At 38.9% G+C, this 47,304-nt stretch carries 60 protein-coding genes, 2 rRNA genes and 2 other annotated features; all 62 genes read right to left on the minus strand.

What is annotated here, in order from left to right; translation table 11 throughout:
* Positions 1-83, minus strand: an 83-nt coding sequence (locus JOC83_RS20105) for a hypothetical protein (protein ID WP_338038949.1), incomplete at its 3' end; no start/stop codon positions are given.
* A gap of 181 nt (positions 84-264) precedes the next feature.
* A complete protein-coding gene (rpsK, locus tag JOC83_RS18865; RefSeq protein WP_110113933.1) occupies positions 265-654 on the minus strand; it encodes a 30S ribosomal protein S11 in 390 nt (129 codons plus the stop codon).
* 22 nt (positions 655-676) lie between these two features.
* Positions 677-1,042 (minus strand): 30S ribosomal protein S13, encoded by a 366-nt coding sequence (rpsM, locus tag JOC83_RS18870; RefSeq protein ID WP_205188935.1) that lies wholly within the window; start codon positions 1,040-1,042, stop codon positions 677-679.
* Positions 1,043-1,066: 24 nt separating this feature from the next.
* Positions 1,067-1,180, minus strand: coding sequence for a 50S ribosomal protein L36 (rpmJ, locus tag JOC83_RS18875; RefSeq protein ID WP_003156543.1), 114 nt, complete (start codon positions 1,178-1,180; stop codon positions 1,067-1,069).
* Positions 1,181-1,217: 37 nt separating this feature from the next.
* Positions 1,218-1,436, minus strand: a complete 219-nt coding sequence (gene infA / locus JOC83_RS18880; protein WP_058005984.1) for a translation initiation factor IF-1 — start codon at positions 1,434-1,436, stop codon at positions 1,218-1,220.
* 248 nt (positions 1,437-1,684) lie between these two features.
* Positions 1,685-2,431 carry a type I methionyl aminopeptidase gene (gene map / locus JOC83_RS18885; protein WP_205188936.1) on the minus strand — a complete coding sequence of 249 codons (747 nt, stop codon included), beginning with the start codon at positions 2,429-2,431 and terminating at the stop codon, positions 1,685-1,687.
* Positions 2,428-3,081, minus strand: coding sequence for an adenylate kinase (locus JOC83_RS18890; RefSeq protein WP_205188937.1), 654 nt, complete (start codon positions 3,079-3,081; stop codon positions 2,428-2,430). Before JOC83_RS18890 ends, map begins: the two co-directional genes overlap by 4 nt.
* 72 nt (positions 3,082-3,153) lie before the next feature.
* Complete coding sequence (gene secY, locus JOC83_RS18895; protein WP_205188938.1) at positions 3,154-4,446, minus strand: preprotein translocase subunit SecY; 1,293 nt, start codon at positions 4,444-4,446, stop codon at positions 3,154-3,156.
* Entirely contained in the window at positions 4,446-4,886 is a 441-nt protein-coding gene (gene rplO, locus JOC83_RS18900) for a 50S ribosomal protein L15 (RefSeq protein ID WP_205188939.1), read from the minus strand. Before rplO ends, secY begins: the two co-directional genes overlap by 1 nt.
* Positions 4,887-4,915: 29 nt before the next feature.
* On the minus strand, positions 4,916-5,098 hold the full coding sequence (gene rpmD, locus JOC83_RS18905) for a 50S ribosomal protein L30 (protein WP_205188940.1): 183 nt from the start codon (positions 5,096-5,098) through the stop codon (positions 4,916-4,918).
* Between the two features lie 13 nt (positions 5,099-5,111).
* Positions 5,112-5,612 carry a 30S ribosomal protein S5 gene (gene rpsE / locus JOC83_RS18910; RefSeq protein ID WP_205188941.1) on the minus strand — a complete coding sequence of 167 codons (501 nt, stop codon included), beginning with the start codon at positions 5,610-5,612 and terminating at the stop codon, positions 5,112-5,114.
* Positions 5,613-5,632: 20 nt separating this feature from the next.
* Positions 5,633-5,995, minus strand: a complete 363-nt coding sequence (gene rplR, locus JOC83_RS18915; RefSeq protein ID WP_205188942.1) for a 50S ribosomal protein L18 — start codon at positions 5,993-5,995, stop codon at positions 5,633-5,635.
* Between the two features lie 37 nt (positions 5,996-6,032).
* On the minus strand, positions 6,033-6,572 hold the full coding sequence (rplF, locus tag JOC83_RS18920) for a 50S ribosomal protein L6 (protein WP_205188943.1): 540 nt from the start codon (positions 6,570-6,572) through the stop codon (positions 6,033-6,035).
* Positions 6,573-6,602: 30 nt separating this feature from the next.
* Positions 6,603-7,001, minus strand: coding sequence for a 30S ribosomal protein S8 (rpsH, locus tag JOC83_RS18925; RefSeq protein ID WP_205188944.1), 399 nt, complete (start codon positions 6,999-7,001; stop codon positions 6,603-6,605).
* 30 nt (positions 7,002-7,031) lie between these two features.
* Complete coding sequence (locus tag JOC83_RS18930; RefSeq protein WP_053217608.1) at positions 7,032-7,217, minus strand: type Z 30S ribosomal protein S14; 186 nt, start codon at positions 7,215-7,217, stop codon at positions 7,032-7,034.
* Between the two features lie 33 nt (positions 7,218-7,250).
* The gene (gene rplE / locus JOC83_RS18935; RefSeq protein ID WP_205188945.1) at positions 7,251-7,790 is read right to left on the minus strand and encodes a 50S ribosomal protein L5; all 540 of its coding nucleotides are present in this window, start codon (positions 7,788-7,790) and stop codon (positions 7,251-7,253) included.
* A 31-nt stretch (positions 7,791-7,821) separates the two neighbouring features.
* Positions 7,822-8,133 (minus strand): 50S ribosomal protein L24, encoded by a 312-nt coding sequence (rplX, locus tag JOC83_RS18940; protein WP_205188946.1) that lies wholly within the window; start codon positions 8,131-8,133, stop codon positions 7,822-7,824.
* Positions 8,134-8,181: 48 nt separating this feature from the next.
* Positions 8,182-8,550, minus strand: coding sequence for a 50S ribosomal protein L14 (rplN, locus tag JOC83_RS18945; protein ID WP_110113947.1), 369 nt, complete (start codon positions 8,548-8,550; stop codon positions 8,182-8,184).
* Between the two features lie 55 nt (positions 8,551-8,605).
* Positions 8,606-8,869, minus strand: coding sequence for a 30S ribosomal protein S17 (rpsQ, locus tag JOC83_RS18950; RefSeq protein ID WP_205188947.1), 264 nt, complete (start codon positions 8,867-8,869; stop codon positions 8,606-8,608).
* 25 nt (positions 8,870-8,894) lie between these two features.
* Positions 8,895-9,095, minus strand: a complete 201-nt coding sequence (rpmC, locus tag JOC83_RS18955; RefSeq protein WP_205188948.1) for a 50S ribosomal protein L29 — start codon at positions 9,093-9,095, stop codon at positions 8,895-8,897.
* Complete coding sequence (gene rplP, locus JOC83_RS18960; protein WP_110113950.1) at positions 9,085-9,519, minus strand: 50S ribosomal protein L16; 435 nt, start codon at positions 9,517-9,519, stop codon at positions 9,085-9,087. The genes rpmC and rplP overlap by 11 nt, the downstream gene beginning before the upstream one ends.
* A gap of 2 nt (positions 9,520-9,521) precedes the next feature.
* Positions 9,522-10,178, minus strand: a complete 657-nt coding sequence (gene rpsC / locus JOC83_RS18965) for a 30S ribosomal protein S3 (protein ID WP_110113951.1) — start codon at positions 10,176-10,178, stop codon at positions 9,522-9,524.
* A 3-nt stretch (positions 10,179-10,181) separates the two neighbouring features.
* Positions 10,182-10,523, minus strand: a complete 342-nt coding sequence (rplV, locus tag JOC83_RS18970; protein WP_205188949.1) for a 50S ribosomal protein L22 — start codon at positions 10,521-10,523, stop codon at positions 10,182-10,184.
* Positions 10,524-10,543: 20 nt separating this feature from the next.
* Entirely contained in the window at positions 10,544-10,822 is a 279-nt protein-coding gene (gene rpsS, locus JOC83_RS18975; RefSeq protein WP_205188950.1) for a 30S ribosomal protein S19, read from the minus strand.
* A gap of 57 nt (positions 10,823-10,879) precedes the next feature.
* A complete protein-coding gene (gene rplB, locus JOC83_RS18980) occupies positions 10,880-11,710 on the minus strand; it encodes a 50S ribosomal protein L2 (RefSeq protein WP_205188951.1) in 831 nt (276 codons plus the stop codon).
* 27 nt (positions 11,711-11,737) lie between these two features.
* A complete protein-coding gene (gene rplW, locus JOC83_RS18985) occupies positions 11,738-12,025 on the minus strand; it encodes a 50S ribosomal protein L23 (protein WP_205188952.1) in 288 nt (95 codons plus the stop codon).
* On the minus strand, positions 12,025-12,648 hold the full coding sequence (gene rplD, locus JOC83_RS18990; protein WP_205188953.1) for a 50S ribosomal protein L4: 624 nt from the start codon (positions 12,646-12,648) through the stop codon (positions 12,025-12,027). The genes rplW and rplD overlap by 1 nt, the downstream gene beginning before the upstream one ends.
* 27 nt (positions 12,649-12,675) lie before the next feature.
* The gene (gene rplC, locus JOC83_RS18995; RefSeq protein WP_205188954.1) at positions 12,676-13,305 is read right to left on the minus strand and encodes a 50S ribosomal protein L3; all 630 of its coding nucleotides are present in this window, start codon (positions 13,303-13,305) and stop codon (positions 12,676-12,678) included.
* 42 nt (positions 13,306-13,347) lie between these two features.
* Positions 13,348-13,656: a 30S ribosomal protein S10 gene (gene rpsJ / locus JOC83_RS19000; protein ID WP_110113958.1), complete on the minus strand. Its 309-nt coding sequence runs from the start codon at positions 13,654-13,656 to the stop codon at positions 13,348-13,350.
* 336 nt (positions 13,657-13,992) lie between these two features.
* On the minus strand, positions 13,993-15,183 hold the full coding sequence (tuf, locus tag JOC83_RS19005; protein WP_205188955.1) for an elongation factor Tu: 1,191 nt from the start codon (positions 15,181-15,183) through the stop codon (positions 13,993-13,995).
* Between the two features lie 120 nt (positions 15,184-15,303).
* Complete coding sequence (fusA, locus tag JOC83_RS19010; RefSeq protein ID WP_205188956.1) at positions 15,304-17,382, minus strand: elongation factor G; 2,079 nt, start codon at positions 17,380-17,382, stop codon at positions 15,304-15,306.
* 49 nt (positions 17,383-17,431) lie between these two features.
* Entirely contained in the window at positions 17,432-17,902 is a 471-nt protein-coding gene (gene rpsG, locus JOC83_RS19015) for a 30S ribosomal protein S7 (protein WP_013054923.1), read from the minus strand.
* A 42-nt stretch (positions 17,903-17,944) separates the two neighbouring features.
* Positions 17,945-18,367, minus strand: coding sequence for a 30S ribosomal protein S12 (gene rpsL, locus JOC83_RS19020; RefSeq protein WP_205188957.1), 423 nt, complete (start codon positions 18,365-18,367; stop codon positions 17,945-17,947).
* A 99-nt stretch (positions 18,368-18,466) separates the two neighbouring features.
* A complete protein-coding gene (locus tag JOC83_RS19025; RefSeq protein WP_205188958.1) occupies positions 18,467-18,715 on the minus strand; it encodes a 50S ribosomal protein L7ae-like protein in 249 nt (82 codons plus the stop codon).
* Positions 18,716-18,846: 131 nt separating this feature from the next.
* Positions 18,847-22,440 (minus strand): DNA-directed RNA polymerase subunit beta', encoded by a 3,594-nt coding sequence (gene rpoC / locus JOC83_RS19030; protein ID WP_205188959.1) that lies wholly within the window; start codon positions 22,438-22,440, stop codon positions 18,847-18,849.
* Between the two features lie 60 nt (positions 22,441-22,500).
* Positions 22,501-26,067 carry a DNA-directed RNA polymerase subunit beta gene (rpoB, locus tag JOC83_RS19035; protein ID WP_205188960.1) on the minus strand — a complete coding sequence of 1,189 codons (3,567 nt, stop codon included), beginning with the start codon at positions 26,065-26,067 and terminating at the stop codon, positions 22,501-22,503.
* Positions 26,068-26,310: 243 nt separating this feature from the next.
* Positions 26,311-26,916: a class I SAM-dependent methyltransferase gene (locus JOC83_RS19040; protein ID WP_205188961.1), complete on the minus strand. Its 606-nt coding sequence runs from the start codon at positions 26,914-26,916 to the stop codon at positions 26,311-26,313.
* 113 nt (positions 26,917-27,029) lie between these two features.
* Entirely contained in the window at positions 27,030-27,392 is a 363-nt protein-coding gene (gene rplL / locus JOC83_RS19045) for a 50S ribosomal protein L7/L12 (RefSeq protein WP_205188962.1), read from the minus strand.
* A gap of 50 nt (positions 27,393-27,442) precedes the next feature.
* Positions 27,443-27,943 (minus strand): 50S ribosomal protein L10, encoded by a 501-nt coding sequence (gene rplJ / locus JOC83_RS19050; protein WP_205188963.1) that lies wholly within the window; start codon positions 27,941-27,943, stop codon positions 27,443-27,445.
* Positions 27,944-27,983: 40 nt separating this feature from the next.
* Positions 27,984-28,131, minus strand: a sequence feature (ribosomal protein L10 leader region).
* Positions 28,132-28,197: 66 nt separating this feature from the next.
* Entirely contained in the window at positions 28,198-28,899 is a 702-nt protein-coding gene (rplA, locus tag JOC83_RS19055; RefSeq protein WP_205188964.1) for a 50S ribosomal protein L1, read from the minus strand.
* 106 nt (positions 28,900-29,005) lie between these two features.
* Positions 29,006-29,431 carry a 50S ribosomal protein L11 gene (rplK, locus tag JOC83_RS19060; protein ID WP_162595981.1) on the minus strand — a complete coding sequence of 142 codons (426 nt, stop codon included), beginning with the start codon at positions 29,429-29,431 and terminating at the stop codon, positions 29,006-29,008.
* Between the two features lie 166 nt (positions 29,432-29,597).
* A complete protein-coding gene (gene nusG, locus JOC83_RS19065) occupies positions 29,598-30,131 on the minus strand; it encodes a transcription termination/antitermination protein NusG (RefSeq protein WP_205188965.1) in 534 nt (177 codons plus the stop codon).
* A 194-nt stretch (positions 30,132-30,325) separates the two neighbouring features.
* The gene (secE, locus tag JOC83_RS19070; protein WP_205188966.1) at positions 30,326-30,505 is read right to left on the minus strand and encodes a preprotein translocase subunit SecE; all 180 of its coding nucleotides are present in this window, start codon (positions 30,503-30,505) and stop codon (positions 30,326-30,328) included.
* Between the two features lie 59 nt (positions 30,506-30,564).
* Complete coding sequence (gene rpmG / locus JOC83_RS19075) at positions 30,565-30,714, minus strand: 50S ribosomal protein L33 (RefSeq protein WP_205188967.1); 150 nt, start codon at positions 30,712-30,714, stop codon at positions 30,565-30,567.
* A gap of 84 nt (positions 30,715-30,798) precedes the next feature.
* Positions 30,799-31,449 carry an RNA polymerase sporulation sigma factor SigH gene (sigH, locus tag JOC83_RS19080; protein WP_239583640.1) on the minus strand — a complete coding sequence of 217 codons (651 nt, stop codon included), beginning with the start codon at positions 31,447-31,449 and terminating at the stop codon, positions 30,799-30,801.
* A gap of 68 nt (positions 31,450-31,517) precedes the next feature.
* Positions 31,518-32,027, minus strand: coding sequence for an NYN domain-containing protein (locus tag JOC83_RS19085; protein ID WP_205188968.1), 510 nt, complete (start codon positions 32,025-32,027; stop codon positions 31,518-31,520).
* A 1-nt stretch (position 32,028) separates the two neighbouring features.
* Entirely contained in the window at positions 32,029-32,775 is a 747-nt protein-coding gene (gene rlmB / locus JOC83_RS19090) for a 23S rRNA (guanosine(2251)-2'-O)-methyltransferase RlmB (RefSeq protein WP_205188969.1), read from the minus strand.
* Positions 32,762-33,190 carry a Mini-ribonuclease 3 gene (locus JOC83_RS19095; RefSeq protein ID WP_205188970.1) on the minus strand — a complete coding sequence of 143 codons (429 nt, stop codon included), beginning with the start codon at positions 33,188-33,190 and terminating at the stop codon, positions 32,762-32,764. The genes rlmB and JOC83_RS19095 overlap by 14 nt, the downstream gene beginning before the upstream one ends.
* A gap of 6 nt (positions 33,191-33,196) precedes the next feature.
* A complete protein-coding gene (gene cysS, locus JOC83_RS19100) occupies positions 33,197-34,594 on the minus strand; it encodes a cysteine--tRNA ligase (protein WP_205188971.1) in 1,398 nt (465 codons plus the stop codon).
* Positions 34,584-35,240: a serine O-acetyltransferase gene (gene cysE, locus JOC83_RS19105; RefSeq protein WP_205188983.1), complete on the minus strand. Its 657-nt coding sequence runs from the start codon at positions 35,238-35,240 to the stop codon at positions 34,584-34,586. The genes cysS and cysE overlap by 11 nt, the downstream gene beginning before the upstream one ends.
* Positions 35,241-35,305: 65 nt before the next feature.
* Positions 35,306-35,539: a binding site (T-box leader), on the minus strand.
* 39 nt (positions 35,540-35,578) lie between these two features.
* On the minus strand, positions 35,579-37,036 hold the full coding sequence (gltX, locus tag JOC83_RS19110; RefSeq protein WP_205188972.1) for a glutamate--tRNA ligase: 1,458 nt from the start codon (positions 37,034-37,036) through the stop codon (positions 35,579-35,581).
* Between the two features lie 100 nt (positions 37,037-37,136).
* The gene (ispF, locus tag JOC83_RS19115; protein WP_205188973.1) at positions 37,137-37,616 is read right to left on the minus strand and encodes a 2-C-methyl-D-erythritol 2,4-cyclodiphosphate synthase; all 480 of its coding nucleotides are present in this window, start codon (positions 37,614-37,616) and stop codon (positions 37,137-37,139) included.
* A 19-nt stretch (positions 37,617-37,635) separates the two neighbouring features.
* Positions 37,636-38,316 (minus strand): 2-C-methyl-D-erythritol 4-phosphate cytidylyltransferase, encoded by a 681-nt coding sequence (gene ispD / locus JOC83_RS19120; protein WP_205188974.1) that lies wholly within the window; start codon positions 38,314-38,316, stop codon positions 37,636-37,638.
* Between the two features lie 24 nt (positions 38,317-38,340).
* The gene (locus JOC83_RS19125) at positions 38,341-39,432 is read right to left on the minus strand and encodes a PIN/TRAM domain-containing protein (RefSeq protein ID WP_205188975.1); all 1,092 of its coding nucleotides are present in this window, start codon (positions 39,430-39,432) and stop codon (positions 38,341-38,343) included.
* 150 nt (positions 39,433-39,582) lie between these two features.
* The gene (gene disA / locus JOC83_RS19130) at positions 39,583-40,659 is read right to left on the minus strand and encodes a DNA integrity scanning diadenylate cyclase DisA (RefSeq protein WP_205188976.1); all 1,077 of its coding nucleotides are present in this window, start codon (positions 40,657-40,659) and stop codon (positions 39,583-39,585) included.
* Positions 40,660-40,662: 3 nt separating this feature from the next.
* Positions 40,663-42,039: a DNA repair protein RadA gene (gene radA / locus JOC83_RS19135; RefSeq protein ID WP_205188977.1), complete on the minus strand. Its 1,377-nt coding sequence runs from the start codon at positions 42,037-42,039 to the stop codon at positions 40,663-40,665.
* 76 nt (positions 42,040-42,115) lie between these two features.
* Positions 42,116-44,557 (minus strand): ATP-dependent protease ATP-binding subunit ClpC, encoded by a 2,442-nt coding sequence (gene clpC, locus JOC83_RS19140; protein WP_205188978.1) that lies wholly within the window; start codon positions 44,555-44,557, stop codon positions 42,116-42,118.
* Between the two features lie 7 nt (positions 44,558-44,564).
* Positions 44,565-45,647, minus strand: coding sequence for a protein-arginine kinase McsB (locus JOC83_RS19145; RefSeq protein ID WP_205188979.1), 1,083 nt, complete (start codon positions 45,645-45,647; stop codon positions 44,565-44,567).
* A 3-nt stretch (positions 45,648-45,650) separates the two neighbouring features.
* Entirely contained in the window at positions 45,651-46,196 is a 546-nt protein-coding gene (locus tag JOC83_RS19150; RefSeq protein WP_205188980.1) for a protein-arginine kinase activator protein McsA, read from the minus strand.
* 37 nt (positions 46,197-46,233) lie between these two features.
* Positions 46,234-46,695, minus strand: a complete 462-nt coding sequence (locus tag JOC83_RS19155) for a CtsR family transcriptional regulator (RefSeq protein WP_205188981.1) — start codon at positions 46,693-46,695, stop codon at positions 46,234-46,236.
* A gap of 318 nt (positions 46,696-47,013) precedes the next feature.
* Positions 47,014-47,129, minus strand: a 5S ribosomal RNA gene (gene rrf / locus JOC83_RS19160).
* Positions 47,130-47,208: 79 nt separating this feature from the next.
* Positions 47,209-47,304 (minus strand): 23S ribosomal RNA (locus tag JOC83_RS19165); the annotation flags it as partial.

The following is a 47,304-nucleotide window of genomic DNA, read 5'->3' on the forward strand; positions in this document are numbered from 1 at the left end:
AGTGGCTCGACGACGAAGTTACCGTACTTTCTATCATCGCTGATTTCTACAGTTTCGATTTTTGGCTTTTCAATCTCTATCACTTATAAACCCTCCTTCAAAACGTCGAAACCTCGGTTAGAGCAATGATAAATCATCGACTAACCGAAATTCCCTATTAGACAGTTCCCGAATGTGCACAACAAATGGAAAAGCATTTATCTGCATGAATAAATTCTGTACCATATCCATTATAGACAAACATACAGAACTTATACACATTAATTATACACGACGACGTTTTGGCGGACGGCATCCATTATGAGGTACAGGAGTAACATCTTTAATAGCTGTTACTTCAAGACCTGCAGCTTGAAGCGAACGAATTGCAGCTTCACGACCAGCACCAGGGCCTTTAACTGTAACTTCAAGAGTTTTTAAACCATGCTCCTGAGATGCTTTAGCTGCAGTTTCAGCAGCCATTTGAGCAGCAAATGGAGTTGATTTACGAGAACCTCTGAAACCAAGTGCACCAGCACTAGACCATGCAATAGCGTTACCGTGAACATCTGTAATAGTTACGATCGTATTGTTGAAAGTTGAGCGGATATGAGCAATACCAGCTTCAATATTCTTTTTCACGCGGCGTTTACGAGTGTTAGTTTTACGTGCCATGTGTTAGTACCTCCTTTACTAATTATTTCTTTTTGTTCGCTACAGTACGGCGAGGGCCTTTACGTGTGCGAGCGTTGTTTTTCGTATTTTGACCACGAACTGGTAAACCACGGCGATGACGAATACCACGGAATGAACCAATTTCGATTAGGCGTTTAATGTTTAAAGAAACTTCACGACGAAGATCTCCTTCTACTTTGTAGCTATCGATAATGTCACGAATCTTACCTAATTCTTCTTCTGTTAAATCACGAACACGAGTATCTTCAGAAACTCCTGCTTCAGCTAGGATTTTTTCAGCAGTTGGGCGACCAATACCGAAAACATATGTTAAAGAGATAACCACGCGCTTGTCACGAGGAATATCTACACCAGCAATACGTGCCATATAAACAGTGCACCTCCTTGTTAATTAGCCTTGTTTTTGTTTATGCTTAGGGTTTTCACAAATAACCATTACTTTACCTTTTCTGCGGATAACTTTACATTTTTCGCAGATCGGCTTTACCGATGGTCTAACTTTCATGTTTCATACCTCCTTGATAGTACGGAGTGCATAGGTTTTATTTGAATCGGTACGTAATTCTACCGCGAGTTAAATCATAAGGTGATAGTTCTACAGTTACTTTGTCACCTGGTAAGATACGAATGAAGTGCATACGAATTTTACCAGAAACATGAGCTAATACTGTATGACCATTTTCTAATTCTACCTTGAACATTGCGTTAGGTAAAGTCTCAGAGACTGTACCTTCCACTTCAATTACATCGTCTTTTGCCATTAAATTGCTCTCCTTTCTTTGAAACAGTAACAAGCTATCAATAAACAACTAAAGCAAAACCTGTTCTGAACATTCGGAGATTGTAATCATTAAATTCAAGATGAAACACGAATGTATATACATCTTTACCATTTTAACAGCAATTCAGACTGAAACGATCATCGTGAATTTAGATAATTACTATATACTGTCCAGTGCATTAAACGAGGAATGGATAGAGACCATTTATAAGATACATCACATTCTATTTATAATACTGTTAGAATCTCATATCCTGTCTCAGTGATCGCAATTGTATGCTCGAAGTGAGCACACATTTTTCCATCAACCGTTACAACTGTCCAATTATCAGGCAATGTTTTTACATATCGAGTACCGGCATTCACCATTGGCTCGATAGCCAACACCATGCCTGGACGTAAACGAGGTCCTTTATTCGGTGGACCGTAATGCGGAATCTGTGGATCTTCATGTAAATCTTGGCCAACGCCGTGACCTACATACTCTCGAACAACAGAAAAGTTATGTGCTTCCACATGAGCTTGAATAGCATGTGAGATATTAGAAAGTCGATCCCCTGGTTTAGCTTGCTCCAAACCTTTATACAAAGACTGCTCTGTTACATCTAATAGCTTTTGAGTCTCATCAGAGATAGACCCAACTGCGTATGTCCAAGCAGAGTCACCATGATATCCATTGTATTTTGCACCAATGTCAATACTGATAACATCGCCTTCTTTAAGTTTTCGATTTCCAGGTATCCCATGTACTAACTCTTCATTCACTGAGGCACATATACTTCCGCGAAACCCATTATACCCTTTAAAAGATGGAATTGCATCATGTTGACGAATAAATTTTTCAGCAATTACATCCAATTCTTTCGTTGTAATGCCTGGTTGAACATGTTTTTTTAGCTCTTGATGAGTTAAAGCAACAATTCTTCCAGCTTCACGCATTATTGCTATTTCACGCGGGGTTTTACAAATAATCATTTATTGATGCCCCCAAGCAAGTTGCGGATATCATCAAATACATTGTTGATATCTTGATCGCCATTAATATTGCGTAGGTAACCTCTGTCTTCATAGAATGAAAGAAGTGGCTGAGATTGCTTCACGTTAACTTCTAGGCGGTTTGCAACTGTTTCTTCATTGTCATCAGCACGCTGATACAATTCGCCACCACACTTGTCACATACTCCTTCTTTCGTTGGAGGATTGAATACAAGATGATACGTAGCACCACAGTCTTTACAAATGCGACGCCCAGTTAAACGATCCATCAAAATACTTTGATCTACATCAATATTAATCACGTAGTTAATGTTCTTATTAAGTTCTTCTAAGATTGCTTCAAGAGCTTCAGCTTGAGCTACCGTTCTTGGAAAGCCGTCAAGTAAGAAACCGTTTTGACAATCTTCTTTATTCAATCTTTCACGTACAATGCCAATTGTTACTTCATCAGGAACAAGTGCACCTTGATCCATGAAAGATTTTGCTTTTAAGCCCAGTTGTGTTCCTTCTTTAATTGCAGCTCGGAACATATCTCCTGTTGAGATATGAGGGATATCATAATTTTCAACGATTCGTTCTGCTTGTGTACCTTTCCCAGCACCAGGAAGGCCCATTAACACCAAATTCATTTCATTTCCCCCTCAGTCTCTTATGTGGTTAATACGGGAAAGCACATGCTTCCCGTTTTATTAACCAACTCTTTATTTAATAAATCCTTTATAGTGACGTTTCACTAACTGACTCTCAAGCTGTTTCATTGTTTCAAGAGCTACACCAACAACGATTAGAAGACTTGTTCCACCGATCTGAGCTGATGGCGGTAAGTCAGCGAATTTGATAAAGAAAACAGGAAGAACAGAGATAGCTGCTAGGAAGAGCGAACCAACTAAAGTAAGTCGGTATAGCACTTTAGTCAAGTACTCTTGAGTGTTCTTACCAGGACGTATACCAGGAATGTAACCACCTTGCTTCTTAAGGTTTTCTGCTACTTGCTCTGGGTTAACCTGAACAAACGTATAGAAATATGAGAAAGCAATGATTAAAGCTACATACACAACCATACCAATAGGTTGAGTATAGTCAAATGTCTTCTGAATCCAATCTGTTACATCATTCGAACCAAAGAATGATGCAATTGTTGGTGGGGTAATGATAAATGAAACGGCAAAGATAACAGGGATTACACCAGCTGCATTTACTTTTAGAGGTAAATGAGTTGATTGTCCTCCAACAGGATTACGACCAGCTAATCGTTTTGCATATTGGATTGGAATCTTCCTCAATGCTTGTTGAATGTAAATAACACCAACGATAATAGCTAAAACTGCAAGAGCAATTAAAGCAACTGTTACGATTCGGATAAATAATTGATCCCCAACATCTTCAAACTGTTGCGCATATATTTGATTTAATGTTGTTGGAATACCAGCAGCAATACCTGCAAAGATCAGGATGGAGATTCCATTACCAACACCTTTAGAAGTAATTTGCTCTCCTAACCACATTAGAAATGCTGTACCTGCAGTAAGCACCGTAGCAATTAGAAGATAAGTAGTAACTCCAGGATTTTGGATTAACTGTCCACCAGAAAGGTTGTTAAACCCTATAGACATACCCAAAGCTTGGATAAATCCAAGCACAATTGTCCCATAACGAGTAACTTGGGCTAATTTACGGCGCCCAACTTCTCCTTGCTTTGACCATTCTGTAAACTTAGGCACAACATCCATCTGCAATAATTGTACAATGATGGATGCTGTGATATAAGGCATAATGCCCATTGCAAGGATTGAGAAGTTTTGTAATGCACCGCCACCAAATGTGTTTAAGACACCAAATACGTTTAATTCATCTTGCAATCTTAGTACATCAGTGTTGACACTTGGTACAGGAATAAATGTTCCAATCCTGAAAACAATTAGCATTAATAACGTGAAAAGGATCTTGTTTCTTATATCACCTACGCGCATAAAATTGGAGATTGTCTGAAACATTAGATCACCTCAGTTGTACCGCCTGCAGCTTCGATCGCTTCTTTGGCAGCTGAGGAGAATTTAGAAGCTTTTACAGTTAGCTTTTTGTTTAATGTACCGTTGCCAAGGATCTTAATACCAGCTTTAGCTTTACTTACTAAGCCAGTTTCAATTAATAATTCTGGTGTTACTTCAGCACCATCTTCAAAACGGTTTAAAGCGTCAAGGTTTACAACAGCATACTCTTTACGATTGATGTTTGTAAAACCGCGCTTTGGAAGACGACGGAATAAAGGAGTTTGACCACCTTCAAAACCAGGTCTTACGCCACCGCCAGAACGAGCGTTTTGTCCTTTATGACCTTTACCTGAAGTTTTACCGTTACCAGAACCAGTACCACGACCAACACGGTTGCGTTCTTTACGAGAACCTTCAGTAGGTTTTAATTCATGAAGTTTCATTCGGAGCACCTCCTTAGAGTGACAATTTATTATTGCTCTTTTACTGTAACAAGGTGAGCTACTTTGTTAACCATACCGCGAATAGCAGGATTGTCGTCTTGAACGACAGTTTGGTTTAACTTACGTAAGCCAAGTGTACGTACAGTCACACGTTGGTCTTCTGGGCGACCAATTACACTGCGAGTGAGGGTAATTGCTAATTTCTTTGCCATTCTTGTTCCCTCCTTATCCTAACAGTTCTTCTACAGTCTTACCACGTAGCTTCGCAACATCTTCAGCACGCTTTAATTCGCTTAAGCCGTTGATTGTTGCACGTACCATATTAATTGGAGTATTTGAACCTAAAGATTTAGATAAGATATCACTTACACCAGCAAGTTCTAATACCGCACGCACCGGACCACCAGCGATAACTCCAGTACCTTCAGAAGCAGGTTTTAAGAAGATTTCGCCAGCACCAAATCGACCAAGAATTTCGTGTGGAATTGTAGTTCCAACCATTGGTACAGTAACTAAATTTTTCTTTGCATCTTCAATTGCTTTACGAATTGCATCAGGTACCTCTTGAGCTTTACCAGTACCAAATCCAACATGACCATTTTTGTCACCAACCACTACTAACGCAGCAAAACGGAAACGACGTCCACCTTTTACAACTTTAGCTACGCGGTTAACGGTAACAACACGCTCTTCAAGCTCTAATTTATTTGGATCAATACGACGCATGATTTTCCCTCCTTTTACAATTAGAATTGTAAGCCAGCTTCACGAGCAGCGTCAGCTAGAGCTTTTACACGACCATGATATAAATAACCGCCACGATCGAATACAACTTCTTTAACACCTTTTTCAACTGCACGTTTTGCAACTAATTCACCGATCTTTTGAGCTGATTCAACATTGCTAGTACCATCTAAAGATAATTCTTTATCTAAAGTTGAAGCACTTGCAATTGTTACTGAATTCGTATCATCGATAATTTGTGCATAAATGTGTTTATTTGAACGGAACACGTTTAAACGAGGACGAGTAGCTGTCCCGAATAATTTCGCACGTACACGAGCATGTCTCTTTTTACGAACTTTATTCTTGTCAAGCTTCGTAATCATCTAGGTCACTCCTTTCCTTTACCTATGCTATGCAGCATTACTTCTTAGCAGTTTTACCTTCTTTACGACGCACATATTCACCTTCGTAACGGATACCTTTACCTTTATAAGGCTCTGGCGGACGAACGTCACGAATGTTAGCTGCTAATGCACCAACACGTTCTTTGTCGATACCTTTAACAACTACTTTTGTTTGAGTAGGAACATCGATTTCGATTCCTTGTTCAGGTGTGATTTCTACAGGATGAGAGTAACCAACGCTTAATACAAGCTTGCTACCAGATTTTTGAGCACGGTAACCGACACCGATAAGCTCTAAACCTCTCTCATAACCTTTTGATACACCTTCAACCATATTACCTAAAAGACTACGAGTAGTTCCATGAAGAGCGCGGTGCTCCTTCGCATCACTTGGACGACTAACTGTAACTACGTTGTCTTCGATTTTGATTTCAATATCAGGGTGGAACGTACGAGTTAATTCACCCTTTGGGCCCTTTACAGTTACAACGTTGTTTTCGTTAGTAACTGTAACACCTGCTGGAATTTCTAAAGGCTTTTTACCAACACGTGACATAACTACACCTCCATTCACTTCAAAAAATTATTACCAAACGTAAGCTAATACTTCTCCACCAGCTTGTTTTTGACGAGCTTCTTTGTCCGTTAAAACACCTTGTGAAGTTGAAACGATCGCAATACCTAAACCGTTAAGTACACGTGGTACTTCATCAGTTTTAGCGTATACACGTAAACCAGGTTTACTGATACGTTTTAGACCAGTGATTACACGTTCGTTGTTAGCACCGTACTTTAAAAAGATACGGATGATACCTTGTTTGTTGTCTTCAATATATTCAACATCGCGTACGAAACCTTCACGCTTAAGAATTTCAGCAATTTGCTTCTTAATGTTTGAAGCAGGTACTTCAATTTTCTCATGGCGTACCATGTTTGCGTTACGGATGCGAGTAAGCAAATCTGCAATTGGATCAGTCATTACCATATGATTTTACCTCCTTCCCATTCTTGGGGTTTACCAACTAGCTTTTTTAACACCAGGAATTTGACCTTTATAAGCAAGTTCACGGAAACAAATACGGCAAAGCTTGAATTTACGTAGTACTGAGTGAGGACGTCCGCAACGTTCGCAACGTGTATACTCTTGTACTTGGAATTTCTGCTTGCGCTTTTGCTTCGCAATCATTGATTTTTTAGCCACATTTTCGCCTCCTCTGCTTAACGTTGGCAGTTATTACTTTTGGAACGGGAAACCGAATTGAGTTAATAACTCTCTAGCTTCTTCGTCAGTGTTAGCTGTAGTAACAATAACGATGTCCATACCACGAACTTTTGATACTTTATCATAATCGATCTCAGGGAAAATCAATTGTTCTTTAACACCTAATGTGTAGTTACCGCGTCCATCGAAAGATTTCTTAGACACACCACGGAAGTCACGTACACGTGGAAGTGAAACAGAAACTAACTTATCGAAGAACTCATACATACGCTCACCGCGTAAAGTTACTTTCGCACCAATTGGCATACCTTCACGAAGACGGAAACCTGCGATAGACTTTTTCGCGCGAGTTACGACTGGCTTTTGACCTGTAATAGCTGCTAATTCTTCAACAGCAGTATCTAGTGCTTTTGCGTTTTGAACAGCATCACCGATACCCATGTTAATAACGATTTTATCAAGCTTTGGAGCTTGCATTACAGATTTATAATTAAACTTGCTAGTTAAAGCAGGAGTAATTTCTTTTACGTATTTCTCTTTTAAGCGGTTCATGTGAATTATACCTCCCTTCACATCTCAATTATTATTTATCTAAAATTTCACCAGATTTTGTTGCTACACGTACCTTCTTGCCATCAACAGCTTTGTAACCAACACGAGTTGGTTCACCAGACTTAGGATCTAATGGCATTACGTTAGATACATGGATAGGTGCCTCTTGGCTGATAATTCCACCTTGTGGATTAACTTGAGAAGGTTTAGAGTGTTTTTTCACAATGTTAATACCTTCAACAAGTACACGATCCTTTTTAGGATAAGCAGCGATTACTTCACCTTGCTTACCTTTATCTTTACCAGAGATAACCATTACCTTGTCACCTTTTTTTACATGCATCCGAGTCGCACCTCCTTAAAAGGCCTTCTTTAGATTTATTAATACAAATTAGATAACTTCTGGAGCTAATGATACGATCTTCATGTAGTTGTTATCACGTAATTCACGAGCAACAGGTCCAAAGATACGAGTACCACGTGGACTCTTATCATCTTTGATGATTACGCAAGCATTTTCATCAAAGCGGATGTATGAACCATCGTTACGGCGAACGCCACGTTTTGTACGAACGATAACAGCTTTCACAACGTCACCTTTTTTAACAACGCCTCCTGGTGTTGCTTGTTTCACCGTACAAACGATAACATCACCAATGTTTGCTGTCTTACGACCAGATCCACCTAATACTTTGATTGTTAACACTTCACGAGCACCAGAGTTGTCTGCAACTTTCAAACGAGATTCTTGTTGAATCATGTACGAAACCTCCCTTCGGATGAATCATCTTTATCCGATCTTAACTCTTTAACTATTAGATAATAACAGCTTTTTCTACAACTTCTACTAGACGGAAACGCTTAGTAGCTGATAACGGACGAGTTTCCATGATTTTCACGATATCGCCCACTTTAGCTTCGTTCTGCTCATCGTGAGCTTTAAACTTTTTAGAGTATTTTACACGTTTACCATAAAGCGAATGCTTTTTGTAAGTTTCTACAAGAACAGTAACAGTCTTATCCATTTTGTCAGAAACTACGCGGCCAGTGTAAACTTTACGTTGGTTACGTTCACTCATTCTGAAAGCCTCCTCTCAGACTTAATTATTTATTAGCTGCAATTTCTCTTTCACGAACAACAGTTTTCATGCGAGCGATTGCTTTACGTACTTCACGAATGCGTGCAGTATTCTCTAATTGTCCAGTCGCTAATTGGAAACGAAGGTTAAATAACTCTTCTTTTAAAGCTTTTACTTTTTGTTCAATCTCAGCAGTGGTAAGATCACGAAGTTCATTAGCTTTCATTAGATTCACCACCAATTTCTTCACGTTTTACAAATTTACATTTTACAGGTAACTTGTGAGATGCTAAACGTAATGCTTCACGTGCGATTTCTTCAGATACACCTGAGATTTCGAACATAACTTTACCAGGTTTAACAACTGCTACCCAACCTTCAGGCGCACCTTTACCGGAACCCATGCGCACCTCTAACGGTTTAGCTGTATAAGGCTTAGAAGGGAAGATTTTAATCCATACTTTACCGCCACGTTTCATGTAACGAGTCATTGCGATACGAGCAGATTCGATTTGACGGTTTGTAATCCAAGAAGCTTCTGTAGCTTGTAAACCGAACTCACCGAAATGTACTTCAGTACCACCTTTAGCACGTCCACGCATTTTCCCGCGGTGTTCGCGACGATATTTAACGCGTTTTGGTAATAACATAATTATTTTCCTCCTTCCTCATTTTTCTTTTTAGTAGGAAGAACTTCTCCACGATAGATCCATACTTTTACACCAAGCTTACCATAAGTAGTATCTGCTTCAGCGTGAGCATAGTCAATATCAGCGCGAAGTGTGTGAAGTGGAACTGTACCTTCACTGTATTGTTCTGAACGAGCGATATCAGCTCCGCCTAAACGACCAGATACCATTGTTTTGATACCTTGTGCACCAGAACGGATTGTACGTTGGATCGCTTGTTTTTGAGCACGACGGAATGATACACGATTTTCAAGTTGACGAGCGATGTTTTCAGCAACTAGCTTAGCATCTAAGTCAGCTCTCTTAATTTCAAGAATGTTGATGTGTACACGTTTGCCTGTTAATTGATTTAAAGCTTTACGAAGTGCTTCTACTTCAGTACCACCTTTACCAATTACCATACCAGGCTTCGCAGTGTGGATCGTCACATTTAAACGGTTAGCAGCACGCTCGATCTCAACTTTAGATACAGCAGCATCGTTTAAACGTTTTGCAATGTATTCACGAACTTTTAAGTCTTCATGTAATAGATCTGCATAGTCTTTACCAGCGTACCATTTTGATTCCCAATCACGGATAACGCCGACACGCAAACCAATCGGATTAACTTTTTGACCCACGAATTATCCCTCCTTCTTTTCTGATACCACGATAGTGATGTGGCTTGTGCGCTTGTTAATTTGGCTAGCACGTCCCATAGCGCGTGGACGGAAACGTTTTAAAGTTGGACCTTCATCAACAAAAGCTTCTGTAATCACTAAGTTGTTAATGTCCATCTCATAGTTATGCTCTGCGTTTGCAACTGCAGATTTTAATACTTTCTCTACAACTGGAGAAGCAGCTTTTGGAGTAAGATTTAAAATCGCTACTGCTTCACCTACTTGCTTTCCTCGAATTAAATCAACAACTAAACGAACTTTACGAGGAGCAATACGTACTGTTCTTGCAACAGCTTTAGCTTGCATATAGAAAGCCTCCTCTCATATTAGCGTCTTGTTTTCTTATCGTCACTTGCGTGACCTTTGTAAGTACGAGTTGGTGCGAACTCACCAAGCTTGTGACCTACCATATCTTCAGTAACGTATACTGGTACATGTTTACGACCGTCATATACAGCGATAGTATGACCAATAAATTGAGGGAAGATAGTAGAACGACGAGACCAAGTTTTTACAACTTGCTTCTTATCCGTTTCATTTAACTTCTCAATCTTGTTGATTAAATGACCATCCACAAAAGGTCCTTTTTTTAAGCTGCGACCCATAGGTGAACCTCCCTTCGTGATTGTTCTACGGTTCGTTTGAACCGTAGCTCAATCCCGTTATTTTTTACGACGACGAACGATAAATTTATCGGATTTGTTTTTCTTCTTACGAGTTTTATAACCAAGAGTTGGTTTACCCCAAGGAGTCATAGGAGACTTACGTCCGATAGGAGCGCGTCCTTCACCACCACCGTGTGGGTGATCGTTAGGGTTCATTACAGAACCACGAACAGTTGGACGGATACCTAACCAACGAGAACGTCCAGCTTTACCAACGTTGATTAACTCATGTTGCTCGTTACCTACTTGACCAACAGAAGCGCGGCAAGTTGCTAGAATCATACGTACTTCACCAGAAGTTAAACGTACTAATACGTATTTACCTTCTTTACCAAGTACTTGAGCTGATGTACCAGCAGAACGAACTAATTGTCCACCTTTACCAGGCTTTAATTCGATGTTGTGGATAACTGTACCCACTGGAATGTTAGCTAATGGTAGAGCGTTACCTACTTTAATGTCAGCTTCTGGGCCAGACATAACTTCCATACCTACTTCTAGGTTTTTAGGAGCTAGAATGTAACGTTTTTCTCCATCTGCATAGTTTACTAACGCGATGTTAGCAGAACGGTTTGGATCGTACTCGATTGTAGCAACGCGTCCAGGTATTCCATCTTTGTCACGTTTAAAATCGATGATACGGTATTGACGCTTGTGTCCACCACCTTGGTGACGAACTGTCATTTTACCTTGGTTGTTACGTCCACCTTTTTTCTTTAAAGGTGCAAGTAATGATTTCTCAGGTTGGCTAGTTGTGATTTCAGCAAAATCAGATACTGACATACCACGACGACCATTTGAGGTTGGTTTATACTTTTTAATCGCCATCTCAATTTCCCTCCTTTTCTATTAAACTTAAGCTTCAAAGAATTCGATTTCTTTGCTGTCTTGAGTTAGTGTCACAACCGCTTTACGACGACGGTTTGTAAGACCACTATAGCGACCTACACGTTTGAATTTACCTTTGTAGTTCATGATGTTAACTTTTTCAACTTTTACGTCAAAGATTTGTTCGATAGCATCTTTAACTTCAGTTTTATTAGCTTTCACACTAACTTCAAACGTATATTTTTTATCGACCATTAAGTCTGTTGAACGTTCTGTAATTACGGGGCGCTTAATAATATCACGAGGATCTTTCATTATGCAAGCACCTCCTCTACTTTTTCAACTGCTTCTTTAGTAATTACAAGCTTATCATGGTTCATAACGTCTAATACGCTTAAACCGTTAGCTGCGACTACAGTTACACCTGGGATGTTACGAGCTGATAAAGCAACGTGTCCATCTAGGTCAGCAGTTACTACTAATGCTTTACGATCTACTGAAAGGTTTTTAAGAACTGCCACCATTTCCTTAGTCTTTGGTGCTTCAAAAGTTAAGCCTTCAACAACAACGATGCTGTTATCTAATACTTTTGAAGATAATGCAGATTTAATTGCTAAGCGACGAACTTTCTTAGGTAATTTGTAGCTGTAGCTTCGTGGAACTGGACCGAATACTACACCACCGCCACGCCATTGTGGTGAACGGATAGATCCTTGACGAGCACGTCCAGTACCTTTTTGACGCCATGGTTTGCGTCCTCCGCCCCTTACTTCAGAACGATTCTTTACTTTAGATGTACCTTGACGCATAGTTGCACGTTGCATTACTACTGCATCAAAAAGTACGCTTTCGTTTGGTTCGATACCGAAAACGGCAGCGTTTAGTTCGATTTCACCAACATTTTGGCCGTTTTGGTTAAACAATGCTACTTTTGGCATTGGTTGTTTCCTCCTTTCCTATAAGAGTTATTTAGATTTAACCGCACTCTTAACAGTTACTAAAGCTTTTCTAGCACCAGGTACGTTACCTTTTACTAATAGAAGATTACGCTCAGCGTCAACCTTAACGATTGCTAAGTTTTGAACAGTGATACGCTCTCCACCCATGCGACCAGCAAGAGCTTTACCTTTAAATACGCGGTTTGGAGCTACAGGTCCCATTGAACCTGGACGACGATGGTAACGAGAACCGTGAGACATAGGTCCACGAGATTGTCCGTGGCGTTTAATTACACCTTGGAAACCTTTACCTTTTGAAATTCCTGTTACATCGATTACATCGCCTTCCGCGAAAATATCAACTTTGACTTCTTGACCAACCTCATATCCCGAAACGCTCACGTCACGTAATTCGCGAATGAAGCGCTTAGGAGCAGTACTCGCTTTAGCAACGTGTCCTTTAGCTGGTTTGTTAGATAATTTCTCACGAATATCTTCAAAACCTAATTGGATTGCTTCATAACCGTCCGTTTCAACGTTTTTCACTTGAAGTACTACGTTTGGAGTAGCTTCAATAACTGTTACAGGGATTAATTCACCGTTTTCTGCGAATACTTGAGTCATACCGATCTTTCTTCCTAAGATTCCTTTGGTCATAAGTCACACCTCCTAAATATATCTTTGAATTTTTTATTTTAATTAAAGTTTAATTTCGATATCTACACCAGATGGTAAGTCTAAACGCATTAATGAATCAACTGTTTGTGGAGTTGGATTCACGATATCAATTAAGCGCTTATGAGTACGCATTTCAAACTGCTCACGAGAATCTTTGTACTTGTGTACCGCACGTAGAATTGTGTAAACTGACTTCTCAGTTGGTAATGGAATCGGACCTGAAACAGTCGCGCCAGAACGCTTTGCAGTATCTACGATTTTCTCAGCAGATTGATCAAGAATTCTGTGATCATACGCTTTTAAACGAATGCGAATTTTTTCTTTTGCCATTATTTTCCCTCCTTTTTCGCCTACTTTTATAAATAGACATTCTCCGCGGAAATTTTCCTCACACTCGCCATGGCAAAGCGGCCGTGTGTGTCGGTAACCTTCCGCTTCATCGCAGTCAAAGACCAACATTTTTATTATACTAAAAATGGGCTCTCAATGCAACAATAAAATTATTTTTTCTTTTACTGTTGCGCACTTTTTTCATTATATATAAAAAGATAGCCTTTTGCAAGAAGAAGCTTTAAAAAGATTTCTTTCCTTTTCTTTCTATTATATAGAAGAAAGACGCAAATAAAAAAAGCAAGGATCCTAGGATCCTTGCTTTTAAATAGGCTATTACTCAGTGATAGTAGCTACTACACCAGCGCCTACTGTACGTCCACCTTCACGGATTGAGAATTTAGTACCTTCTTCAATCGCGATTGGAGCGATAAGTTCAACAGTCATTTCGATGTTGTCTCCAGGCATAACCATTTCTACGCCTTCTGGAAGTTGGCAAATACCAGTTACATCAGTTGTACGGAAGTAGAACTGAGGACGGTAGTTTGTGAAGAATGGAGTATGACGTCCACCCTCTTCTTTAGAAAGAACGTAAACTTCAGCTTTGAACTTTGTGTGTGGAGTGATTGAGCCTGGCTTAGCTAATACTTGTCCACGTTGGATATCTTCACGAGCTACCCCACGAAGTAAAGCACCGATGTTGTCTCCAGCTTCAGCATAATCAAGAAGCTTACGGAACATTTCTACACCAGTTACAGTTGTAGATTTTGGCTCTTCAGTTAAACCGATGATTTCGATTACGTCACCAACTTTAACTTGTCCACGCTCTACACGACCTGTAGCAACTGTACCACGACCAGTGATTGAGAATACGTCCTCAACTGGCATCATGAATGGTTTTTCAGTGTCACGCTCTGGAGTTGGGATGTACTCGTCAACAGCGTTCATTAGCTCAACGATTTTCTCTTCCCAAGCAGCATCTCCTTCAAGAGCTTTAAGAGCAGAACCTTTGATTACTGGTACATCGTCACCAGGGAAATCGTACTCAGAAAGAAGGTCACGTACTTCCATTTCTACTAATTCAAGTAACTCTTCGTCGTCTACCATGTCACATTTGTTTAAGAATACAACTAGGTAAGGAACACCTACTTGACGAGAAAGAAGGATGTGCTCACGAGTTTGTGGCATTGGACCATCAGCAGCAGATACTACTAAGATACCACCATCCATTTGAGCAGCACCAGTGATCATGTTTTTAACATAGTCAGCATGTCCTGGGCAGTCAACGTGTGCATAGTGACGAGTGTCAGTTTCGTACTCAACGTGTGCAGTTGAGATTGTGATACCACGCTCGCGCTCTTCTGGAGCAGCGTCGATCATATCATAAGCCATAGCTGCACCTTTACCACTGCGCTTAGCAAGTACAGTTGTGATAGCAGCTGTTAAAGTAGTTTTACCATGGTCAACGTGACCGATTGTACCAATATTGGCATGTGTTTTCGAACGGTCGAATTTTTCTTTAGCCATTTGAAAATCCTCCTTGAAAGTTCAGTTAGTTTAAGTATGATAATGCCGTGAAAGGGTAGATAAATCTCCACTTTCACAGCCTACATAAGTAGTTATACTTGATTAAAGGATGAAAATCAATTATTCACCTTTATTTTTTTTGATAATCTCTTCTGAGATTGTTTTAGGAACTTCTTCATAGTGATCGAAGTGCATAGAATAAGTACCACGACCTTGAGTGTTTGAACGTAATGCAGTTGCATAACCAAACATCTCAGAAAGTGGAACGAATGCACGTACAACTTGAGCGTTACCGCGTGCTTCCATACCTTCTACACGTCCACGACGAGAAGTGATGTCACCCATGATATCCCCTAGATACTCATCAGGAATAACAACTTCTACCTTCATCATTGGTTCAAGGATAGCAGGGTTACATTTTGATACTGCGTTTTTAAGAGCCATAGAAGCGGCAATTTTAAACGCCATCTCACTTGAGTCAACATCATGGTATGATCCGTCAACTAAAGCAGCTTTGATATCGATTAATGGGTAACCAGCTAATACACCGTTTTGAAGAGCATCTTCAAGACCAGCTTGTACTGCAGGGATGTATTCACGTGGAACTACACCACCAACGATTTTGTTTTCAAACTCAAAGCCTTTACCTTCTTCGTTAGGTTCGAACTCAATCCAAACGTGACCGAATTGTCCACGACCACCAGATTGACGAGCGAACTTACCTTCAACTTTCGCACCAGCGCGGAAAGTTTCACGGTATGCTACTTGAGGAGCACCAACGTTAGCTTCTACTTTGAACTCGCGACGCATACGGTCAACGATGATATCAAGGTGAAGCTCACCCATACCAGAGATGATGATTTGTCCAGTCTCTGTATTAGTTTCCGCACGGAAAGTTGGATCTTCTTCTTGTAACTTTTGAAGAGCAGTTGTCATTTTATCTTGGTCAGCTTTTGACTTAGGCTCAACAGATAAAGAGATAACTGGCTCTGGGAATTCCATAGACTCAAGGATAACAAGGTTTTTGTCATCACAAAGAGTATCACCAGTTGTTGTATCTTTTAGACCTACAGCTGCTGCGATATCTCCAGCGTAAACTTCAGAGATTTCTTCACGGCTGTTAGCATGCATTTGTAGGATACGTCCTACACGCTCACGCTTGCCTTTTGTTGAGTTCTGTACATAAGAACCAGAAGATAATTTACCTGAATATACACGGAAGAACGTTAACTTACCAACGTAAGGATCCGTCATAACTTTGAATGCTAATGCCGAGAATGGCGCATCATCGCTAGACTCACGTGTAACTTCCTCATCAGTATCAGGAGTGATACCTTTGATAGCAGGTACATCTAATGGTGAAGGTAAGTAGTCGATAACAGCATCAATCATAAGCTGAACGCCTTTGTTTTTGAATGCTGAACCACATACAACTGGATAGAAGTTAACGTCGATTGTACCTTGACGAATAGCAGCTTTCAATTCTTCTTTTGTAAGCTCGCCTTCTTCAAGATATTTCATCATTAATTCTTCATCTAGTTCAGCTGCAGCTTCAACTAGCTTCGCATGGTACTCTTCAGCTAATTCCTTGTATTCTTCAGGAATTTCTCTAGCGTCAGTACGAGTACCTAAATCATCAGCATAGTAGTATGCAACCATGTCTACTAAGTCGATGATACCTTCGAATTCATCTTCAGCACCGATTGGTAACTGAATTGGGTGCGCGTTTGCACCTAAGCGATCATGCATTGTTTTAACTGAATATAAGAAGTCCGCACCGATTTTATCCATTTTATTAACGAATACAACACGTGGAACTCCGTATGTTGTCGCTTGACGCCATACAGTTTCAGTTTGAGGCTCAACACCAGATTGAGCATCAAGAACTGCCACCGCACCATCAAGTACACGAAGTGAACGTTCAACTTCTACAGTGAAGTCTACGTGTCCAGGAGTATCGATGATGTTAACACGGTGACCTTTCCATTGAGCAGTTGTTGCAGCAGATGTGATTGTAATACCACGCTCTTGCTCCTGCTCCATCCAGTCCATTTGTGAAGCTCCTTCATGAGTTTCACCAATTTTATGGATACGACCAGTGTAATAAAGTACACGCTCAGTCGTAGTTGTTTTACCAGCATCAATGTGAGCCATGATACCGATATTACGAGTGTTTTCTAAGGAGAACTCTCTTGCCATGTCGGGTATTTCTCCTTCCTAATTTAAGATTGTATAGTTTTTTAAAGAATTACCAACGATAATGAGCAAATGCTTTATTAGCTTCAGCCATTTTGTGAGTATCTTCACGCTTCTTAACAGCAGCACCAGTGTTGTTAGCTGCATCTAAGATTTCATTAGCTAAACGCTCTTCCATCGTTTTTTCTCCACGAAGGCGAGCATAGTTAACTAACCAACGAAGACCTAACGTTGTACGACGCTCTGGACGTACTTCCACAGGTACTTGGTAGTTAGAACCCCCTACACGGCGTGCTCTAACTTCTAATACAGGCATGATGTTTTTAAGAGCTTGGTCGAATACTTCCATAGCTTCTTTACCACTGCGCTCTTGTACTAGATCGAATGCTCTGTACAGAATAGCTTGTGATTTTCCACGCTTACCATCAAGCATCATCTTGTTGATAAGGCGGCTAACAAGCTTCGAATTATAAATTGGATCTGGTAATACATCTCTTTTTGCAACAGGTCCTTTACGTGGCATTCTGATTTCCTCCTTTCACTATCATTCATCTATTTTTTGAAATTATTTTTTAGCTGCTTTAGGTCTCTTAGTACCATACTTAGAACGACCTTGCATACGTCCATCAACACCAGCAGTGTCTAATGCACCACGTACGATGTGATAACGTACCCCTGGTAAGTCTTTTACACGTCCACCGCGGATTAATACCACGCTGTGTTCTTGTAGGTTGTGACCAATACCTGGGATATAAGCTGTTACCTCAATACCATTTGTTAAACGCACACGAGCGTATTTACGAAGCGCTGAGTTAGGCTTCTTTGGTGTCATTGTACCTACACGAGTACAAACACCACGCTTTTGTGGAGAAGATTGGTTTGTTTGAGCTTTTTTGAAGCTGTTGTAACCTTTGTTTAACGCAGGAGAGTCAGACTTTTGAATTTTGCTTACGCGACCCTTGCGTATTAGTTGGTTAATAGTAGGCATTTCATTTTCCTCCTTTCGAGCTTTTTTAAGACCACACATCCAGGTGGTTCATTTTTAAGCAAAAACAAAGTTTTTGAAACAAATAATTTCAAAAACATTTTAACGTATAATTGCAACAGATGAAGCTCCAACTTCTATTTTACAAGCTTTTCCAAGCTTTTTTGTAGAATCAACATATGTTAATGATATTTTTAACGCATTTGCTGTCTCAATGACTGCTTGAGTAACAAGAGAATCAGCATCTTCTGCTATAAAAACTTCTTTAACAATACCTTTTTTAAGAGCCTTTACTGTTTGCTTAGTTCCTACAACAATGTTGTTAGCCTGTGATACTTTTTCATAAGACACTTTCATATCCTCCAAAGCAACAGGTGTTTTATAGGAGCACCTTTGATATAGTATCATTCTCTAGAATGGATGTCAACTATGAAAAAGTATTTTTATAGCTATCCATTCTAGAGGAATGATTTTTAAAGTAATTAGTCTACTGTTACAACTTCTTCAGACTCTTTCGCAACAGGCTCTGTTAAACGATAGCGAGTCATACCTGTACCAGCAGGAACTAACTTACCAATGATAACATTTTCTTTAAGACCTAGTAATTCATCACGTTTCCCTTTGATAGCTGCATCTGTAAGAACGCGTGTTGTTTCTTGGAATGATGCTGCAGATAGGAATGAATCTGTTTCAAGAGATGCTTTTGTAATACCAAGTAGGATTGGACGACCTGTAGCAGGACGATTTCCTTCTAGTAATACTTTTTCGTTTGCATCTGTAAATTGGTGAACATCGAGAAGAGATCCAGGTAGTACATCTGTATCTCCAGCATCGATAACACGTACTTTACGAAGCATTTGACGCACCATTACCTCTACGTGCTTATCTCCAATTTCTACCCCTTGCATACGGTATACTTTTTGAACTTCACGTAATAAGTATTCTTGAACAGACGTGATATCTTTTACTTTTAATAATTCTTTCGGATCGATTGAACCTTCCGTTAACTCTTGACCACTTAATACTTGTTGGCCTTCAGCAACTTTTAGACGTGCACTGTAAGGAGCTGTGTACGAACGGCTTTCAATGTCACCTTGAACCGTAATCTCATGTTGACGGTCACGGCCTTCTGTAATAGCAGTAACAGTTCCAGAGATTTCTGTAATAACAGCTTGACCTTTTGGATTACGCGCTTCGAAAATCTCTTGAATACGCGGTAAACCTTGTGTGATATCGTCTCCGGCTACCCCACCTGTATGGAATGTACGCATCGTTAACTGTGTACCTGGCTCACCAATTGATTGAGCGGCAATGATACCAACTGCTTCACCCACTTCAACTTCTGAACCTGTTGCCAAGTTACGACCATAACATTTTTTACATACACCATGGCGTGTGTTACACGTAAACGCTGAGCGAATCCATACTTGTTCAATACCAGCTTCAACAATTGTTGTTGCGATATCTTCTGTAATCAGTTCGTTTTCACCAACAAGAACTTCATTTGTTTCAGGGTGAACAACAGCTTTACGAGCATAACGACCGATTAAACGCTCATCAAGTTTTTCAATCTCTTCTGTTCCTTCTTTGATTGCAACAGCAAGGATACCTCTGTCTGTTCCACAATCGTCATCACGTACGATAACATCTTGTGCAACATCAACAAGACGACGAGTAAGGTAACCTGAGTCAGCTGTTTTAAGAGCTGTATCGGCAAGACCTTTACGAGCACCATGCGTTGAGATGAAGTATTCTAATACTGTTAAACCTTCACGGAAACTAGATTTGATTGGTAATTCAATAATACGTCCAGATGGGTTAGCCATTAGTCCACGCATACCAGCAAGCTGAGTGAAGTTTGACGCGTTACCACGAGCACCTGAGTCACTCATCATAAAGATTGGGTTGCGCTTATTTAATGACGCCATTAACTTACCTTGAATTACGTCTTTTGCAGCACTCCAGATTGAGATAACACGATCATAACGCTCGTCTTCAGTAATTAAACCACGACGGAACTGTTTTAATACGTTATCTACTTTCGCTTGTGCTTCGTGTAAAATAACTTCTTTTTCACCTAAAACTACGATATCAGCTACACCAACTGTAATACCTGCTTTAGTTGAATATCTAAATCCAAGGTTTTTCATGCGATCAAGCATCTTAGACGTTTCTGTAATCTTGAAACGTTTGAATACTTCTGCAATGATGTTTCCAAGAATTTTCTTCTTAAATGGTGCAATGACTGGTTGTTCTTTAATGAACGCCTTCACATCTGCACCTTTATCTACGAAGTACTGAAGTGGTGTTTGTACTTCTAAATTTTGCTTTGTTGGCTCGTTAATATATGGGAAAGATTTTGGTAAAATCTCGTTAAATACTAACTTCCCTACTGTTGTTACAAGCAACTGCTTGTTTTGCTCGTCAGTGAACGTTTCGTTATTTAAAGAACCAGCGTATACAGCTACACGCGTATGAAGATGAACATATCCATTTTGATATGCTAGCAATGCTTCGTTTGTATCTTTAAATATCATACCTTCTCCAACTGCATCTTCACGCTCTAATGTTAGGTAATAGTTACCTAATACCATATCCTGTGAAGGAGTAACAACTGGTTTTCCATCTTTAGGGTTTAAGATGTTTTGTGCCGCAAGCATTAAAATACGCGCTTCAGCTTGTGCTTCAGCAGAAAGCGGTACGTGAACAGCCATTTGGTCACCGTCAAAATCGGCGTTGTATGCTGTACATACAAGTGGATGTAGACGGATTGCACGACCTTCTACAAGAGTTGGCTCAAATGCTTGAATTCCAAGTCTATGTAGCGTTGGTGCACGGTTAAGTAGTACTGGATGTTCTTTAATAACAGACTCCAATACATCCCATACCTCTGGTTGTACGCGTTCAATTTTACGCTTCGCACTCTTAATGTTATGAGCTAAACCACGTTCTACAAGCTCTTTCATAACGAAAGGCTTGAATAGTTCTAACGCCATTTCTTTTGGTAAACCACATTGATACATCTTTAAGTTCGGACCTACAACGATAACCGAACGACCAGAGTAATCTACACGTTTACCTAGTAAGTTTTGACGGAAGCGTCCTTGTTTACCTTTTAACATATGAGAAAGTGACTTTAATGGACGGTTACCTGGTCCTGTTACAGGACGACCACGACGACCGTTATCAATTAACGCATCAACTGCTTCTTGAAGCATACGCTTTTCGTTTTGAACGATAATGCTTGGAGCTCCAAGATCTAAAAGACGCTTTAAACGATTGTTACGGTTAATAACACGACGATATAAGTCATTCAAGTCAGAAGTAGCGAAACGGCCACCGTCAAGTTGTACCATTGGACGTAACTCAGGTGGGATAACTGGTAATACATCTAGAATCATCCAGAATGGTTCGTTACCAGAATTTCTAAATGCTTCAAGTACTTCTAAACGCTTGATAGCTCTTGTACGTCTTTGTCCTTGTGCAGTCTTTAACTCTTCTTTTAATGAGTCAACTTCTTTATCAAGATCAATATCTTGTAAGATTTTCTTAACAGCTTCTGCACCCATTGCTGCTTGGAACGTCTGACCATACTTTTCACGGTATGCACGATATTCTTTTTCTGATAAAAGTTGCTTCTTCTCTAGTGGTGTATCACCAGTGTCAGTCACAACATACGACGCAAAATAAATAATTTCCTCTAGCGCACGAGGGGACATGTCTAAGACAAGTCCCATGCGGCTAGGAATACCTTTAAAGTACCAGATGTGTGAAACCGGTGCGGCTAATTCAATATGTCCCATGCGCTCACGACGAACTTTCGCACGCGTAACTTCAACACCACAACGATCACATACAACGCCTTTATAACGAACACGTTTATATTTTCCACAATGACATTCCCAGTCTTTTTGTGGACCAAAAATACGCTCACAGAACAAACCATCTTTTTCAGGTTTTAATGTACGGTAGTTAATGGTTTCAGGTTTCTTGACCTCACCATACGACCAAGAGCGAATTTTATCCGGCGAAGCTAGACCAATTTTCATATACTCAAAGTTATTAACATCTAGCAAGGAGCCTACCTCCCTTTTAATCTACAGGTTTTTACCTCATTGCTTCTATCAAAGCTAAATTTATTCTTTCGTCACAGGGTCTTTTTCGCCCTCTACAACAGGTTCACTATCGTTATCTGCAATAATTGATTCAGTTGGTTGATCATGATCATCTTCTGAATCTACAATATCAATTTCCTGCTCATCAGCTGAAAGCATCTTAACATCCATACCTAAACTTTGTAACTCTTTAATCAATACCTTGAATGATTCAGGGATACCTGGTTCTGGAATGTTTTCACCTTTCACGATCGCTTCGTACGTTTTAACACGTCCAACAACGTCATCTGATTTCACAGTTAAGATTTCTTGTAATGTGTAAGCAGCACCGTATGCTTCAAGTGCCCATACCTCCATCTCACCAAAACGCTGACCTCCAAATTGTGCTTTACCACCAAGAGGCTGTTGCGTAACAAGTGAGTATGGTCCAGTTGAACGAGCATGAAGCTTGTCATCAACCATGTGAGCAAGTTTGATCATATACATGATCCCTACTGATACACGGTTATCAAACGGCTCACCCGTTCTTCCATCATATAAGACAGTTTTCGCATCACGAGACATGCCTGCTTCTTCAATTGTTGCCCATACATCTTCCTCACGTGCTCCATCAAATACTGGAGATGCAACATGAATGCCTAGCTGACGAGCAGCCATACCTAAGTGCAACTCTAGCACCTGACCGATATTCATACGTGAAGGTACCCCTAATGGGTTTAACATGATATCGATTGGCGTACCATCTGGTAAGTAAGGCATATCTTCTTCTGGTAAGATACGAGAGATAACACCCTTGTTACCATGTCGACCGGCCATCTTATCACCTTCAGAAATCTTACGCTTCTGAACAATATACACACGTACTAATTGGTTCACACCTGGTGGTAACTCGTCTCCATCTTCACGGTTGAAGACTTTAACATCAAGAATAATTCCGCCTCCACCATGTGGCACACGAAGAGATGTATCACGAACTTCACGTGCTTTCTCACCGAAGATTGCATGTAGTAGACGTTCTTCTGCTGTTAATTCTGTAACTCCTTTTGGGGTTACTTTACCAACTAGAAGGTCTCCGTCTTTTACTTCAGCACCAATTCGGATGATTCCGCGCTCATCTAGGTTGCGAAGAGCATCTTCACCAACGTTAGGAATGTCACGTGTAATTTCTTCTGGTCCAAGCTTCGTATCACGAGACTCAGATTCATATTCTTCAATATGAACAGAAGTGTATACATCATCTTTTACAAGGCGTTCACTCATGATGATGGCATCCTCGTAGTTATAACCATCCCACGTCATGAAACCAACCATTACGTTACGACCTAAAGCAAGTTCACCTTTTTCCATTGATGGACCATCTGCTAAAATTTCACCTTTTACTACTTGATCTCCTACTGAAACAATAGGACGTTGATTGTAGCAAGTACCTTGGTTTGAACGAATAAACTTCAATAAGCGGTACTTATCTAGGTTTCCTTTTACTTTTTGACCATCAACTTCTTCATAACGACGAACCCATACTTGCTTCGCTTCAACACGCTCTACAACACCTGGGTGTTTACAGATAACTGCTGCACCAGAGTCTTTACCAGATACGTATTCCATACCAGTTCCGACAATCGGCGCTTCCGGATTTAATAAAGGCACGGCTTGACGTTGCATGTTCGCACCCATTAATGCACGGTTGGAGTCATCATTTTCTAAGAACGGGATACAAGCAGTCGCAGCTGATACAACTTGCTTAGGAGATACATCCATATAGTCAAGTCGATCACGTCTTACAACTGTGTTCTCTCCACGGAAACGAGCTACGATGTTTTCATCTAAGAATGAACCATCATCGCCTAAGCGAGCATTTGCTTGGGCTACTACATAATTATCTTCTTCATCGGCTGTTAAGTAGTCAATACGGTCCGTCACTTTACCAGTTTCAGGATCAATACGACGATACGGCGTTTCGATGAAGCCAAATTTATTTACTTTTGCATATGAAGATAAAGAGTTGATTAATCCGATGTTTGGACCCTCTGGCGTTTCAATTGGACACATACGACCATAGTGAGAGTAGTGAACGTCACGCACTTCAAATCCAGCGCGCTCACGCGTTAAACCACCAGGACCTAAGGCAGATAATCTGCGTTTATGTGTTAATTCAGCTAATGGGTTCGTTTGATCCATGAACTGAGATAACTGAGAGCTACCAAAGAACTCTTTAATCGCTGCAATAACAGGACGAATGTTTATTAATTGCTGTGGTGTAATTGTATTTGTGTCTTGAATTGACATTCTTTCACGAACCACACGTTCCATACGAGATAGCCCGATACGGAATTGGTTCTGTAACAATTCACCTACAGAACGAAGGCGACGGTTTCCTAAGTGATCAATGTCATCTGTATCGCCTACATTGTGTAACAGGTTAAAGAAATAACTAATAGAAGATAAGATATCAGCAGGTGTGATATTTTTCACTTCTTCTGTTACATAAGCATTACCTAATACATTAATTACTTTTTCTCCATCTGGATCGTTTGGAGCATAAATTTTAATAGATTGAAGTGTTACATCATCTTCTACAACTCCACCAACAGGGTTGTAAGTTTTGAAGTTTACACCACTTTCAATCATTGGTAGAATACGATCAAGCGTACGACGATCAATCATCGAACCTTTTTCTGCAATAATCTCACCAGTCTCTGGATCAACTAACGTTTCTGCTAAACGTTGATTGAAAAGACGATGTTTGATATGCAGCTTTTTGTTAATTTTATAGCGACCTACATTCGCTAAATCATAGCGTTTAGGATCAAAGAATCGAGAAACTAGTAATGTTTTAGCATTCTCAACTGTAGGTGGCTCTCCAGGACGTAGACGCTCATAGATTTCTAATAGCGCTTTTTCTGTACTTTCCGTATTATCTTTTTCAAGCGTATTACGGATGTACTCATTGTCCCCTACTAATTCTAAAATCTCTTGATCAGAACCGAAACCTAAAGCACGTAATAATACTGTTACTGGTAGCTTTCGCGTACGATCAATACGTACATATACAACATCTTTGGCATCTGTTTCATACTCTAACCATGCACCACGGTTTGGAATAACAGTTGCTGTGTAACCTCTTTTACCATTTTTGTCTACTTTACCACTATAGTAAACGCTTGGTGAGCGTACCAACTGTGATACGATAACGCGCTCTGCACCATTAATTACAAATGTGCCAGTTTCCGTCATCAATGGGAAATCACCCATAAACACATCTTGGTCTTTTACTTCACCAGTTTCTTTATTAATTAAACGCACCTTAACACGTAGAGGTGCAGCGTAGGTTACATCGCGCTCTTTGGATTCCTCAACGGAATATTTCGGATCTCCTAAGCTGTAGTCAATAAATTCTAAAGATAAATTACCCGTAAAATCCTCAATTGGAGAAATATCTTGAAACATTTCTCTTAATCCTTCATCTAAGAACCATTGGTAAGAAGATGTTTGGATTTCAATCAGATTAGGTAATTCTAATACTTCACTAATGCGCGCATAACTTCTGCGTTGGCGGTGGCGTCCATACTGAACTAGTTGACCTGTCAACTGATTCACCCCTCAAATCAAGCGTTATTGTTCAAAAAAATAATAAATAAACATATAGTTTATTATTAAACAAAAGAAAAATGGTTTCTTTAAATAGAAAACCACAATTTCATGAAAAACGTACTATTGATTTTATTAGCTTTTCCATTAAGACTAGAATTATACCTACTATTTTATGTATAAAAAAGTCATGATGGAATAATGATATATTGGCATTTTATAATGCTAACATAATCAAAAAAGTTAGTCAACATTTTTGGCAAATATGATATAATATCCTTTTTTCTTTTCTACTACTTCCACTTCGTTAAACAAAGTTTCTAACTTATCGACCGCAGATGGTGCTCCTTGCTTCTTCTGAATAACCACCCATAACTCTCCACCTTTTACAAGATGACTAGCTGCTCCTTCGAGAATTTCATGTACAACCTTTTTACCAGCTCGAATAGGCGGATTGGTTAAAATTGATGCAAACTGTTTTTCTTCTACACTGTCAAAGCAAAAACTTTTATAGATTTTTACATTCTCTACCTTATTTTGAGAAGCATTTAATTTGGCTAGCTCAATTGCCCGTTCGTTTACATCTACCATATGAACACTTCTTGTTGGGTCACTTTTAGCAACAGATAAACCAATCGGTCCATATCCACAGCCAACATCTAGTATTGGTCCTTCAACTTCCGGCAATTTAAAAGCTTCTATTAATACACGAGAACCAAAATCTACTTCTTTCTTGGAAAAGACACCTTGATCACTAGTAAAAGAAAAAGATTGGTCTCTTAGTGAAAAAGAAAAAGTATGACGATCACTGTTTACAGAAGGTGTATTTGAATAATAATGCTCTGTCAATCTATAACCTCCTACCTCAATGTATTGATTTCTTCATTTACTATATAATAAAATTCAAGCACAAGCAAAAAAGCTCGCTTAAGCAAGCGAGCTTTTTTAAATAAAAACGTTAATTACTTAACTTCTACAGAAGCGCCAACTTCTTCAAGTTTAGCTTTCATTTCTTCAGCTTCTTCTTTAGAAACGCCTTCTTTAAGAGCTTTTGGAGTGTTGTCAACTAATTCTTTAGCTTCTTTTAAGCCAAGACCAGTGATTTCACGTACTACTTTGATAACCTTGATTTTTTGTCCGCCAGCACTTTCAAGTACTACGTCAAACTCAGTTTTCTCAGCAGCAGCTTCACCAGCAGCGCCACCCATAACAGCTACAGGAGCAGCAGCAGTTACACCAAATTCTTCTTCGATAGCTTTTACTAAATCGTTAAGTTCTAAAACAGTCATTTCTTTAACTGCTTCAATGATTTGTTCTTTAGTCATTGTAAATTTCCTCCTTATATCCTTTTAAAGTTTATAGATAACAAACTAGATTATGCGCCTTGTTCTTCTTTTTGATCTGCCACAGCTTTTGTAGCAAGAGCAAGGTTGCGAATTGGAGCTTGAAGAACGCTAAGCAACATAGAAAGTAAACCTTCGCGAGATGGTAGTTCTGCAAGAGCTTTAATTTCTTCAACAGTTGTTACGTTACCTTCGATTACACCAGCTTTAATCTCTAATGCTTCGTGCTTTTTAGCGAAATCATTTAAGATTTTCGCAGGAGCAACCACATCTTCGCCACCAAACGCGATTGCGTTCGGACCTGTTAACGCGTCGTTAAGACCTGTTAACTCAGCTTGCTCTGCAGCACGGCGAGTTAAAGAGTTTTTGTAAACTTTGAACTCAATACCCGCTTCACGTAATTGTTTACGAAGCTCAGTTACTTCTGAAACATTTAATCCACGGTAGTCAACTACGATAGTAGAGTTGCTAGCTTTGAACTTGTCAGCAATCTCTTCTACGACTTGTTTCTTTTGTTCAATTGCGCTGCTCATCTTTACACCTCCTGTAGATTTCCTTCCGTACACTCATACAAGGTGCCATAAAAAACCTCCATGTTTGCTTGTAACAGACATGGAGGTATCGTAAGCGAACTAAGTGTTCAACTAATTTATCGCATACACCTCGGTAGGAAATTAAGCCTAACGGCACCTACTGTCTACGGTACAAATATCATATTCTTTTTTAACAACAATATCTATTATAATCAGTCACTTATAAGAAGTCAATACTGATTTACTGTCAAAAATTAGTTTTTAGCTACAGCTGTTGCAGCATCAACTTTGATACCAGGGCCCATTGTAGAAGTAACAGCAACGTTCTTCATGTAAGTACCTTTAGCAGCAGCAGGCTTAGCTTTTAACATAGTTTCGAAGATTGTAGTGAAGTTTTCCACTAACTTGTTGTCTTCGAAAGAGATTTTACCGATTGGTACGTGGATGTTACCAGCTTTATCAACGCGGTATTCAACTTTACCAGCTTTGATTTCATTTACAGCTTTCTCAACATCGAATGTAACTGTACCAGTTTTAGGGTTTGGCATTAAACCTTTAGGACCTAATACACGACCTAATTTACCAACTTCACCCATCATATCTGGAGTAGCTACGATTACATCAAATTCAAACCAACCTTGTTGGATTTTGTTGATGTAATCAGAATCACCAACGTAATCAGCTCCAGCAGCTTCTGCTTCTTTCGCTTTCTCACCTTTAGCGAATACTAATACGCGTTGAGTTTTACCAGTACCGTTTGGTAATACTACTGCACCACGAATTTGTTGGTCAGCTTTCTTAGGGTCTACTCCTAAACGGAAAGCAACCTCAACTGTCGCGTCAAATTTCGCAGTGTTTGTTTTCTTTACTAATTCGATTGCTTGTTCTACTGAATAAGCTTTTGTACGATCTACAAGCTTCACAGCTTCGATGTACTTTTTACCTTTTTTAGCCATTTTAATTTCCTCCTTATGTGGTTTTAACGGAATAACCTCCCACTAATAAAGGTTGCGAATTGGATGTTTTCCACACTCGCAACCTTCTAGAACCCGTTGATGCGAATTAGTCTTCGATGACAATTCCCATGCTACGTGCTGTACCTTCTACCATGCGCATAGCAGCTTCTACGCTAGCAGCATTTAAATCAGGCATTTTAGTTTCAGCAATCTCACGTACTTTGTCACGCTTGACTGTTGCAACTTTATTACGATTTGGTTCACCAGAACCAGACTCAATTCCAGCCGCTTTTTTAAGTAAAACAGCAGCAGGTGGAGTTTTCGTAATAAATGTAAATGAACGGTCTTCAAATACCGTGATTTCAACAGGAATAATTAGACCAGCTTGATCAGCTGTACGAGCGTTAAACTCCTTACAGAAACCCATGATGTTAACACCTGCTTGACCTAATGCAGGACCTACTGGTGGTGCTGGGTTTGCTTTACCTGCAGGAATTTGTAATTTTACAAGTTTAATTACTTTTTTAGCCACGAGACACACCTCCTTAAGTCCGTGATGTGGTAATAGGGTTTAACCCCTCCCACTCGATGTTCTTTATATGATAAATAAAGAAATGGTCTTTTTAGTCTCTCATTTTGAGACGTACTGACTTATGAAATATTACCACCAAACTTGACAAAATGCAAGTTTTTCGGAATTATATTTTTTCAATTTGTGTAAAATCTAATTCTACAGGTGTTTCACGACCAAACATGTTAACAAGCACTTTCACTTTTTGCTTATCTGTGTCAATCTCTTCAATTTTTCCTTCAAAGTTTGCAAATGGTCCTTCTTTCACCATGACCGTTTCATTTAACTCGAAATCAAAATCTGCGTACTTTTCATCCATACCCATATTCTTCAGAATCATATCAATTTCTTCTGGTAATAGAGGTGTAGGCTTTGATCCTGAACCCGCTGATCCAACAAATCCTGTTACACCCGGTGTATTACGTACTACATACCAAGAATCGTCTGTCATCACGATCTCAACTAGTACGTAACCTGGGAATACTTTTTTCTTTGTAATTTTTTCTTTGTTGTTTTTGATTTCTCGTTCTTCCTCTTCCGGCACCACTACGCGAAAGATTTTGTCTTGCATGCCCATTGACTCGACACGCTTTTCTAAGTTTGTTTTTACTTTATTTTCATATCCAGAGTAAGTATGAACTACATACCAATTTTTCTCCATTTAAGAGGACGACTCGTCCTTCCCTCCCCGCTCATTTATAAATAATGTATGATCAAATCGAAACCCATAGTGAGCTGCAGATTTCACAGTTGATTCATAGATAACCATTATGAAGACAAATTAAAAAACCCGTCTCCGGGCTTTTTGATAGGCATAATTCAAATGTTATTATACCACGTTTAGAACACATTTATTCAAGGAATTAATCGAATTAATGCAGAGATCCCTGAATCAACAGCAGCAAAGAACAGTGTCATAAACGCAACTGTTGTGACAACAGTTACTGTATAACGTGTTAATTCTTTACGCTTTGGCCAACTTACCTTCTTCATTTCGCGTCCAACATCACGCAGAAACTTTACGATACGGTTCATGTTTACGTAACCTCCAATATACAATGGGTGCTCATTCTATGCAGAGAAAATGATTAACCTTATTTTGTCTCGCGATGAATGGTGTGTGCATTGCATGTCTTACAAAACTTTTTCACTTCTAATCTTTCATCATTTTGCTGAGCATTTTTCATTGTGGAGTAGTTACGGCTTCCACACCCAACACATGCAAGTACAACTTTTTTACGCATAATGCTAACCACCTATAAATAGTGATAACGTCTATAAAAAAGTATCACACACTTTCTTTTGATGTCAACATACGGTCGCAAGTGCTACATCGTTATTTCACGTAATTCTAAATAACGTTCTAGCTTTCTTTTTACCCTTTGTAATGCGTTGTCTATCGATTTTACATGGCGATTTAAGTCTTCAGAGATTTCTTGATAAGATCGACCATCTAAATAAAGCACAAGCACCTTACGTTCAAGGTCACTAAGTAATTCCGCCATCTTTAATTCAATGTCATCAAACTTTTCTTGGTTAATGATAAGCTCTTCAGGATCCATGACTTTTGCACCTGAAATTACATCCATTAATGTTCGATCGGACTCCTCATCATAGATAGGCTTGTCCAACGATACATACGAGTTTAACGGGATATGCTTTTGCCTTGTCGCTGTTTTAATAGCAGTAATGATTTGTCTTGTAATACAAAGTTCGGCAAACGCTTTAAAAGAAGTGAGTTTATCTTCTTTAAAGTCACGTATAGCCTTGTAAAGTCCTATCATACCTTCTTGTACAATATCTTCTCGATCTGCCCCTATTAAGAAGTATGATCTAGCTTTAGCACGTACAAAATTCTTGTACTTATGAATTAAATATTCTAGCGCATCTATATCGCCTTTGTGCACAAGCTCTACAATTTCCTCATCTTCTTGTTGTTCGAAATGAGCCCTATCTTTTCTCCCATAATTATCGCCCATATCGATCCCCCTGACCGCACAGTAGATAACAATATTATACAGTAGCTATTTCAATAGCGTCAACCTCTTCAACGCTCACCTCGGCGCCATTTTTCAAAAATTTCGGCAACTCCATCAGATAGTTTAATGCGTGAATGAGGTTTTTGCTCTTGAATCTCTTTAACATCTCGCTTAATATCCCTTTTTATTTCAAGCATCTCATTACGCAACTCACGAGCTGACTTTCTTAGCGCACCTTGTCCAAAAATGGCCCATTGTTCCGTAAAATCAGACGTTGCTACGTGGATTTGTGTTTTAATATTATTTAAATTTTTTGCCAGCTTTTCAATGTGTTCATCCGCTGTTTCATTTTCTCTTGTAAAAACTACTTCTACATTGTGACTCTTTGCTTTTTTTTCAATTCCTTTTACAAAGTGAGCATCAAACACGATAATCGTTCGATAGCCTGTGTATGCTTGATATTCAGCCATATTCTCAATGAGTAAATTTCGAGCAGTTGATAGATCTTTATCTTTCCACTCTCTTAGTTCAGGCCATGCTCCAATAATGTTATAGCCATCAACAAGTAGAATATCCATTTTATCCACCTAATGGATGTCGTTTTCGGTATACCTCATACATAAGTAAGCTTGCTGCTACAGAAGCATTTAAAGATGTCACGTTACCCACCATCGGAAGGTGAATTAAAAAGTCACATTTATCACGTATGAGGCGGCTCATTCCTTTACCTTCACTTCCAATAACTAATCCAAGGGACATCTGTCCATCTAAATTACGATAGTCATCTTTCCCTTTTGCATCTGTCCCCATAATCCATAAACCACGCTCTTTTAATTCTTCGATGGTGCGAGATAAATTTGTCACACGTACAACGGGAATATGTTCAATTGCTCCAGTAGATGCTTTAGCTACAGTAGCTGTTAATCCTACCGCTCGACGCTTAGGAATAATAATTCCATGTGCGCCCACTGCATCTGCTGTTCTCATGATGGATCCTAAGTTGTGTGGGTCTTCAATCTCATCTAGGATAAGGAAAAATGGTTGCTCATTTTGTTGCTCTGCCTTAGCAAACAAATCATCCAATTCTGCATATTGGTAAGCAGCTACTTGCGCAACGACTCCTTGATGGTTTCCTTCTACCATTTGTTCAATCTTCTTCTTAGGTACAAATTGAACCAATACACCATTTTCTTTTGCTAACTGTGTAATAGCATTCATTTGACCACGTTGAGAACCTTCAGAGATCCATATCTTATTAATATCTCTTTCAGCTCTTAATGCTTCTAACACAGGGTTTTTTCCGATAATATATTCATGTTGTTCCATGCTGACTTCCTCCCTCTATCTCTTCTACAAAAGCAATTGCCTTTTCAATGGTTTCCATTAGTCGATCTTCATTACTAAGTAAGTAAAGATAACCAATCACAGCTTCAAAGGCTGTGCTATAACGATAAGTTTGAACATCTGTATTCTTAGGGATCGTGCCAGATTTAGCATTACGACCCCTTCTTAATACAGCTAACTCTTCTTCTGAAAAATAATCCTGTTCTTTAAAAAAGTGAACAATCTTTGCTTGGGCTTTCGCTGATACATATCGCTTTGCTCGATTGTGCAATTGATTTGGACGAACATTTCCAAGTGTCAATAAATGAGTACGCACATGCAAATCAAACACAGCATCACCAACATAGGCTAGAGCTAAGCTATTTAATTGTTTCACTTCAGTAGCTTTTAAACTCATGAACACTTACCCTCTTTTCCATCTTATGCCTTGCGCTGTATCTTCAAGGATAATATTGCGATTCTTTAGTTCATCACGAATTTGGTCAGCTAATTGGAAGTCTCGGTTTTTTCTAGCTTCAACGCGTTTTTGGATTAATGCTTCAATTTCTTCGTCTAACAGTTCTTGTTTCTCTAACACCAAGCCTAATACACCACTTAAACTGCTTAACTGCTCAATAAATGCCTGAATCACAACTTCAGATGTATTCTTCTCTAATAAATACACGTTTGCTTGTTTTGCTAATTCAAACAGAATGGAGATACCATTTGCTGTATTGAAATCATCATCCATGTCACGAATGAATGTTTCACGTAATTCATTTATACGATCAATCCATTCTTGATTATGGTCTGTTAAGTTAGTTGAACTTCCTAATCGATGCTTTAGATTGACATAAGCTGTTTCTATACGCTCTAGGCCTCTTTTTGTCTTCTCTAACAGCTCTTCATTATAGTTAATTGGGTGGCGATAATGCACAGATAGAATAAAGAAACGTAACAAATTAGGATCATGCTTTTTAATAATGTCATGAACAAGCACAAAGTTTCCTAGTGATTTTGACATTTTTTCATTGTCAATGTTGATATAACCATTATGAAGCCAGTACTTTGCAAACGTTTTTCCTGTTAGAGCTTCAGATTGTGCAATTTCGTTTTCATGATGCGGAAATGCTAAATCTTGGCCACCTGCATGGATATCAATCGTTTCGCCTAAGTATTTCTTCGCCATAGCAGAGCACTCAATATGCCACCCTGGTCTTCCTTTACCCCAAGGGCTATCCCATGTAATCTCTTTCTCTTTCGCTGCTTTCCAAAGAACAAAGTCTAGCGGATCATCTTTCTTTTCTCCTACTTCAATGCGAGCCCCTGAACGTAGTTCATCGATTGGTTGATGAGATAATTTACCGTATCCTTCAAACTTACGCGTACGATAGTACACATCTCCATTTGATTCATATGCATATCCTTTTTCAATAAGTGATGCAATGAAATCAATAATGATGTCCATATTTTCAGTTACACGTGGATGCACAGTCGCTTTTTTGCACCCTAGTGCTGTTACATCTTCAAAGTACGCATTAATAAAACGCTCTGCAATCGTTGGCACATCTTCACCTAACTCGTTCGCTGCTTTAATAAGCTTATCGTCAACGTCCGTGAAGTTTGAAACGTAGTTTACCTCATATCCTCTAAACTCTAAGTAACGACGAACCGTATCAAATACAATTGCAGGTCTTGCATTTCCTATGTGAATATAATTATAAACAGTCGGACCACACACATACATCTTCACTTTACCTTCTTCTAAAGGTATAAATTCTTCTTTTTGACGTGTTAGTGTGTTGTATAACTTAATAGCCATTTTTAATCGTCCCTTCTTTTTTTTCTTCAAGTAGTTCCTTTAATTGTTCAATTTCTTTCTCTAATTCTTTTAAGCGATCGGCAACTGGATCTGGTAGATCACGATGATTTAAATCTTTTTTAATACGAATACCATTTTTAATCACAATTTTCCCTGGTATCCCCACGACTGTTGAATTGTGCGGCACATCGTGTAAAACTACCGAACCTGCGCCCACTTTTGAGTTTTGGCCTATTGTAATAGAACCTAATACTTTTGCACCCGTTGCAATCAATACATTGTCCTCAATTGTGGGATGCCGCTTGCCTTTTTCTTTTCCGGTTCCTCCAAGCGTAACACCTTGATAAACCGTTACATTATCTCCTATTTCACACGTTTCACCAATGACAACACCCATCCCATGATCGATAAAGAAGCGTCGACCTATTTTGGCACCTGGATGGATTTCAATGCCTGTAAAAAAGCGACTGATTTGCGAAACAACACGAGCTAAAAAGAACCATTTTTTTTGAAACAAGATATGCGCAAAGCGGTGTGCCCAAATTGCATGTAGTCCTGAATAAGTTAAAATGACTTCAAGATAGCTTCTAGCTGCTGGGTCCTGCTCAAAGATCACTTCTATATCTTCTTTTAACACCTTTATCATACTCTCACCCCACTTTTTCTTCACTAAACCCCTTTAGCATAAAAAAACGTCCCTGCGTCAAATGACACAGAGACGTATAAATACGCGGTTCCACTCTGTTTAGGTATTACATTTATACCTCAACTCAACTCTTATAACGGTAGAGAATCCGCTTTTGTTTACTCACAGCATGTAGCTTGCTTTTAACAAAAGACTCAAAGGTGCATTTCAACAATCATTATCATGAGCTACTTCCAGCCAACGATAGCTCTTCTCTAGAATGAAATGAATTGTTTACTTCTCCTTCTCAGCGCTTTACTTAGTATGATATTTAATATTATGACACAAATCTTTAATTGTTAACTAATAATACGTTCAATTCGTGCTAAAACTGTTTCCTTACCAAGTAGAGAAATCGCTTGTGGTAGCTCTGGTCCATGTGTTTGGCCTGTTGTTGCTACACGAATTGGCATAAATAATTTTTTACCTTTTTGACCCGTTTCTTTTTGAACAGCTTTAACAGCGGCTTTGACATCCGCAGCCGAGAATGCTTCTAATCCTTTTACTTGCTCTGCAAATGACTTTAATACTTCTGGTACTTGTTCTTCTTCTAAAACAGAACGAGCTTCACGGTTATAGTCAATTTCTGTTTTGAAGAACATTTCCGTTAATTCAACAATTTCAGCACCAAAGCTCATTTGTTCTTGATAAAGAGCAATCACATCACGTGTCCATTGTGCCTTCTCAGCGTCCATGTTCGCTTCTACTCGACCAGCTTTCACCAAATGCGGAAGAGATAATTCCACTACTTTATCAAGGTCTAACTCTTTCATATACTGATTATTCATCCAGCGTAGCTTACTTGTATCGAATACAGCAGGTGACTTTGAAAGTCTTGCCGTGTCAAACATTTCAATGAACTGTTCTTTTGAGAAGATTTCTTCTTCTCCAACTGGTGACCAACCAAGAAGAGCAATAAAGTTAAATAATGCTCCAGGCAAGTAGCCAAGCTCTTCATACTGTTCGATGAATTGAATGATTGATTCATCACGCTTACTTAATTTCTTACGATTTTCATTTACAATCAAAGTCATATGACCGAAAAGTGGCACTTCCCAACCAAATGCTTCATAAATCATTAATTGCTTTGGTGTATTAGAGATATGGTCATCTCCACGTAAAATGTGTGTCATTTTCATGAGATGGTCATCTACAGCTACTGCGTAGTTATACGTTGGTGTACCGTCTTTTTTGACAATAACAAAGTCACCAATTCCATCTGATTCAAACGAAACTTCACCTTTTACCATATCATCGAACTTGTACACTTTCCCGCTTGGCACACGGAAACGAATACTCGGTTGACGACCTTCAGCTTCTAATTCCGCTCTTTGCTCAGCTGTTAGGTTTCGACATTTACCAGAATAGCGAGGCATTTGTCCATTAGCTGATTGTTCTTCACGCTCTTTTTCTAGTTCTTCCTCTGTACAGTAGCAGTAATAAGCTAATCCTTTTTCTAAAAGCTCATCTGTGTGCTTTTTATAAATTTCTGTACGTTCTGACTGACGGTATGGACCATATTCTCCACCCTCATCAATGCTCTCATCCCACTCAATGCCAAGCCATTTTAAATATTTAAGCTGACTTTCTTCGCCACCTTCAATGTTTCGCTTTTGATCCGTGTCTTCTATACGAATGATAAATTTACCATTTTGATTTCGTGCAAATAAATAATTAAATAATGCTGTTCTTGCATTTCCAATATGAAGATGTCCAGTTGGACTTGGTGCATAACGAACACGTACTTCGTTTGACATAGTTACGGTACCTCCAATTTTATCAATGAATATGTATAATCAACTTAAATTGCATGCTTCATTTTATCACCAAATGGTTTTATATTAAAGATTACTGGCTTTATTTTTGATAGATTAAAACCGCTGCTTGTGCCGCAATCCCTTCCTCACGACCTGTAAATCCTAATTTCTCTGTCGTTGTTGCTTTTACGTTAATTTGTGAAACATCTGCTTCGAGTAGCTCAGCAATTCTTTCTCTCATGGCCCCAATATGTGGAGCCATCTTAGGCTTTTGGGCAATAATTGTGCAATCTACATTACTCAATTCATAGTTTTCCTCTTTTAATAGCTTCCATACATGCTTTAATAATTCTGCAGAGTCTGCATCTTTATAAGCTTCATCTGTATCAGGAAAGTGTTTTCCGATGTCTCCTTTTGCTGCTGCTCCTAATAACGCATCCGCTATAGTATGAAGCAGAACATCTGCATCAGAATGACCTAGTAGCCCTTTTTCGTAAGGGATCGTAATACCACCTAAAATAAGGGGACGATTTTCAGCAAATTGATGCACATCAAATCCTTGTCCAACTCGAATCTTCATTTTGTTCCCACCCTTTATGTCATGAATAGTTCATTAAAATGGCTTCCGCGTATAAGAGATCTTCTTTTGTTGTTAACTTGATATTATCGTAGCTTCCTTCTACAATTGCGACCTTTTCTCCCATACGCTCTACCAAGCTTGCATCATCTGTTCCTAAATAACCTGCTTCCATTGCTTTCTCATGCGCTTCTTTAATTAAAGGCAAAAGAAAAGCTTGTGGAGTCTGAATAGCCCACAAGCTGGAGCGTTCTACCGTTTCCATTACATGCTGATTCTCAACGCGCTTTATTGTATCTTTCACTCTCACGGCTAGGACTGCAGCACCTTCTGTTTTTGTATGCTGGACAAGTTCATGAATGAGCTCTTTCTTCACAAAAGGTCTCGCCCCATCATGAATGAGTACCACCTCTGTGTCACCCACCGCTTGTAAACCGTTATATACACTATGTTGACGCTCTTGACCTCCAACGACAATGGAGTGCACCTTTCGTATATCATGTTTGGACATAAGGTTTTCAAATAGCGCTACTTCATTTTGATTAACAACGAGTATAACGCTATCACACGCTGAATCGTTTTCAAAGATGCGTAGTGTGTGAATAATAAGCGGAGTACCTTGAAGATCAATAAATTGCTTATTCTTTCCTGCTCCCATTCTTTTGCCTTGACCAGCAGCTGGAATAACGACTTCGTATCTCATAAAACTAGCTCCTTATTCTCTCTATTACAGTGCTTTTTCTAACAATTTAGGTTTAGCAAAAATCATTCTACCTGCAGACGTTTGCAAAACACTCGTAACAACCACATCAATGTTTTTACCAATATAATTTCTGCCCTCTTCTACAACAATCATCGTTCCATCATCAAGATATGCAATGCCTTGGTTATGTTCTTTTCCATCTTTTATCACCAATACATTCATCTCTTCACCTGGTAATACAATTGGCTTAACAGCATTGGCTAAATCGTTAATGTTTAGAACACTTACTCCTTGCAATTCACATACTTTATTTAAATTAAAGTCATTTGTTACAACAACACCTGACGTTAATTTTGCAAGCTTCACAAGCTTACTGTCAACTTCTTGTATCTCTTCAAAGTCGCCTTCATAGATTTCCACTTTAATCGCTAATTCTTTTTGGATACGATTTAAAATATCTAGTCCTCTTCTTCCTCGATTTCTCTTTAATACATCGGATGAATCCGCAATATGTTGAAGTTCTTCTAATACAAACTGAGGAATAACAATCGTTCCTTCTAAAAACCCTGTTTGACAGATATCTGCAATTCGACCATCAATAATGACGCTCGTATCTAAAATTTTTAATGAGTGTGATAAAGGTTCTGCCTCATCTTCTTGTCCTTTTTTCTTTGCAATTCTAGCAGGCATTGAAAAGAGACTAACGAGCTCATCTCGTTTTTTAAATCCTACTTGAAACCCTAAATACCCTAATAGAATGGTTAAGAAAATAGGTAAAACCGTGTTAACGATTTGAATTTGGATTTTATTTAAAGGAATGACAACTAAATAGGCGACAATTAAACCTAAAATTAGACCGAAGCTTCCAAACAGCACATCTGTTACTGGTGCTTTCACTAATGATTCCTCTACCCAGTGTATGAAATCAACAATGTAATCAACGAGCCAAAATGTAAGAATAAAAAAGATAAGTGCACCTAGCAATGCTCGCATATACGATTTATCTAATATTGCAATATCCTGAAGACGTAATAAGTCTACAATCTCTGGAATAAACAGAATTCCTAAAGCTCCGCCGGTAATAATAAAGAATAGTTGAACAATACGTTTTAACACGCCTTCACCTCCCTTTTATCATTATAAACAGTTTACAATGATTGAAACCTGTAATTTAACTTAAAAAGCGTTTTGTAACGAAACTGTCATCATTTATGACTGTTTTCAAAACATCTTAATTGAAAAGAGCGATGAATGTCAATTTAAAACCTATAAGTGACGACTTAGTAAGTATTGCTGACGTAATCTTTTTAAGCCTTCTTTTATTTTACGTGCTCGAATTTCACCGATACCCTCTACTTCATCTAACTCCTCTACTGAAGCGGTTGAAATGTGCTTGAGATCTCCTAGCTCATCAATTAAGTTTTCAATAATGATAGATGGCAGTCTTGGTATTTTGTGAAGCATTCGATAGCCACGCGGGAATACGATATCCTCAAAGCTCGTGTATAATGGATAACCCATTAACTTTAACAACACTTGATCATCTAAAAGCGTTGTATGTGAAGGTTCTTGCATTTTCGCTACAATTTTATATGGATCTTGGTCAAGGTCATACATATAATCTTTAATGAGTAGCACCGCTTCTTCTTCTAAGTGCGAGAGTAGCTCATTCATTTGTAGCCTTATTAGTCTGCCTTCAATCCCTAGTTCGCTAATGTAACTTAAAATTTCATTTTTGATTCTCATTACCATCTCTACACGATGAAGAGATTGAATGACATCGGTATGTGTTACTTGTTCCTCAAACTCTAATGCACTTAAACTATTTATTGAATCATCTAATACGGATTTATACTTTTCTAATGTCTCTAAAGCTTGATTCGCTTTTGCTAAAATAACGCTAATATCTTTTAAAACGTACTGTAATTGACCTTTGTATAACGTGATGACGTTTCGACGCTGTGAAATTGCCACAACAAGAGAACCCGTCTGCTTTGCTACCCGCTCTGCTGTACGATGTCTCATACCCGTTTGTGACGAAGGGGTAGATGAATCAGGAATGAGCTGTGCATTAGCAAATAAAATTTTATTGCCTGTGTCATTTAAAATGATTGCTCCATCCATCTTTGCTAATTCGTAAAGATGAGCAGGGGTGAAATAACAATTGATAGAGAAGCCTCCATCTACCAGCTTCTTTACACTGTCATTATAACCTATCACAATAAGACCACCTGTTTTCGCTCTTAGTACATTATCAATTCCCTCACGAATAGGTGTTCCTGGTGCTACAAACTGAAGAATTTCTGATATTTGTTGTTGATTCGTTACTTTTTCTCCTTCCATCTCCTATCCTCCTAGCGTATACTGAAGAGCCTCAGCGACTGTTGAAACTCCTACTACTTCAATTCCTTCTGGAACGGTCCATCCTCCTAAGTTCTTTTCTGGAATGATGACGCGCTTAAATCCTAACTTTGCAGCTTCTTGAACTCGTTGCTCAATTCTTGAAACCCTTCTTACTTCACCCGTTAACCCGACTTCCCCTACGACGACATCTGTTGCATTAGATGAGACATCTCGAAAACTGGAGGCAATACTGACAGCTACTGCTAAATCAATGGCTGGTTCATCTAGCTTTACGCCACCAGCTACTTTTAGGTAAGCGTCTTGGTTTTGAAGTAATAGACCTACACGCTTTTCTAAAACAGCCATGATAAGGGATACACGATTATGATCAACACCCGTAGCCATCCGTCTTGGATTTCCAAAACTAGTTGGACTAATTAATGCTTGTAATTCTACTAAAACAGGCCGAGTTCCTTCCATAGAAGCGACAACAACCGATCCTGCTGCTCCTTGTGACCTTTCTTCAAGAAAGATTTCTGAGGGGTTTAACACTTCTTCTAAACCACTTTCTTTCATCTCAAATATACCCATTTCATTTGTTGAACCAAAACGGTTCTTTACAGCTCGTAAAATGCGGTATGTATGGTGCCTTTCACCTTCAAAGTATAACACTGTATCTACCATATGTTCTAACAATCGAGGTCCTGCAATCGCTCCCTCTTTTGTCACATGTCCTACAATAAAAATAGCAATACCATTTGTCTTTCCGATTCTCATTAGTTCTGCCGTACATTCACGTACCTGTGAAACGCTACCAGGTGCTGACGTAACATCTGAATGATAAATGGTCTGAATAGAATCAATTACTACAAGATCCGGTTTCACTGTAGAAATAGCATCTGAGATAAGCTCTAAATTCGTTTCAGCATGTACGTATAATTCTGCAGCTGTGATATCTAGACGATCAGCGCGAAGCTTTGTTTGTTTTGTTGATTCTTCCCCAGAGATATAGAGAACTTTTTGGCCATTCATCGCTAGCTGAGCAGATGTTTGAAGTAGTAAGGTTGATTTTCCGATACCAGGGTCTCCTCCGATTAATACAAGGGAGCCTCTCACAATTCCTCCACCTAGCACACGATTAAACTCTAGTGATTTTGTATAGATTCGCGGTTCAGTTGTTGATTTGATCTGAGTGATTGATTCAGGCTGTTGACGCTTTGTTGATGTCGCTCCTGAAAAAGCCCCCCTCCTTGAAGAACCTTTATCTTCAATTTCTTCTACCATAGAGTTCCAGCTTCCGCATCCTGGACATTTTCCCATCCACTTTGCTGACTCATATCCACAGTGCTGACAACTAAACTTTGTTTTCTTTTTACTCATTACTTATTTTACCTCTCTATCTACCGTTAAATAAAGGAGGCATACGTTTCATCTCGTATGCCTCACTCTTATGTCTTTAGCTAATACTGCTTGCTTCTGCAGATTTGACCGTAAATCCTTCTTCATTTACATCAAGCGTTACTTTTTGACCTTTTTGAACATTACCTTTGAGCAATTCTTCAGATAAGCGGTCTTCAATATGCTTTTGAATGGCACGACGTAGTGGACGCGCTCCGTATTCTGGATCAAATCCTTCTTCAGCAATCTTTTCAATCGCTTTTTCTGTTAAATACAAATCGATGTCTTGCTCTTTTAAGCGTTTTGTTAAGTGATCAGCCATTAGCTTCACAATCTCAGCTAAGTGCTTCTTCTCTAATGAATGGAACACAATGATTTCATCAATACGGTTCAAGAATTCAGGTCGGAAAGCTTTTTTCAATTCTGTCATTACTTTCCCTTTCATGTCTTTGTAATCTTGCCCCTCTTCTTGAACAGTAAATCCTAGATGCTTGCTTCGCTTCAATGTATCAGCACCTACGTTAGACGTCATAATTAAGATTGTATTTCGAAAATCAACCGTACGCCCTTTAGAATCTGTTAATCGCCCATCTTCCAATACTTGTAATAAAATATTGAAAACATCTGGATGAGCCTTTTCAATCTCGTCTAATAGTACAACAGAATATGGTTTACGTCTTACCTTCTCTGTTAATTGACCACCCTCATCATATCCAACATAACCTGGAGGAGATCCAACTAGACGTGATGTAGAATGCTTTTCCATATACTCTGACATGTCGATACGAATCATCGCATCTTCATCACCAAAGATAGATTCTGCTAACGCACGCGCTAATTCTGTTTTACCAACACCTGTAGGGCCTAAGAAAACAAATGAACCAATCGGTCTCTTAGGATCTTTTAGACCCGCTCTTGCGCGTCTTACAGCTTTCGCAACTGCCTTCACTGCTTCTTCTTGCCCAATAACACGAGAATGCAAGATTTCTTCCATATTTAAAAGTCTTTCCGTTTCTTCCTGTGCAAGCTTCGATACCGGTATACCAGTCCAGCTTGATACAACCATTGCAATATCTTCTACAGTTACTTCTGAATTCTCTTTTCCTTGCTTTTCTTTCCAAGCTTTCTTCGTATCTTCTAATTCCTCACGCAAGCGTTGTTCTGTGTCACGCAATGACGCTGCTTTTTCAAACTCTTGACTTTGTACAGATGCGTCTTTTTCTTTACGAACAGAATCAAGCTTTTGCTCTAGCTCTTTTAAGTTTGGAGGCGTTGTAAATGAACGCAAGCGTACTTTAGAGCCAGCTTCATCAATTAAATCAATGGCCTTATCTGGTAAGAAACGATCTGAGATATAACGATCTGACAATTTTACAGCTTGAACAATGGATTCATCTGAAATTGAAACACGATGATGCGCTTCATAACGATCACGCAATCCTTGTAAAATTTGAATCGATTCCTCTGTTGTTGGCTCATCAACTTGAATTGGTTGGAATCGGCGCTCTAAAGCTGCATCTTTTTCGATGTATTTACGATACTCATCTAACGTCGTCGCACCAATACACTGCAATTCTCCTCTTGCTAATGATGGTTTTAAGATGTTCGATGCATCAATTGCACCCTCTGCACCACCAGCACCAATTAACGTGTGTAATTCATCAATGAATAAAATAATATTACCAGCTTGACGAATTTCATCCATTACTTTCTTCAAGCGATCTTCAAATTCACCACGATACTTTGTACCCGCAACGACTGTTCCCATATCTAGCGTCATAACACGCTTATCTCGTAAGATTTCAGGAACTTCATTGTTCACAATTTGTTGAGCTAATCCCTCAGCAATAGCTGTTTTTCCGACCCCCGGCTCACCAATTAGCACAGGATTATTCTTTGTACGACGACTTAAAACTTCAATCACGCGTTGAATTTCCTTGCTTCGTCCAATTACTGGGTCTAGCGTTCCTTCTCTTGCAATAGCTGTTAAATCACGTGCTAAGCTGTCAAGCGTTGGTGTATTAGCATTAGAAGACCCACCACCTTGGTGACTTGAAGATGCTTCATTACTCCCTAACAACTGTAATACTTGCTGTCTCGCTTTGTTCAAACTCACACCTAAATTATTTAGGACACGCGCTGCTACTCCCTCACCTTCACGAATTAAACCTAAAAGGATATGCTCAGTTCCAACATAGGAGTGTCCTAATTTTCTAGCTTCATCCATTGATAACTCAATTACTTTTTTAGCACGAGGTGTATAATGGATGGTTTGCGTTAGCTCCTGACCGCGTCCAATCAGAGCTTCTACTTCTTTTTGAATCTTATCTGCTCCTAATCCTAGCGCTAATAACGCTTTTGCTGCAATGCCTTCACCTTCACGAACAATACCTAACAAGATATGTTCTGTACCAATATTGTTATGGCCTAATCTTAATGCTTCCTCTTGTGCTAATGCTAATACTTTTTGAGCACGCTCTGTAAATCTACCGAACATCATCTATTCATCACCCTCCATGTTCATTCTTCTCTTTTTTATCTTCTAAACGTTCCCTAATTAAAGAGGCTCTTCTTATGTCACGTTCATTAGGTTTGAGAGAACCTCCTGCATACTGTTGTAGGAACCCAGGCTGTATCATTATGATTAGTTCATTTAGTATATTCTTTGGTATGCTCTTTATATAACCTAAATCAATACCTAGACGAACATCTGATAAACATTTTGACGCTTCTTTCGATTCAATAATGCGACTGTTTGTTAAGGTCCCATAAGAACGGTACACTCGATCCTCTAGTTCAACATTCGACGTTTTGACTAGAGCCTCTCTAGCTGATCGTTCTTGAGCGATTAGTTGATGAACTACACTATTTAAATCTTCCACGATATCTGTTTCAGATTTTCCTAATGTAATCTGGTTAGAGACTTGAAAAATATTACCTAGCGCCTCACTCCCCTCACCATAGATACCACGTACAACTAAGCCTAATTGGTTAATAGCTGGGATAATACGATTAATTTGGCGAGTTAAAGATAATGCTGGCAAATGCATCATAACCGATGCTCTAAGTCCTGTACCTACATTAGTAGGGCAGCTAGTAAGATAACCTCTTTCTTCATCAAAAGCGTAATTCACATGCTTTTCAATCCAATTATCTAACTCATTCGCTTTGTCTAATGCTTGTGATAGCTGAAGTCCTGGAAATAAACATTGTATGCGCAGATGATCTTCCTCATTAACCATAATGCTAAACTCTTCTTTTTCCGATAGCAAACAAGCTGCATGAATTGATTGCTGAACTAAGTGTGGACTAATTAAATGCTTTTCAACCAAAACTCTCTTTTGAAGAGGCTGTAGTTCCGACATTTTAAGAAAATGAAACTCTTGATTCGACTCTTTTGTTGATATAAAAGACTCTTCGAAAAAGCGAATAATTTCAAGTGATTGCTCATTGGTTAAAAGCGTTGGAAATAAATAATCTTCTAAATTTCGTGCTAAGCGTATTCTACTACTTAACACAATATCCGAGTCGGGAGCATCTTGATTCATCCAAGAACTAACTGCCTGCTTAAAGAAAAGATCCTGAATCATTGTCTAACTATCTCCTTTCCTATTTGCAGTTAGCTTTTTTTCAAGAGACCTTATCTGATCTCTTAATTTAGCAGCTTCCTCAAACTCTTCTTTCTCGATATACTCTTTTAATTTCAATCTCATAGCTTCTAATTCCTTTTTTAAATGAAGATTACTACCAATTCTATTTGGAATTTTTCCATTATGTGAATAATTCCCTCCATGCAACCTTTTTAAAAAAGGAGTTAATGGTTGTTTAAATGTCGTATAACAGTCAGCGCAACCAAAGCGTCCAATCTCAGCAAACTGAGGATAAGTCATACCACATGTAGGACATTGCTTGATCTCATTATTAGTAAAAGACTTAGATGTTGTTTCTGTAAAAGGTTTATCTAAATTAAGCAATCCTGCTAATAAGTTGTTAATGGAGAAACCAGAGTTAGTATGAATACTAATCTCGCCATTTTCTTTTGCGCAATACTCACATATATGCATCTCTGATTTTTGACCGTTAATAACTTTCGTAAAGTGTAACGTAGCAGGTCTCTCTTGACATTGTTGACAAATCATCTCGGCATCTCTCCCGATTTCTAATCTCCTAAAAGTGTTAGCGGTACCTTAATGCATTTAACATCGCTTTTAATAATTGAGCCCTAAGCTCATCTCGATATGGCAAATCAACGTTAATGACCGAACGATCAATGACACTTAACATAATCTTTGCTTCTCTTTCTGTAATGACTTGTTTCTCTACCAAGCGAATAATTAAACTTCCTGCGTTAACTTGGGAAATCTTTTGATGGATAACACCTAACACTTGTTCAAACAGGTGAGAAGTGTTGTGTGATTTCACTTTTATAATACGAATGAAACCACCTCCACCTCTTTTACTTTCAACAATATATCCTCTCTCTAACGTAAAACGGGTATTTATTACATAGTTGATTTGTGAAGGTACACATTGAAAGCGATCTGCGATTTCACTTCTTTTAATCTCTACTGCATCTTCATTATTAAGCTCTAGTACTTCCTTTAAATATTGCTCAATGATGTCAGAGATATTTGGCACTGAGCCCCCTCCTTCTGACTTTGACTATATTTGACCTTACTTTTAATATAAAAGTAATACAAAAAATTTTCAACTATTATGTAATTTGCTTTTTAATGTTATCGTTACCATTAAAAAAGGTTTCGAAACATGTTTTTATAAGATTTTATAACTTTGTTTTTATTGTATTGTAAGAAACACAAGAAGGTGCCTGAACAATTAACAATAGCTAAATGAGTAATTAAAAATAAAATAGGGCGTAAGAGATTTTATGAAAACTCTTACGCCCTATTTTATATATAAATAAAAGACTAGCTATATAGCTAGTCTTTCTGAAATGCCCGGCAACGTCCTACTCTCACAGGGACAAAGTCCCAACTACCATCGGCGCTAGAGAGCTTAACTTCCGTGTTCGGCATGGGAACGGGTGTGACCTCTCTGCTATCGCCACCAGACATTATTCAATTGAGAGTTTGCTCTCTCAAAACTAGATAACAATTGCTGAGGAAAAGCGTGCGCTTTTCAAAAAATAATGTGGTTAAGTCCTCGACCGATTAGTATCAGTCAGCTACACATGTCACCATGCTTCCACCTCTGACCTATCAACCTGATCATCTTTCAGGGGTCTTA

The organism is Priestia iocasae (assembly GCF_016909075.1).
GTDB classification, from domain to species: Bacteria; Bacillota; Bacilli; order Bacillales; family Bacillaceae_H; genus Priestia; species Priestia iocasae.

Bases quoted from the DNA above. Each gene is read 5' to 3' on its own strand.
- rpmD (WP_205188940.1), bottom strand. From the start codon at position 5,098: ATGGCAAAGAAATTAGCAATTACCCTCACTCGCAGTGTAATTGGTCGC.
- gltX (WP_205188972.1), bottom strand. From the start codon at position 37,036: ATGTCAAACGAAGTACGTGTTCGTTATGCACCAAGTCCAACTGGACAT.
- rplC (WP_205188954.1), bottom strand. From the start codon at position 13,305: ATGACCAAAGGAATCTTAGGAAGAAAGATCGGTATGACTCAAGTATTC.
- rplW (WP_205188952.1), bottom strand. From the start codon at position 12,025: ATGAAAGATCCTCGTGATATTATTAAGCGCCCCGTAATTACAGAACGT.
- secY (WP_205188938.1), bottom strand. From the start codon at position 4,446: ATGTTTCAGACAATCTCCAATTTTATGCGCGTAGGTGATATAAGAAAC.
- rpsQ (WP_205188947.1), bottom strand. From the start codon at position 8,869: ATGAGTGAACGTAACCAACGTAAAGTTTACACTGGCCGCGTAGTTTCT.
- cysS (WP_205188971.1), bottom strand. From the start codon at position 34,594: ATGGCTATTAAGTTATACAACACACTAACACGTCAAAAAGAAGAATTT.
- nusG (WP_205188965.1), bottom strand. From the start codon at position 30,131: ATGGAGAAAAATTGGTATGTAGTTCATACTTACTCTGGATATGAAAAT.
- cysE (WP_205188983.1), bottom strand. From the start codon at position 35,240: ATGATAAAGGTGTTAAAAGAAGATATAGAAGTGATCTTTGAGCAGGAC.
- rplR (WP_205188942.1), bottom strand. From the start codon at position 5,995: ATGATTACGAAGCTTGACAAGAATAAAGTTCGTAAAAAGAGACATGCT.
- rpmC (WP_205188948.1), bottom strand. From the start codon at position 9,095: ATGAAAGCTAATGAACTTCGTGATCTTACCACTGCTGAGATTGAACAA.
- rlmB (WP_205188969.1), bottom strand. From the start codon at position 32,775: ATGGAACAACATGAATATATTATCGGAAAAAACCCTGTGTTAGAAGCA.
- rplO (WP_205188939.1), bottom strand. From the start codon at position 4,886: ATGAAACTTCATGAATTAAAACCTACTGAAGGTTCTCGTAAAGAACGC.
- JOC83_RS18890 (WP_205188937.1), bottom strand. From the start codon at position 3,081: ATGAATTTGGTGTTAATGGGCCTTCCTGGTGCTGGGAAAGGTACACAA.
- rplE (WP_205188945.1), bottom strand. From the start codon at position 7,790: ATGAACCGCTTAAAAGAGAAATACGTAAAAGAAATTACTCCTGCTTTA.
- rpsE (WP_205188941.1), bottom strand. From the start codon at position 5,612: ATGCGTCGTATTGATCCAAATAAATTAGAGCTTGAAGAGCGTGTTGTT.
- rpsH (WP_205188944.1), bottom strand. From the start codon at position 7,001: ATGGTAATGACTGATCCAATTGCAGATTTGCTTACTCGCATCCGTAAC.
- rplN (WP_110113947.1), bottom strand. From the start codon at position 8,550: ATGATTCAACAAGAATCTCGTTTGAAAGTTGCAGACAACTCTGGTGCT.
- JOC83_RS19150 (WP_205188980.1), bottom strand. From the start codon at position 46,196: ATGATTTGTCAACAATGTCAAGAGAGACCTGCTACGTTACACTTTACG.
- rplJ (WP_205188963.1), bottom strand. From the start codon at position 27,943: ATGAGCAGCGCAATTGAACAAAAGAAACAAGTCGTAGAAGAGATTGCT.
- sigH (WP_239583640.1), bottom strand. From the start codon at position 31,449: ATGGGCGATAATTATGGGAGAAAAGATAGGGCTCATTTCGAACAACAA.
- secE (WP_205188966.1), bottom strand. From the start codon at position 30,505: ATGAACCGTATCGTAAAGTTTCTGCGTGATGTTGGACGCGAAATGAAG.
- JOC83_RS19095 (WP_205188970.1), bottom strand. From the start codon at position 33,190: ATGAGTTTAAAAGCTACTGAAGTGAAACAATTAAATAGCTTAGCTCTA.
- rpsG (WP_013054923.1), bottom strand. From the start codon at position 17,902: ATGCCACGTAAAGGACCTGTTGCAAAAAGAGATGTATTACCAGATCCA.
- fusA (WP_205188956.1), bottom strand. From the start codon at position 17,382: ATGGCAAGAGAGTTCTCCTTAGAAAACACTCGTAATATCGGTATCATG.
- rplX (WP_205188946.1), bottom strand. From the start codon at position 8,133: ATGCATGTAAAAAAAGGTGACAAGGTAATGGTTATCTCTGGTAAAGAT.
- rplV (WP_205188949.1), bottom strand. From the start codon at position 10,523: ATGCAAGCTAAAGCTGTTGCAAGAACAGTACGTATTGCTCCTCGTAAA.
- rplA (WP_205188964.1), bottom strand. From the start codon at position 28,899: ATGGCTAAAAAAGGTAAAAAGTACATCGAAGCTGTGAAGCTTGTAGAT.
- ispF (WP_205188973.1), bottom strand. From the start codon at position 37,616: ATGAAGATTCGAGTTGGACAAGGATTTGATGTGCATCAATTTGCTGAA.
- rplB (WP_205188951.1), bottom strand. From the start codon at position 11,710: ATGGCGATTAAAAAGTATAAACCAACCTCAAATGGTCGTCGTGGTATG.
- infA (WP_058005984.1), bottom strand. From the start codon at position 1,436: ATGGCAAAAGACGATGTAATTGAAGTGGAAGGTACAGTCTCTGAGACT.
- rpmG (WP_205188967.1), bottom strand. From the start codon at position 30,714: ATGCGTAAAAAAGTTGTACTTGCATGTGTTGGGTGTGGAAGCCGTAAC.
- rpsL (WP_205188957.1), bottom strand. From the start codon at position 18,367: ATGCCTACTATTAACCAACTAATACGCAAGGGTCGCGTAAGCAAAATT.
- rplF (WP_205188943.1), bottom strand. From the start codon at position 6,572: ATGTCACGTGTTGGTAAAAAGCCTTTAGAAATTCCAGCAGGTGTTACA.
- tuf (WP_205188955.1), bottom strand. From the start codon at position 15,183: ATGGCTAAAGAAAAATTCGACCGTTCGAAAACACATGCCAATATTGGT.
- disA (WP_205188976.1), bottom strand. From the start codon at position 40,659: ATGGAAGGAGAAAAAGTAACGAATCAACAACAAATATCAGAAATTCTT.
- rplP (WP_110113950.1), bottom strand. From the start codon at position 9,519: ATGTTATTACCAAAACGCGTTAAATATCGTCGCGAACACCGCGGGAAA.
- clpC (WP_205188978.1), bottom strand. From the start codon at position 44,557: ATGATGTTCGGTAGATTTACAGAGCGTGCTCAAAAAGTATTAGCATTA.
- JOC83_RS19085 (WP_205188968.1), bottom strand. From the start codon at position 32,027: ATGGATATTCTACTTGTTGATGGCTATAACATTATTGGAGCATGGCCT.
- rplD (WP_205188953.1), bottom strand. From the start codon at position 12,648: ATGCCAAAAGTAGCATTGTTTAACCAAAACGGCCAAAATGTTGGTGAA.
- rpsM (WP_205188935.1), bottom strand. From the start codon at position 1,042: ATGGCACGTATTGCTGGTGTAGATATTCCTCGTGACAAGCGCGTGGTT.
- rplL (WP_205188962.1), bottom strand. From the start codon at position 27,392: ATGACTAAAGAACAAATCATTGAAGCAGTTAAAGAAATGACTGTTTTA.
- rpsS (WP_205188950.1), bottom strand. From the start codon at position 10,822: ATGGGTCGCAGCTTAAAAAAAGGACCTTTTGTGGATGGTCATTTAATC.
- ispD (WP_205188974.1), bottom strand. From the start codon at position 38,316: ATGAGATACGAAGTCGTTATTCCAGCTGCTGGTCAAGGCAAAAGAATG.
- rpmJ (WP_003156543.1), bottom strand. From the start codon at position 1,180: ATGAAAGTTAGACCATCGGTAAAGCCGATCTGCGAAAAATGTAAAGTT.
- map (WP_205188936.1), bottom strand. From the start codon at position 2,431: ATGATTATTTGTAAAACCCCGCGTGAAATAGCAATAATGCGTGAAGCT.
- rpsK (WP_110113933.1), bottom strand. From the start codon at position 654: ATGGCACGTAAAACTAACACTCGTAAACGCCGCGTGAAAAAGAATATT.
- radA (WP_205188977.1), bottom strand. From the start codon at position 42,039: ATGAGTAAAAAGAAAACAAAGTTTAGTTGTCAGCACTGTGGATATGAG.
- JOC83_RS19145 (WP_205188979.1), bottom strand. From the start codon at position 45,647: ATGATTCAGGATCTTTTCTTTAAGCAGGCAGTTAGTTCTTGGATGAAT.
- rpsJ (WP_110113958.1), bottom strand. From the start codon at position 13,656: ATGGCAAAAGAAAAAATTCGCATTCGTTTAAAAGCGTATGATCACAGA.